Source organism: Microbacterium sp. RU1D, from assembly GCF_900156435.1.
In the GTDB taxonomy this organism is placed as follows: domain Bacteria; phylum Actinomycetota; class Actinomycetes; order Actinomycetales; family Microbacteriaceae; genus Microbacterium.
Genome location: NZ_FTPQ01000002.1, coordinates 172,185 through 228,961, shown reverse-complemented (window position 1 = coordinate 228,961; position 56,777 = coordinate 172,185). Strand labels below are relative to the sequence as shown.

General features: G+C 70.1%; 54 protein-coding genes and 4 tRNA genes (2 of these 58 cut by a window edge). 42 read left to right on the top strand and 16 right to left on the bottom strand.

Going from position 1 to position 56,777, the window contains the following annotated elements; all coding sequences use genetic code 11:
- Positions 1–642: the 3' portion of an alkaline phosphatase family protein gene (locus tag B0B15_RS09795; RefSeq protein ID WP_076675598.1), read on the top strand. It extends 486 nt beyond the left edge of the window; the window shows 642 of its 1,128 coding nt (coding positions 487–1,128); its start codon lies off the left edge, out of view; it ends in the stop codon at positions 640–642.
- 116 nt (positions 643–758) lie between these two features.
- On the opposite strand, the gene sepH is transcribed toward B0B15_RS09795, so the two are convergent.
- Positions 759–1,784, bottom strand: a complete 1,026-nt coding sequence (sepH, locus tag B0B15_RS09790) for a septation protein SepH (RefSeq protein WP_076675596.1) — start codon at positions 1,782–1,784, stop codon at positions 759–761.
- A 221-nt stretch (positions 1,785–2,005) separates the two neighbouring features.
- Between sepH and B0B15_RS09785 the strand changes: the two genes are divergently transcribed.
- A complete protein-coding gene (locus B0B15_RS09785) occupies positions 2,006–2,299 on the top strand; it encodes a DUF4193 domain-containing protein (protein WP_055837222.1) in 294 nt (97 codons plus the stop codon).
- Here the strand turns inward: B0B15_RS09785 and B0B15_RS09780 are convergent.
- Positions 2,274–2,765 carry a DUF3093 domain-containing protein gene (locus B0B15_RS09780; protein ID WP_076675594.1) on the bottom strand — a complete coding sequence of 164 codons (492 nt, stop codon included), beginning with the start codon at positions 2,763–2,765 and terminating at the stop codon, positions 2,274–2,276. The genes B0B15_RS09785 and B0B15_RS09780 overlap by 26 nt on opposite strands.
- A gap of 12 nt (positions 2,766–2,777) precedes the next feature.
- On the opposite strand from B0B15_RS09780, the gene dut reads away from it, so the two are divergent.
- The 6 genes from dut to dxs all read left to right on the top strand — a co-directional run bounded on the left by dut (position 2,778) and on the right by dxs (position 10,024).
- Positions 2,778–3,233: a dUTP diphosphatase gene (gene dut / locus B0B15_RS09775; RefSeq protein ID WP_076675593.1), complete on the top strand. Its 456-nt coding sequence runs from the start codon at positions 2,778–2,780 to the stop codon at positions 3,231–3,233.
- Entirely contained in the window at positions 3,230–3,865 is a 636-nt protein-coding gene (locus B0B15_RS09770) for a DUF3710 domain-containing protein (RefSeq protein ID WP_076675591.1), read from the top strand. The genes dut and B0B15_RS09770 overlap by 4 nt, the downstream gene beginning before the upstream one ends.
- The gene (locus tag B0B15_RS09765; RefSeq protein WP_076675590.1) at positions 3,862–4,617 is read left to right on the top strand and encodes a DUF3159 domain-containing protein; all 756 of its coding nucleotides are present in this window, start codon (positions 3,862–3,864) and stop codon (positions 4,615–4,617) included. The genes B0B15_RS09770 and B0B15_RS09765 overlap by 4 nt, the downstream gene beginning before the upstream one ends.
- Positions 4,618–4,750: 133 nt before the next feature.
- Positions 4,751–7,591: an aconitate hydratase AcnA gene (gene acnA / locus B0B15_RS09760; protein WP_076675588.1), complete on the top strand. Its 2,841-nt coding sequence runs from the start codon at positions 4,751–4,753 to the stop codon at positions 7,589–7,591.
- Positions 7,592–7,724: 133 nt separating this feature from the next.
- Positions 7,725–7,904 (top strand): hypothetical protein, encoded by a 180-nt coding sequence (locus B0B15_RS09755; RefSeq protein ID WP_076675587.1) that lies wholly within the window; start codon positions 7,725–7,727, stop codon positions 7,902–7,904.
- 173 nt (positions 7,905–8,077) lie between these two features.
- A complete protein-coding gene (gene dxs / locus B0B15_RS09750) occupies positions 8,078–10,024 on the top strand; it encodes a 1-deoxy-D-xylulose-5-phosphate synthase (protein WP_076675585.1) in 1,947 nt (648 codons plus the stop codon).
- Positions 10,025–10,281: 257 nt separating this feature from the next.
- Here the strand turns inward: dxs and B0B15_RS09745 are convergent, their stop codons facing one another.
- From B0B15_RS09745 to B0B15_RS09730, 4 genes are all read right to left on the bottom strand, one after another.
- A complete protein-coding gene (locus B0B15_RS09745; RefSeq protein ID WP_256334272.1) occupies positions 10,282–12,435 on the bottom strand; it encodes a 3-hydroxyacyl-CoA dehydrogenase NAD-binding domain-containing protein in 2,154 nt (717 codons plus the stop codon).
- On the bottom strand, positions 12,432–13,640 hold the full coding sequence (locus tag B0B15_RS09740; protein WP_076675584.1) for a thiolase family protein: 1,209 nt from the start codon (positions 13,638–13,640) through the stop codon (positions 12,432–12,434). The genes B0B15_RS09745 and B0B15_RS09740 overlap by 4 nt, the downstream gene beginning before the upstream one ends.
- A 71-nt stretch (positions 13,641–13,711) precedes the next feature.
- Entirely contained in the window at positions 13,712–14,908 is a 1,197-nt protein-coding gene (locus B0B15_RS09735) for a ribonuclease D (protein ID WP_076675582.1), read from the bottom strand.
- Positions 14,901–15,491 (bottom strand): DUF3000 domain-containing protein, encoded by a 591-nt coding sequence (locus tag B0B15_RS09730; RefSeq protein WP_076675580.1) that lies wholly within the window; start codon positions 15,489–15,491, stop codon positions 14,901–14,903. The genes B0B15_RS09735 and B0B15_RS09730 overlap by 8 nt, the downstream gene beginning before the upstream one ends.
- 25 nt (positions 15,492–15,516) lie before the next feature.
- Here B0B15_RS09730 and B0B15_RS09725 point away from each other — a divergent pair, with 25 nt between their 5' ends.
- Positions 15,517–16,725, top strand: coding sequence for an alpha/beta hydrolase family protein (locus B0B15_RS09725; protein ID WP_076675578.1), 1,209 nt, complete (start codon positions 15,517–15,519; stop codon positions 16,723–16,725).
- Positions 16,726–16,784: 59 nt separating this feature from the next.
- Here B0B15_RS09725 and B0B15_RS09720 read toward each other — a convergent pair whose 3' ends face one another.
- Both B0B15_RS09720 and B0B15_RS09715 read right to left on the bottom strand, forming a co-directional pair.
- Entirely contained in the window at positions 16,785–17,225 is a 441-nt protein-coding gene (locus B0B15_RS09720) for a SufE family protein (RefSeq protein WP_091366450.1), read from the bottom strand.
- A gap of 34 nt (positions 17,226–17,259) precedes the next feature.
- Positions 17,260–18,162, bottom strand: coding sequence for a sulfurtransferase (locus B0B15_RS09715; protein ID WP_076675574.1), 903 nt, complete (start codon positions 18,160–18,162; stop codon positions 17,260–17,262).
- Positions 18,163–18,304: 142 nt separating this feature from the next.
- Here B0B15_RS09715 and zapE point away from each other — a divergent pair, with 142 nt between their 5' ends.
- The 4 genes from zapE (at position 18,305) to B0B15_RS09695 (ending at position 22,423) form a co-directional block, all read left to right on the top strand.
- On the top strand, positions 18,305–19,342 hold the full coding sequence (zapE, locus tag B0B15_RS09710; protein ID WP_076675573.1) for a cell division protein ZapE: 1,038 nt from the start codon (positions 18,305–18,307) through the stop codon (positions 19,340–19,342).
- Positions 19,343–19,508: 166 nt separating this feature from the next.
- Positions 19,509–20,783: an ammonium transporter gene (locus B0B15_RS09705; protein WP_076675571.1), complete on the top strand. Its 1,275-nt coding sequence runs from the start codon at positions 19,509–19,511 to the stop codon at positions 20,781–20,783.
- A 72-nt stretch (positions 20,784–20,855) separates the two neighbouring features.
- A complete protein-coding gene (locus tag B0B15_RS09700; protein WP_076675570.1) occupies positions 20,856–21,395 on the top strand; it encodes a type II toxin-antitoxin system PemK/MazF family toxin in 540 nt (179 codons plus the stop codon).
- An 80-nt stretch (positions 21,396–21,475) separates the two neighbouring features.
- The gene (locus B0B15_RS09695; protein WP_083708974.1) at positions 21,476–22,423 is read left to right on the top strand and encodes a hypothetical protein; all 948 of its coding nucleotides are present in this window, start codon (positions 21,476–21,478) and stop codon (positions 22,421–22,423) included.
- Between the two features lie 122 nt (positions 22,424–22,545).
- Here B0B15_RS09695 and B0B15_RS09690 read toward each other — a convergent pair.
- Positions 22,546–22,621 (bottom strand) — tRNA-Val (locus B0B15_RS09690).
- 151 nt (positions 22,622–22,772) lie between these two features.
- Here B0B15_RS09690 and B0B15_RS09685 point away from each other — a divergent pair.
- The 3 genes from B0B15_RS09685 to B0B15_RS09675 all read left to right on the top strand — a co-directional run bounded on the left by B0B15_RS09685 (position 22,773) and on the right by B0B15_RS09675 (position 23,083).
- Positions 22,773–22,845, top strand: a tRNA-Gly gene (locus tag B0B15_RS09685).
- Positions 22,846–22,913: 68 nt separating this feature from the next.
- Positions 22,914–22,984 (top strand) — tRNA-Cys (locus tag B0B15_RS09680).
- A gap of 27 nt (positions 22,985–23,011) precedes the next feature.
- Positions 23,012–23,083 (top strand) — tRNA-Val (locus tag B0B15_RS09675).
- Positions 23,084–23,723: 640 nt separating this feature from the next.
- Here B0B15_RS09675 and B0B15_RS16500 read toward each other — a convergent pair.
- Positions 23,724–23,906 carry a hypothetical protein gene (locus tag B0B15_RS16500; RefSeq protein ID WP_176776613.1) on the bottom strand — a complete coding sequence of 61 codons (183 nt, stop codon included), beginning with the start codon at positions 23,904–23,906 and terminating at the stop codon, positions 23,724–23,726.
- Positions 23,907–24,036: 130 nt separating this feature from the next.
- Between B0B15_RS16500 and B0B15_RS09665 the strand changes: the two genes are divergently transcribed.
- From B0B15_RS09665 to B0B15_RS09655, 3 genes are all read left to right on the top strand, one after another.
- Entirely contained in the window at positions 24,037–24,450 is a 414-nt protein-coding gene (locus tag B0B15_RS09665) for a PPOX class F420-dependent oxidoreductase (RefSeq protein ID WP_076675567.1), read from the top strand.
- Positions 24,451–24,643: 193 nt separating this feature from the next.
- Complete coding sequence (locus B0B15_RS09660) at positions 24,644–25,027, top strand: DUF7882 family protein (RefSeq protein WP_076675565.1); 384 nt, start codon at positions 24,644–24,646, stop codon at positions 25,025–25,027.
- 40 nt (positions 25,028–25,067) lie between these two features.
- On the top strand, positions 25,068–25,460 hold the full coding sequence (locus tag B0B15_RS09655) for a TIGR03618 family F420-dependent PPOX class oxidoreductase (protein ID WP_076675564.1): 393 nt from the start codon (positions 25,068–25,070) through the stop codon (positions 25,458–25,460).
- A 3-nt stretch (positions 25,461–25,463) separates the two neighbouring features.
- Here the strand turns inward: B0B15_RS09655 and B0B15_RS09650 are convergent, their stop codons facing one another.
- Positions 25,464–26,615, bottom strand: coding sequence for an SLC13 family permease (locus B0B15_RS09650; protein ID WP_256334271.1), 1,152 nt, complete (start codon positions 26,613–26,615; stop codon positions 25,464–25,466).
- 82 nt (positions 26,616–26,697) lie between these two features.
- Between B0B15_RS09650 and thrS the strand changes: the two genes are divergently transcribed.
- From thrS to B0B15_RS09635, 3 genes are read left to right on the top strand one after another with little or no spacing between them, the layout of a single operon-like run.
- Positions 26,698–28,683 (top strand): threonine--tRNA ligase, encoded by a 1,986-nt coding sequence (gene thrS / locus B0B15_RS09645; protein ID WP_076675561.1) that lies wholly within the window; start codon positions 26,698–26,700, stop codon positions 28,681–28,683.
- Positions 28,680–29,261 (top strand): HIT family protein, encoded by a 582-nt coding sequence (locus tag B0B15_RS09640; RefSeq protein ID WP_371113251.1) that lies wholly within the window; start codon positions 28,680–28,682, stop codon positions 29,259–29,261. Before thrS ends, B0B15_RS09640 begins: the two co-directional genes overlap by 4 nt.
- 57 nt (positions 29,262–29,318) lie before the next feature.
- A complete protein-coding gene (locus tag B0B15_RS09635) occupies positions 29,319–29,924 on the top strand; it encodes a hypothetical protein (RefSeq protein ID WP_076675559.1) in 606 nt (201 codons plus the stop codon).
- A gap of 145 nt (positions 29,925–30,069) precedes the next feature.
- On the opposite strand, the gene pdxY is transcribed toward B0B15_RS09635, so the two are convergent.
- Both pdxY and B0B15_RS09625 read right to left on the bottom strand, forming a co-directional pair.
- A complete protein-coding gene (gene pdxY / locus B0B15_RS09630) occupies positions 30,070–30,921 on the bottom strand; it encodes a pyridoxal kinase PdxY (protein ID WP_076675557.1) in 852 nt (283 codons plus the stop codon).
- The gene (locus tag B0B15_RS09625) at positions 30,918–32,258 is read right to left on the bottom strand and encodes an aminotransferase class I/II-fold pyridoxal phosphate-dependent enzyme (RefSeq protein ID WP_076675556.1); all 1,341 of its coding nucleotides are present in this window, start codon (positions 32,256–32,258) and stop codon (positions 30,918–30,920) included. Before B0B15_RS09625 ends, pdxY begins: the two co-directional genes overlap by 4 nt.
- 96 nt (positions 32,259–32,354) lie before the next feature.
- On the opposite strand from B0B15_RS09625, the gene pdxS reads away from it, so the two are divergent.
- The 10 genes from pdxS (at position 32,355) to B0B15_RS09575 (ending at position 42,594) form a co-directional block, all read left to right on the top strand.
- Entirely contained in the window at positions 32,355–33,239 is an 885-nt protein-coding gene (gene pdxS, locus B0B15_RS09620) for a pyridoxal 5'-phosphate synthase lyase subunit PdxS (protein ID WP_076675554.1), read from the top strand.
- The gene (pdxT, locus tag B0B15_RS09615; protein ID WP_076675552.1) at positions 33,229–33,849 is read left to right on the top strand and encodes a pyridoxal 5'-phosphate synthase glutaminase subunit PdxT; all 621 of its coding nucleotides are present in this window, start codon (positions 33,229–33,231) and stop codon (positions 33,847–33,849) included. Before pdxS ends, pdxT begins: the two co-directional genes overlap by 11 nt.
- A gap of 9 nt (positions 33,850–33,858) precedes the next feature.
- Positions 33,859–34,617 carry a YebC/PmpR family DNA-binding transcriptional regulator gene (locus B0B15_RS09610; RefSeq protein ID WP_076675551.1) on the top strand — a complete coding sequence of 253 codons (759 nt, stop codon included), beginning with the start codon at positions 33,859–33,861 and terminating at the stop codon, positions 34,615–34,617.
- Positions 34,618–34,665: 48 nt separating this feature from the next.
- Positions 34,666–35,274: a crossover junction endodeoxyribonuclease RuvC gene (ruvC, locus tag B0B15_RS09605; RefSeq protein WP_076676439.1), complete on the top strand. Its 609-nt coding sequence runs from the start codon at positions 34,666–34,668 to the stop codon at positions 35,272–35,274.
- A 4-nt stretch (positions 35,275–35,278) separates the two neighbouring features.
- Positions 35,279–35,899 carry a Holliday junction branch migration protein RuvA gene (ruvA, locus tag B0B15_RS09600; RefSeq protein ID WP_076675549.1) on the top strand — a complete coding sequence of 207 codons (621 nt, stop codon included), beginning with the start codon at positions 35,279–35,281 and terminating at the stop codon, positions 35,897–35,899.
- A complete protein-coding gene (gene ruvB, locus B0B15_RS09595; RefSeq protein WP_076675547.1) occupies positions 35,892–36,938 on the top strand; it encodes a Holliday junction branch migration DNA helicase RuvB in 1,047 nt (348 codons plus the stop codon). Before ruvA ends, ruvB begins: the two co-directional genes overlap by 8 nt.
- Before the next feature lie 91 nt (positions 36,939–37,029).
- Positions 37,030–37,488: a preprotein translocase subunit YajC gene (gene yajC, locus B0B15_RS09590; protein ID WP_076675546.1), complete on the top strand. Its 459-nt coding sequence runs from the start codon at positions 37,030–37,032 to the stop codon at positions 37,486–37,488.
- Between the two features lie 44 nt (positions 37,489–37,532).
- The gene (gene secD / locus B0B15_RS09585; RefSeq protein WP_076675544.1) at positions 37,533–39,242 is read left to right on the top strand and encodes a protein translocase subunit SecD; all 1,710 of its coding nucleotides are present in this window, start codon (positions 37,533–37,535) and stop codon (positions 39,240–39,242) included.
- Positions 39,242–40,231 (top strand): protein translocase subunit SecF, encoded by a 990-nt coding sequence (secF, locus tag B0B15_RS09580; protein WP_076675542.1) that lies wholly within the window; start codon positions 39,242–39,244, stop codon positions 40,229–40,231. Before secD ends, secF begins: the two co-directional genes overlap by 1 nt.
- Positions 40,232–40,341: 110 nt before the next feature.
- On the top strand, positions 40,342–42,594 hold the full coding sequence (locus tag B0B15_RS09575) for a RelA/SpoT family protein (protein WP_076675541.1): 2,253 nt from the start codon (positions 40,342–40,344) through the stop codon (positions 42,592–42,594).
- A 32-nt stretch (positions 42,595–42,626) separates the two neighbouring features.
- On the opposite strand, the gene B0B15_RS09570 is transcribed toward B0B15_RS09575, so the two are convergent.
- The 3 genes from B0B15_RS09570 to B0B15_RS09560 all read right to left on the bottom strand — a co-directional run bounded on the left by B0B15_RS09570 (position 42,627) and on the right by B0B15_RS09560 (position 45,352).
- The gene (locus B0B15_RS09570; protein WP_076675539.1) at positions 42,627–43,178 is read right to left on the bottom strand and encodes a type IV toxin-antitoxin system AbiEi family antitoxin; all 552 of its coding nucleotides are present in this window, start codon (positions 43,176–43,178) and stop codon (positions 42,627–42,629) included.
- A gap of 63 nt (positions 43,179–43,241) precedes the next feature.
- On the bottom strand, positions 43,242–44,876 hold the full coding sequence (locus B0B15_RS09565) for a DUF349 domain-containing protein (RefSeq protein ID WP_083708973.1): 1,635 nt from the start codon (positions 44,874–44,876) through the stop codon (positions 43,242–43,244).
- A 191-nt stretch (positions 44,877–45,067) separates the two neighbouring features.
- Positions 45,068–45,352: a dioxygenase gene (locus tag B0B15_RS09560; RefSeq protein WP_076676437.1), complete on the bottom strand. Its 285-nt coding sequence runs from the start codon at positions 45,350–45,352 to the stop codon at positions 45,068–45,070.
- Between the two features lie 115 nt (positions 45,353–45,467).
- On the opposite strand from B0B15_RS09560, the gene B0B15_RS09555 reads away from it, so the two are divergent.
- The 10 genes from B0B15_RS09555 to aroB form a co-directional block, all read left to right on the top strand.
- Positions 45,468–46,865: a replication-associated recombination protein A gene (locus B0B15_RS09555; protein WP_083708972.1), complete on the top strand. Its 1,398-nt coding sequence runs from the start codon at positions 45,468–45,470 to the stop codon at positions 46,863–46,865.
- A gap of 185 nt (positions 46,866–47,050) precedes the next feature.
- Positions 47,051–47,680, top strand: coding sequence for a 30S ribosomal protein S4 (rpsD, locus tag B0B15_RS09550; protein ID WP_076675537.1), 630 nt, complete (start codon positions 47,051–47,053; stop codon positions 47,678–47,680).
- Positions 47,681–47,979: 299 nt separating this feature from the next.
- Positions 47,980–48,276 (top strand): ATPase, encoded by a 297-nt coding sequence (locus tag B0B15_RS09545; RefSeq protein ID WP_256714472.1) that lies wholly within the window; start codon positions 47,980–47,982, stop codon positions 48,274–48,276.
- A 64-nt stretch (positions 48,277–48,340) separates the two neighbouring features.
- Positions 48,341–51,010 carry an alanine--tRNA ligase gene (alaS, locus tag B0B15_RS09540; protein WP_076675534.1) on the top strand — a complete coding sequence of 890 codons (2,670 nt, stop codon included), beginning with the start codon at positions 48,341–48,343 and terminating at the stop codon, positions 51,008–51,010.
- On the top strand, positions 51,007–51,480 hold the full coding sequence (ruvX, locus tag B0B15_RS09535; protein ID WP_076675533.1) for a Holliday junction resolvase RuvX: 474 nt from the start codon (positions 51,007–51,009) through the stop codon (positions 51,478–51,480). Before alaS ends, ruvX begins: the two co-directional genes overlap by 4 nt.
- A 2-nt stretch (positions 51,481–51,482) precedes the next feature.
- Positions 51,483–53,240 carry an endolytic transglycosylase MltG gene (gene mltG, locus B0B15_RS09530; RefSeq protein ID WP_076675531.1) on the top strand — a complete coding sequence of 586 codons (1,758 nt, stop codon included), beginning with the start codon at positions 51,483–51,485 and terminating at the stop codon, positions 53,238–53,240.
- Positions 53,234–54,070, top strand: coding sequence for a shikimate dehydrogenase family protein (locus tag B0B15_RS09525; RefSeq protein WP_076675529.1), 837 nt, complete (start codon positions 53,234–53,236; stop codon positions 54,068–54,070). The genes mltG and B0B15_RS09525 overlap by 7 nt, the downstream gene beginning before the upstream one ends.
- 4 nt (positions 54,071–54,074) lie before the next feature.
- On the top strand, positions 54,075–55,301 hold the full coding sequence (gene aroC / locus B0B15_RS09520) for a chorismate synthase (protein WP_076675528.1): 1,227 nt from the start codon (positions 54,075–54,077) through the stop codon (positions 55,299–55,301).
- The gene (locus B0B15_RS09515) at positions 55,288–55,872 is read left to right on the top strand and encodes a shikimate kinase (RefSeq protein WP_083708971.1); all 585 of its coding nucleotides are present in this window, start codon (positions 55,288–55,290) and stop codon (positions 55,870–55,872) included. The genes aroC and B0B15_RS09515 overlap by 14 nt, the downstream gene beginning before the upstream one ends.
- A protein-coding gene (aroB, locus tag B0B15_RS09510) for a 3-dehydroquinate synthase (RefSeq protein ID WP_076675526.1) crosses the window boundary here: on the top strand, positions 55,869–56,777 show its 5' portion. The gene runs 168 nt beyond the window's last position; the window shows 909 of its 1,077 coding nt (coding positions 1–909); it begins with the start codon at positions 55,869–55,871; its stop codon lies beyond the right edge, outside the window. The genes B0B15_RS09515 and aroB overlap by 4 nt, the downstream gene beginning before the upstream one ends.

The window sequence follows — 56,777 nt, the reverse complement described above, 5'->3', positions numbered from 1 at the left end:
CTCCGAGGCGCGGAGTTCTTCCCCTCCGACGACCTCGACGAACGCGTGCGCCTGGCGGCCGATCTGGCCGCGCGGCATCCGGGGTCCATCACATATCTCTACGCGCCCGAGCTGGACACCGCCGGGCACCGCGACGGGTGGGAGTCCGACCGCTGGACCGACGCCCTCGAACGGGTGGATGCCGCCGCCCGGCGTCTCGCCGAGACCATCGGACCCCGCACGGGTGTGGTCGTCACGGCCGATCACGGCATGGTCGACGTGCCGGCGCACAAGCACGTCCTGCTGCGCGACGGCGATCCCCTCCTCGATGACGTCGCCCTCATCGGCGGTGAACCGCGCATGCTCCACCTCTACGCGCACGAGGGACGGGCGGATGCCATGGCCTCGCGCTGGAAGAACGACGAAGCCGCGCGGGCGTGGGTGCTGACGCGCGACGAGGCCGTCGCAGCTGGGCTCTTCGGACCGGTGGACGACGAAGTCCGGGACCGCATCGGCGATGTGGTGGTCGCCGCACGCGGACGCTTCGCCTACTACGACGACCGCGAGCCCGACAAACGTCCGCAGCGCATGGTGGGCCAGCACGGTTCGCTCACCGATGAGGAGCGCACGGTGCCCCTGCTTCGCCTCGGCGCCTTCTCCTGACTCCAGCCGGCGCACTGGCCGGCAGAACCCCGCCCGATCGCACGGCGCCGCTGTACGCGGGTATGCCGGCGCGCCTCGACGGCCGACCCGTGGCATCCCGTATCCGACCGGGCGCCTCAGCTTTCGTCGGTGCGCGCTCCGAACACGATCTCGTCCCACGAGGGCATCGACGGACGGCCCTTGGCGCGACGGGCGGTGTCGGGCTGAGGACGTTCCGGCTCGACCGCGTCATCGCTTTTGTCGTCGACGTACCCGGGCTCGACGGCGTCGAACAGCGCGACCGGCGTGGTCGCCGGACGCGGCTCGGGCTCGGCCTCGGTCATTCCGGGCAGGGGCTCCCGCTGTCCTCGTCGGCGACGTAGCGCCTCGAGCAGGTCGGCGGTCTCGGACGACGCCACCGGGGCGTCGGGCGCACGCTTGATCGCGGCGGCCTGCACGGCCGGCGCCACCGGGCCGGTCGCTTCGACGCCGGGTTCGTCGTCGATGTCGAGCCGGCGGGGACCGAACGCTCCGCTGTCGAAGCGGGAGTCGTCCTTGGGCACGTTGTCGAGGGCACGCAGGCGGGGGATGAGCCCCTCCGGGAGGGATCCCTGGCGAGAGAGCTGGATCGCGTCGGCGTTCTGCGGCGACAGGCTGCTGCGCCGCGGCTCGAAGCCCCAGCGCGCATCGTGCTCGATGCCGTTCGCGGTGAACTCCAGCTTCACCATCCAGCCCGAGCCTTCCTTCCAGCTCGTCCACCGCTCGGCGGAGGCCCCGGCCTCGGCGAGCTTCGCGCGGACGGCGGCTCCGAAGGTGATGGGGGCGTCGTGCTCCAGCGTGCCGCCGAGCAGCACGGGCACCGCGAGAGCTTGGGCGACCACGTGTTCGCGCTCCGCGAGAACAGGCCCCTCGAAACGCTCCACGTCTTCGACGCGGGCGTTCAACAGGGTCGCGACCTCGCGCGCCGAGAGCCCTGCCCGGATGTGGGCCTGGATCTCCCGGGGGCTGGGGCGCGGCGCGCGGTCGTCGTCTTCACGGTCCCGGCGCGCGCGGCGCGCCTCGGCGCGCAGCACCTCGTCGAGCGCGAGGGCGAAGCGTTCGCCCGATTGCGTCGCGACGACGAGGACGTCATCTTCGGTTCCGATGACTTTGAGCTGTTCCATGCGAAACACCCCTCCGATCTGCGGTCAGCGCCCATGCTGACATGCACCCCGCCCGGTTCCGGGAATATCCGGGGCGCGCCGCGAGTTTCCCGTCTCGCCCGACACGCACGCACGCTCGAGAGCATTTGCTTATCGCAGACGTGTCATGCAAACTATGGCCGCCCGATCGGGCACCCGATGGGGCACAGCACCACGAAAACCGGAAGTAGAGACCTGCACGCATGGCAACGGATTACGACGCACCGCGCAAGACCGAGGACGACAGCGAGTCGATCGAGGCCCTCAAGGAGCGCGTGCCCGACAAGGCGTCGGGGTCGATCGACAACGAGGATGCCGACAACCCCTCGGGCTTCGAACTGCCCGGCGCCGACCTCTCCGACATCGAACTCGATGTCGTCGTCCTGCCTGCTCAGGAGGACGAGTTCACCTGCATGAACTGCTTCCTCGTGAAGCACCGCTCCCAGATCGCGGAGGAGAGCGGCCCCGGCTTCATCTGCCTGGAGTGCGCAGCCTGACCTGAGCGCGCTGGATCGCCGCGACGAGGCGATCCGGCGTGCGGGTGGACACCACCCACGACGGGGTCGGGTCGTCGGGATCCGTCACCGGAACCGTGACGATGCCGTCGATCCCGCCCCGGATCACGTGCCAGGCCCGATGGTCGAGACCACTCCCACGGGCCGTACGGGCCTCCTCGGCGACGACGCCGACAGGAGCACCCAGGTACTCCACGGGGATATGTGCCCGGCCGGCGCGCAGCTCTCCGTCGCGGACCTCGACGACGGGCGAGATCGCGAGCAGCCCCGCCACGATCGCCACCGAGACGACGAGCCCGATGAACAGCGCCAACGTCGTGTCGAGCGGAGAGAAGACGACGGCCGCCATCGGACCGCATACGGCCGCGGCGACGAGCGCCCACAGCGACGGGCTCAGACGCTCTCGATACTCGGCTGCGGTGCGGATGCCGCACCCCCTCTTCTGCATTACCCTCGTGGGGTGACCGAAACGGTGGACGTCCCAATTGTCGCATCCGAGCCCCCGGTCTTCGCCCACCCCGGCGACGCCGGCGCCGACCTGACCGCCGCCGAGGCGGTCCGCCTCGAACCCGGCCGCCGTGCGCTCGTGGGCACCGGCGTGCGCATCGCGCTGCCCGAGGGCTTCGCCGCGTTCGTCGTGCCGCGCAGCGGTCTCGCCGCGAAGCACGGCATCACCATCGTCAACGCGCCCGGCACGATCGACGCGGGCTACCGCGGCGAGATCAAGGTCGCGCTGCTGAACACCGACTTCGACGAGGCGTACGACATCGCGGTCGGAGACCGCATCGCCCAGCTCATCGTGATGCCCGTCCCGCCCGTGCGCTTCGTCCTCGTCGACGAACTCCCCGACAGCGTGCGCGGCGATGGCGGTTTCGGATCGAGCGGATACCAGAGCCTGCAAGGGAGCACCCGATGACCGACGCGCCTGAACCCACCCCCACCCCAGCACCCGAGGATCCCGGCACCGAACTGGCGCCCCCCGCGAAGAGCGCCCCGGTCGACCGCGACAGCGCGGGGCCCTTCGACGAGTCGGAGGCCAACCCCGTCCGGCCCTACATCGACCTCGGCGGCATAAAGATCCTCCCGCGCGAGGGCTTGAACCTGCGCCTCGAGGTCGAGGAGCAGACCAAGCGCATCGTCGCCGTCGGGCTCGACTACGCCGACTCGACCCTGCAGGTGCAGCCCTTCGCGGCTCCGCGCACGAGCGGGCTGTGGGAGGAGACGCGCGAGCAGATCCGTCAGCAGGTGAAGCAGCAGGGCGGTCGCGTGGAGGAACGCGAGGGCCCTCTCGGACCCGAACTCCTCGCCGAGGTTCCGGTCGCCGGCGGTCCCGACGGGACGAACAAGCGCCTCGCGCGCTTCGTCGGCGTCGACGGTCCGCGGTGGTTCCTCCGTGGAGTGGTCGGGGGAGCGGCGACGAGCGACGTCGAAGCCGCGGCCGCCGTCGAAGACCTCTTCCGCTCGATCGTCGTCGTGCGGGGCTCGTCTCCCATGCCGCCCCGCGACCTCATCCCGCTCCGGATGCCGTCGACCCCCGGCACCGCATGAGCGACGAGTCCGCCCGCCCAGCGTCCGACGCCGACCGCGTCCCGCTGGAGCCGCCGTCCGCGGCCGACAGCGTGGGTGCGGCCCTCGGAAACGCCGCGCGTCGGGCCGGCCTCGACCCGGCGGCGCACGGCAGCACGGGAGCCGCGGTGTGGTCCGCGATGGGCGGGTGGCGCGGCATCCTGGAATCGGTGCTGCCCTCGCTGGCGTTCGTCGTGCTCTTCACGGTCACGATCGACCCCGAGACGCGCCAGGGCAACCTGTGGCTGAGCCTCGGCGTGTCGGTCGGACTCGCCGTGGTGTTCACCCTCGCCCGTCTCGTCGCGAAGTCGCCGCCGAGCGCCGCGATCGGCGGTCTGCTGGCCACGGTCGGAGCCGCCGTCCTGGCCCTCGTCACCGGGCGCGGCCAGGACAACTTCGTGCTGGGCTTCTTCACCAACGGGGCGTACGGCACCGCGTTCCTCGTGTCCGCGCTCGTCGGGTGGCCGCTCATCGGCCTCGCTGCGGGGTACATCCTGGGCGAGGGCACGCGTTGGCGGGCCGACCGCCGCAAGAAGCGCGCCTACACATGGCTCTCGGTCGCGTGGGCGGCCCTCTTCGCCGCACGTCTCGTGGTGCAGCTCCCGCTGTACTTCGCGGGCGACGTCACAGCGCTGGGCACGCTGAAGATCGTCATGGGCCTGCCGCTGTTCGCCCCGATGCTCGCCGTCACCTGGCTCGTGGTGCGATCTCTCTCCCCACGCCGAGAGTCCTGATATTATCTTGACATCAAGATAAATCCGTCCCCCCGATCGGTTAGGTCGACCTTCCTGGAATCGGCCGTGCAGCGCGGGGAAGATGGAGAAATGCGGGCCGACGCCTGCGCATTCGCCGACGAAGGAGACGATCGTGTCCACGGTTGACAGCTTCGGTGCAAAGAGCACCCTGACGGTCGGCAGCACCGACTACGAGATCTTCCGGATCGACACGGTCGCCGGTCACGAGAAGCTCCCCTTCAGCCTGAAGGTGCTGCTGGAGAACCTGCTCCGCACGGAGGACGGTGCCAATGTCACCAAGGAGCAGATCGAGGCGCTCGGCTCGTGGGTGCCCACGGCCGACCCCGACACCGAGATCCAGTTCACCCCGGCTCGCGTGGTGATGCAGGACTTCACCGGCGTGCCGTGCATCGTCGACCTCGCCACCATGCGCGAGGCCGTCACCGCGCTCGGCGGCGACCCGAACAAGATCAACCCGCTCTCGCCCGCCGAGATGGTCATCGACCACTCGGTCATCGCCGATCTGTTCGGCAGTGAGAACGCCCTCGAGCGCAACGTCGAGATCGAGTACGAACGCAACGGCGAGCGGTACCAGTTCCTGCGCTGGGGCCAGACGGCGTTCGACGACTTCAAGGTCGTCCCCCCGGGAACGGGCATCGTCCACCAGGTCAACATCGAGCACCTGGCCAAGGTCATCTACGACCGATCGGTCGACGGCGTGCTCCGCGCCTACCCCGACACCTGCGTCGGCACCGACTCGCACACCACGATGGTCAACGGCCTCGGCGTGCTGGGTTGGGGCGTCGGCGGCATCGAGGCCGAGGCGGCCATGCTCGGCCAGCCCGTGTCGATGCTCATCCCGCGCGTCGTCGGCTTCAAGCTGAGCGGCGAGATCCCCGCGGGCGTCACCGCGACCGACGTCGTCCTCACGATCACCGACATGCTGCGCCAGCACGGCGTCGTCGGCAAGTTCGTCGAGTTCTACGGCGAGGGCGTCGCCTCGGTGCCGCTGGCCAACCGCGCCACCATCGGCAACATGAGCCCGGAGTTCGGCTCGACCGCGGCGATGTTCCCCATCGACGACGTCACTCTCGACTACCTGCGCCTCACCGGTCGCGACGAGCAGACCGTCGCCCTCGTCGAGGCGTACGCCAAGGAGCAGAAGCTCTGGCACGACGCCGACCGCGAGCTCGTGTTCAGCGAGTACATGGAGCTCGACCTCGGAACCGTCGTCCCCTCGATCGCCGGCCCGAAGCGCCCCCAGGACCGCATCCTGCTGTCCGAGGCCAAGAACCAGTTCGAGAAGGACATCCTCAACTACGCCGGCACGTCGGTCTCGGACTCGATCGTCGACCTCGAGGTCGACGGCACGTTCCCGGCATCCGACCCGGGCTCGGTTCCCGGGGAGGAGCACGAGGAGGTCACCGAGAGCGAGGTGCTCATCTCGTCGGGCCACCCCGCGAACGCGTCGAACCCCGTCAAGGTCACCACGCCCGACGGCCAGTCGTACCTGCTCGACAACGGCGCGGTCACCCTCGCCGCCATCACCTCGTGCACGAACACGTCGAACCCCTCGGTCATGATCGCGGCGGGCCTGCTCGCCAAGAACGCCGTCGACAAGGGCCTGAAGCGCAAGCCGTGGGTCAAGACGACGCTCGGACCCGGCTCGAAGGTCGTCACCGACTACTACGAGAAGTCCGGTCTCGACAAGGCTCTCGAGGGCCTCGACTTCTACACCGTCGGCTACGGCTGCACGATCTGCATCGGCAACTCGGGCCCCCTCATCGAGGAGGTCTCCGAGGCGATCAACGAGAACGACCTCGCCGTCACGGCCGTCCTCTCGGGCAACCGCAACTTCGAGGGCCGCATCAGCCCCGACGTGAAGATGAACTACCTGGCGTCCCCGCCGCTGGTGGTGGCCTACGCCCTCGCCGGGTCGATGAACTTCGACTTCGAGACCGACGCCCTCGGCAAGGACCAGAACGGCGACGACGTCTTCCTGAAGGACATCTGGCCCGCTCCCGACCAGGTGCAGACCATCATCGACGCGTCGATCTCGCGCGAGCAGTTCATCCAGCAGTACGCCACCGTCTTCGAGGGTGACGAGCGCTGGAAGAACCTGCCCACGCCCACCGGTCCCGTCTTCGAGTGGGATGCTGACTCCACCTACGTGCGCAAGGCCCCCTACTTCGACGGCATGTCGATGGAGCCCTCGCCGGTCACCGACATCACCGGTGCGCGCGTCATGGCGACCCTCGGCGACTCGGTCACGACCGACCACATCAGCCCGGCCGGCAACATCAAGGCGGGCACGCCCGCCGCGCAGTACCTGACCGAGCACGGCGTCGCGCAGAAGGACTTCAACTCCTACGGCTCGCGCCGCGGCAACCACGAGGTCATGATCCGCGGGACGTTCGCCAACATCCGCCTGAAGAACGAGCTCACGGCGGCCGTCAACGACGGCCAGGTCGTCGAGGGTGGCTTCACCCGCGACTTCACGCAGCCCGGCGGGCCGCAGTCGTTCATCTACGACGCGAGCCAGAACTACCAGTCTCAGGGCACACCGCTGGTGATCTTCGGCGGCAAGGAATACGGCTCCGGCTCGTCTCGTGACTGGGCGGCCAAGGGCACGAACCTGCTCGGTGTGAAGGCCGTCATCACGGAGAGCTTCGAGCGCATCCACCGCTCGAACCTCATCGGCATGGGCGTCGTCCCGCTGCAGTTCCCCGCCGGCGAGAGCTGGAAGTCGCTGGGCCTCGACGGCACCGAGATCGTCTCGATCGAGGGCATCGAGCAGCTCAACGAGGGCGTCACCCCGAAGACCGTGAAGGTCACCGCCGAGCCGAGCGAGTTCTCGCCCGAGGGCAAGCAGACCATCACGTTCGACGCCGTGGTCCGCATCGACACCCCCGGTGAGGCCGACTACTACCGCAACGGCGGCATCCTGCAGTACGTGCTGCGCTCGCTCGTCTGAGCGATGGACGTCCGGTGCCCCGGGAGCCTCGTGCTCCCGGGGCACCTTCGTTCCCCCTCCGGTACAGTTGGCTCATGACGATCTGCCAACGCCAGCCCCATCCGGGGCCGGCGACCGACGAGGGGACACCTCTGTGCGCAGATCATTCGCCAACGCCGTCTTCCGCCTGACGGGTCACCGTCTCTGCTGCGGCCGGATCCCGGAGTGGACCGCCCACGTGGGCCAGCCGTGGCGGCCCATCGACGAGGCTCCGCTCAATCTGTACAACGTCATCTGGCGTGTCCAGAACGTGCTGGCGGGATGGATGGACTGAGCCCGAGGGCGGCACCGCGATCCCTGTGGTGCCGCCTTCCGACGCCCACCGACTGCGTGAGTCCGGACACTACCGGAGCACGATGGGCAAGCCGTTGCCGGGCCCGCGAGGCCCCCGGAGACTAGAATCGACAGACGCGCAGACCCCTGCGCGCCCCGCACGAGAGGAGTCACATGGCTCTCCTACCCGGCATCCACGGCCCCCGTGACCTCGACCGTCTGCGCCCTGACGAGCTGCGTCAGCTGGCCTCCGAGGTGAGGGCCTTCCTCGTCGAGAACGTCGCCCGCACCGGTGGGCACCTCGGTCCGAACCTGGGCGTCGTCGAGTTGACGATCGCGCTGCATAAGGTCTTCGACTCGCCGGCCGACCCCATCATCTTCGACACCGGTCATCAGTCGTACGTGCACAAGATGCTGACCGGCCGCCAGGACTTCGAGAAGCTCCGCTCGCGCGGGGGACTCGCCGGCTACCCCCAGCGGTCCGAGAGCGAGCACGATGTCGTGGAGTCCTCGCACGCGTCGAGTTCCCTGAGCTGGGCCGACGGCGTCTCGCGAGCCTTCAGCCGCACAGGACGCCGCGATCGTCACGTCGTCGCCGTCGTCGGCGACGGCGCCCTCACCGGCGGGATGACGTGGGAGGCGCTCAACAACATCAGCGACGACAACGACCGCAACCTCGTCATCGTCGTCAATGACAACGGCCGTTCCTACGCGCCCACCATCGGCGGGATGGCGCGCTACCTCAATCGCGTGCGCACGAACGAGGCCTATCGCACGCTGCATCGCGGCTCCGACACGCTCTTCCGCCGACTCGGCCCCGCCGCTCGCGCGGTCTACCGCGGTGTCCGCGGCGGCACCCACGGGTTCCTCTCTCGCTTCACCAACAACGAGGCGCTGTACAGCAACCTCGACATCAAGTACCTCGGGCCGATCGACGGCCACGACTTCGAGTCGCTCATCGAGACGCTCGAGCTCGCCAAGTCCTACGGTGCCCCCGTCATCGTCCACGCGATCACCGACAAGGGCAGCGGCTACGCGCCGGCCATGAGCGATGAGGCCGATCAGTTCCACGCCGTGGGCAAGATCGACCCGATCACCGGTGAGGCACTCGGATCGGGCGGGGGTCTGCAGTGGACCGACGTGTTCGCCGAGGAGCTCGTGAAGGTCGGCGCCGAGCGCGACGACGTCATCGCCATGACGGCGGCCATGCTGCGCCCGACAGGCCTGCAGCAGTTCGCCGAGCGCTTCCCCGAGCGCGTCTACGACGTCGGCATCGCCGAGCAGCACGCAGTGGCATCCGCCGCCGGTCTCGCCTTCGGCGGCCTGCACCCCGTCGTCGCGATCTACGCCACCTTCATGAACCGCGCGTTCGACCAGGTCATGATGGACGTCGCGCTGCACAAGGCCGGTGTGACCTTCGTGCTCGATCGCGCCGGCGTCACCGGACCCGACGGGCCGAGCCACCACGGCATCTGGGACCTGGCGATGCTGCAGCTCGTGCCCGGCATCCGGATCGCCGCTCCGCGCGATGCGGCTCGTCTGCGCGAGGTCTTCCGCGAAGCCACGGCCGTCGAAGACGCGCCCACGGTCGTCCGCTACCCCAAGGGCAAGGTCAACGACGACGTCGAGGCGATCGAACGCCTGCGCGACGGTGTCGACGTGCTCAGCCGCGGCTCCAGCGACGATGTGCTCCTCGTGGGGATCGGCCCCATGGTGCACCTCGCGATGGAGGTCGCGGACCGGCTGAAGGCGCAGGGCATCGGTGCGACCGTCATCGACCCGCGCTGGGCCATCCCCGTGCAGCCGTCGATCGTCGACCTCGCGCGCGAGCACCGTCTCGTCATCACCATCGAAGACGGCATCCGCGTCGGCGGCGTGGGCACCCGCGTGCGTCAGGTCCTGCGCGAGGCCGGAGTCGACACGGCGGTCGACGAGCTCGGCATCCCCGACGAGTTCATCGATCACGCGACCCGCGAGCAGATCCTCGAGGATGCCGGCCTCACGGCGTCCAAGATCGCCCACGACGTGGTGGCCCAGGTGCTCGGCACCCGTGTGCCCATGGCCCGCCAGACGCCCACCGGCTCGATCCCCACGATCGAGGAGTGGGAGAAGTCGCGATAGCGACGCGCTGACGAAGGGGCCGGGATGCCGTCATCCCGGCCCCTTCGTCGCGCCGGGGCGCCTACCGCAACGCACGCCGGGAGGGGACCACGCCACCCCGCACGCCCCTGTCACCGAGCGATCTCCTGTCCTGGAGCGCCGCCCCGCACCGCCGTCATGCTTCGGGGGGAAGCGGCGGCGCTCGACCCGGCCCGGCCCCCGCGGGAGCGACGACGGCGTCGCCCCCGCAGGGACGACGCCGTCGTGAGTGAGGGCCCTCAGGCTCCGATGCCGCGGATGGGCGGGTGGTGGAACGTGTCGCCGAAGGCGCGCTCCGACGCCCCCTCGCGATCGAGGTAGGGCGAGGCCCCGCCGTCGATGAAGGGCCAGCCGGCACCGAGGATGAGGCACAGGTCGATGTCCTGCACCTCGGGCACCACGCCCTCGTCGAGCATGATCTTGATCTCCTGCGCGAGGCCGTCCTGCACGCGAGCGAGGATCGTCTCCGGCGCGACCGGGGTCTTGCCGGTGACGAGCACCTTCTGCGCGGCCTTGGTCCAGCCGGTCACGCGACCGCCCTTGTCCTTCTCGACGACCGCGGGCAGGGCCGCGAGCTCGTGGAAGTTCTCCGACGAGAAGAAACGGTCGGGGAAGGCGTGCGCCATCGTGTCCTGCACGTGCGCGGCGACCTTCCAGCCGACCAGGTCGATCAGCTGAAACGGACCCATCGGAAGGCCGAGGGGCGCGAACGCCTTCTCCACCGTTGCGATGGGTGTGCCTTCGTACACAGCCCGCGCGGCCTCGCCCATGACCTTCGCCAGAAGGCGGTTCACGACGAAACCGGGTGCGTCGGCGGTGAGCACCGCGTTCTTGCCCAGGCCCTTCGCGACCACGAAGGCGGTGGACAGCGCCGCGTCGCTCGTGGCATCCGTCTTCACGACCTCGATGAGCGGCATGACCGCGACCGGGTTGAAGAAGTGGAAGCCCACGAGACGCTCGGGGTTCTGCAGCACCGAACCGATCTCGGCGACCGAGAGCGACGAGGTGTTGGTGGCGAGGATCGCATCCTCGGAGACGATCTTCTCGATCGCGGAGAACACCTCCTGCTTCACGCCGACCTCCTCGAACACGGCCTCGATGACGAAGTCGCAGTCCGCGAACTCCGAGCGGTCGGTCGTGCCGTGCACGAGGGCGCGCAGCTGGTTCGCGGTGTCACCGTCCAGCCGCCCCTTGGCCTCGAGCTTCCCGATCTCCTCGCGAATGGATGCCACGCCCTTGTGGACACGTCCCTGGTCGAGGTCGGTGATGATCACGGGGACGCGCAGCTTGCGCACGAACAACAGCGCGAACTGGGAGGCCATGAGCCCGGCGCCGATGACGCCGACCTTGGTCACCTTCTTCGCCAGCGCCTTGTCCGGGGCGCCCACCGGACGCTTCGCGCGCTTCTGAACGAGGTCGAAGGCGTACATGGATGCCGCGAACTGGTCGCCCGTGATGAGGTCGGCCAGCGCCTCGTCCTCGCGCGCGAACCCCTCGGCCTTCGTGCCGCTGCGGGCCTTGTCGAGCAGATCGAGCGCGACGTAGGGGGAGCGGGGCACAGTGCCGATCTTGGACTCGAGCATGCCGCGGGCCATCTTGATCGCGATGGGCCACTTGGTCAGGCGTTCGAGCTTGCCCGGCTCGTTCTTGCGCTCGACCTTGATGCGGCCGGTGAGCACGCCGTCGGCCCAGCGCAGCGAGTCCTCGAGGTACGAGGCCGCCGGGAAGATGGCGTCCATGATGCCGAGGTCGAAGGCCTGCTTCGGCTTCAGCATGCGGTTCTGCTTCAGCGGGTTCGAGACGACGACCTCGAGCGCGTTCTCGATGCCGATGAGGTTCGGGAGCAGGTAGGCGCCGCCCCAGCCGGGGATGATGCCGAGGAACACCTCGGGCAGCGCGACGGCCGCAGCCGACGCATCGACCGTGCGGTACGTCGAGTTCAGGGCGATCTCGAGACCGCCGCCGAGCGCGAGGCCGTTGACGAACGCGAACGAGGGCACGCCGAGCTCCGACAGCGAGCCGATGACCTGGTGCCCGCGTTGCGCGATGAGGCGGGCGACCTCCTTCGACGGCAGCTTGGCGACGTCGGAGAGGTCGGCCCCGGCGGCGAGGATGTACTGCTTTCCGGTGATGGCGACCGCGTGGATCTCGCCCTTCGCGGCCCGCTCCTTCAGCGCTTCGAGCGTGCGCCCGAGTTCGGCGAGCGTCGCCGGCCCGAGGGTGTTCGGGCGCGTGTGATCGCGCCCGTTGTCGAGCGTGACGAGCGCGAGCACGTTGCCCGAGGGCAGGCGCACGTCGCGGACGGGGGAGTGGGTGACCACCTCGTCGCCGGTGAGGGCGTCGAGGGGCGAGAAGTCGATACCGGCGTAGGCGCGGAGGATGTCGTCGGTCACTTGCGCTTCTTCTTTCCGTCGAAGAACGGGTTCTCCCAGATGACCGAGCCGCCCTGTCCGAGGCCCACGCACATGGCGGTGAGGCCGTAACGCACGTCGGGGCGCTCGGCGAACTGCGCCGCGAGCTGAATCATGAGACGCACTCCGGATGCCGCGAGCGGGTGGCCGACGGCGATGGCGCCGCCCCAGGGGTTCACGCGAGGGTCATCGTCGGCGATGCCGAAGTGATCCAGCAGCGAGATCACCTGGATGGCGAACGCCTCGTTCAGCTCGAACAGGCCGATGTCGTCGATCGTGAGACCGGCCTTCTTCAGGGCCTTCTCGGTCGAGGGGATCGGGCCGATGCCCATGATCTCGGGCTCGACACCCGCGAACGCGAACGACACCATGCGCATCTTGGGCGCGAGGCCGAACTCCTTCACGGCATCGGCTCCGGCGAGCAGGCTGATGGTCGCGCCGTCCGTGAGGGGCGACGAGGTTCCGGCCGTGACGCGCCCGTGGGGGCGGAACGGCGTCTTGAGCGTCGCGAGACCCTCCACGGTCGTCTCGGGACGGCGCCCCTCGTCCTCGGTGGCCAGGCCCCAGGCGCCATCGGCATCCTTCACCGCCACCGGCACGAGGTCGGGCTGGATCTTGCCGGCCTCGTACGCGGCCTGCACCTTGTGCTGGCTGGCCGCACCGAACCGGTCCGCGCGCTCCTTGGTCAGGTGGGGGAACCGATCGTGGATGCGCTCCGCCGTGACGCCCATGTTCAGCGCCCCCGGGTCGACGAGCTTCTCGGCCACGAAGCGGGGGTTGGGATCGACGTTGCCGCCGATGGGGTGACGCCCCATGTGCTCGACGCCGCCGGCGAGGGCGAGGTCGTACATGCCGACGCCGATCGAGGCGCCCATGGTGGTCACGCTCGTCATGGCGCCCGCGCACATCCGCTCGATCGCGAGGCCCGGCACGGTCATCGGCAGACCCGCGAGGATCGCCGCCGTGCGGCCCAGGGTGAGTCCCTGATCACCGGTCTGCGACGTCGCGGCGATCGCCACGTCGTCGATCCGGTCCTTCGGCACGTCGCCGTTGCGCTCCATCAACCCGATGATCGCCTTGACGACCAGGTCGTCGGCGCGGGTGTTCCAGTACATGCCCTTCTCGCCGGCGCGCCCGAAGGGGGTGCGCATTCCGTCGACGAAGAAGACGTCCGTCATCTCGGCCACTCTGCCTCCATAGTTTGGGATGACCCCAGCCTAGGAAGTCGGTCCGACCGCGGAGAATCGGTTGTCCGAACCTACGAATCCACGCCGGGGGCGTCGTCGACGGGGTTGAGGGAAGCTACAAAGCTATCGACGATCACCTGTGCAGTCTGGTCAATCTGCCACGGGCGGGCGCCGAGTTCCGTCAGGGCCGCACTCACGTTCTCGACCGTGAGGTCCGCGGGCGGTGCCCACGACAGACGTCGCAGCGTCTCGGGCGTCAATAGGTTCTCGGTCGGCATCCGCAACTCCTCCGCCCGGGCCTCGACCGCGGGACGCGCGGCCTTCAGGCGACGGTCGGCCTCGGGGTTGCGATCCGCCCAGGCGCGCGGCGGCGGCAGGGTGTCGCTCGGCACCCGGTCGGGCGGCAGGTCGGTGCTCGCGCGCCCCTCGACGATGGCGTTCCACCACCGGTCGAGCTGGGTGCGGCTGGCGCGGCCGTTGAACTCTTTGATCGCCGCGAGCGCCTGCTTGCTCGAGGGGTCGGCGAGCACGGCCGCGACCAGCGCGCGGTCGGGCACGAGCCGCCCGGGGGCGATGTCCTGCTCGCGGGCGTAGTCCTCGCGCGCCTGCCAGAGAGCGCGGGCGACCGCCAGCGAGCGACGGCCCCGCACCGTGTGCAGACCGCTCAGGCGGCGCCACGGGTCTTCCCGCGCGGGCTTGGGCTGCCGGTCGAGAACCGCCTGGAACTCCTGCCGCGCGAACTCCGTCTTCCCCTGCTCCTCGAGTTCCGCCACGAGCACGTCGCGCACGTCGATGAGGTGCTCGACGTCGAGCGCGGCGTATTCGAGCCAGGATGCCGGCAGCGGACGCGTCGACCAGTCGGCCGCCGAGTGGGCCTTGGCGAGGGTGATGCCGAGGGTCTGCTCCACCACGGCCCCCAGGCCCACCCGCTCGTGCCCGAGCAGGCGCGAGCCGAGTTCGGTGTCGAAGATCACCGGCGGCTCGAGGCCGCGCTCGCGCAGCGACGGAAGGTCTTGGCTTGCCGCGTGGAACACCCACTCCGCGTCGCCGATGGCCGTCTGCAGCGGCGAAAAGTCGCCGATGGTCGTGGGGTCGAAGAGGAACACCCCCGCCTCCCGCCGGAAGACCTGGATGAGGTAGGCACGCTGCGAGTAGCGGAACCCCGACGCGCGCTCGACGTCGACCGCGACCGGCCCCGTCCCGGCGGCCAGCGCCACGCACGCGGAGTGGAACCCCGCGGCATCCTCGATGACGATGTACTCAACCACGCGTGGGCCTCCGGGCTCCGAACACGGCAACGCCCTCCGACCCCGGGGGGAGGCCGGCGAGCATGCACACGAGCTCCGCCCACGCCTCGAGGTGCGGGCGGAAGGGACCGCGCGGCGACCATGACGCGCGAAGTTCGATCTGCGACCCCTCGCCCTGGGCGGCGAGAGCGCCGAACCCGGTCGAGAGGGTCTTGGTGGCGGTGCCCGACTCCGAATGGCGGTCCGCCCCGCGCGAGTCGAGCGCATCGATGAGCCACGACCAGGCGACCTCGGCCAGCAGCGGGTCGACGCCGATCTCGGGCTCGAGGGGGGCCTGGGCGAAGCAGACGATGCGCCACGCCCCACCCCAGGGCTCGGGCTCCTCGGGGTCGTGCAACAGGATGAAGCGGCCCGTGCCGAAGGGCGAGTCAGTGGCGTGCTCTTCGGGGCGCACATCGCCGGCCAGGGCGAGCGAGAAAGGTGCCAGTCCCGCGGGGGAGGGGATCTCCCGCACCACGAGGTCGTCGCGGAACGTCGTCGCGCGCACCTCCTCGGCGGCACGCGCGAACGGTCCGGCGGCCTCCGCCGGGCGATGGTCACTCACGGCAGCAGACTAGAGTGAGGCCTCGATGAACGCTCCCAGGCGCGCCGCGGGTCCCCGCGCATCGCGGCGCCGCATCACCGGTTTCCGCGTCGCCCTCTCCTCCCTGGGCGTCGCTCTGGCCGCCTCCGCGGGTGCCCTGGGCGCCGTGTCCCTGCGGGTCGCCCGCACCGTGGTGCGCCCGGCCGGCCGCCTGCCGGACACGGGCATCCTGCGCCTGGACGCCGCGGCGCAGACCATCACCCTCGCGCGCACGCCCGACACCGCCCTCCCCGGCCGATACGGACTCTTCACGGTCGGGTCAGTCCCGTACCTGCGCCTGGGCGCCATCGTCGGCAGCGACGAGACCAGCGTCACCCGGAAGCTGCTGACCCATGTCGCCGCCGACGGCGATCTCGCTGCGGAAGCCGCGTTCAGCGGCTGGTACTTCGACCAGCCGGAGCAGCTGCACCTGCCCTTCCGCGACGTCGACATCGAGACCGGGGTGGGCACGTGTCCCGCCTGGGAGTTCGCCGCCGCCGACCCCACCGACGTCTGGGTCGTGCAGGTGCACGGCCGCGGCACCACCCGCGCCGAGACCCTGCGCGCCGTGCCCGTCTTCCACGCCCTCGGCATCACGAGCCTCGTCGTGTCGTACCGCAACGACGGCGACGCCCCCAACAGCCCCTCGGGCACCTACGCGCTCGGCGCGACGGAGTGGCGCGACCTGGATGCCGCGATCGGCTACGCGCGACGCCACGGCGCCCGCCGCGTCATCCTCATGGGCTGGTCCATGGGCGGGGCGCTCGCCCTGCAGGCGGCGCTCGAATCGCCGCACGCCGACGTGATCGCCGGTCTCGTCCTCGACTCGCCCGTCGTGGACTGGCGGACGGTGCTCTCCTTCCAGGGCCGCGCGATGCGACTGCCCGAGCCCGTGATCGCGCTCGCGCAGCGCACGATCGGATCGGGCTGGGGAGCCGCGGTCCTCGGGACGGGAGAGCCCATCCCGCTCGACCGCCTCGACGTCGTCGCCCGCGCTCGGAGCTTGCGGCATCCCGTGCTCATCCTCCACAGCGACGACGACGGCTTCGTCCCCTCCGACGCCTCTCACGCCCTCGCCGCGGCTCGACCCGACCTCGTCACGATGGAGACCTTCACCACCGCCCGCCACACCAAGCTGTGGAACTACGACGAGACACGGTGGTCCGACGCCATCGGGTCGTGGCTACGCGAGCGGGGCCTCACCCGCGAGAGGTGATCCCGGATGCCGAGCACCCGGCGACACCGGCGAGATCCGCTGCGGCCGACCTCGCGGGATCAGGCGGTGCGCTTGGCGCGCACCTGACGCTTCGCCCGCATGAGCATGCCGGTCATACCGGCGATGCGAAGGGGGCTCACCGCGCGGGTGAGCCCGATGCTCTGCGGGAAGTCGTCGGGGACGGCGAGCATCTCCTCGGCGCTGAGTCCGGTCAAGCCCTGGGAGAGGATGCTGGCGAAGCCGCGGGTGGTCGGAGCCTCGGCCGGCGCGGTCGCGTGCATCGCGACACGGTCGTCGTCATCGACCGTCACGATGATGAACACCGGCGACTGGCACTCCGCCACGCGCTCCGCCAGCTCGGGGTGACCGGCGTACTCCGCCGGCACGTCGGGGAGCTCCTGCGAGAACTCGAGCAGCAGCTGCAGGCGATCGGGCTCGTCGAGCTCGAGGAACTCGTCGCGGATCTCGGCGAGGCGGGCGGGGAGGGCGTTGTCGGACATCTCCGTCATCCTCCCACGCCCACCGCGCCCGGGCTCAGCGCCCCGGGACCTCGCCCGGCTCGGACCCCGAGACGATCGGCACGCGCACGGCGCTGCCCCACTCGGTCCACGAGCCGTCGTAGTTGCGCACGTCGTCGAAACCCAGCAGGTGCTTCAGCACGAACCAGGTGTGGCTCGAGCGCTCGCCGATGCGGCAGTACGCGACGATCTTGTCGCCGTCGGCCAGTCCCGCACCCTCGCGGTAGATGGCATCCAGCTCGGCACGCGACTTGAAGCCGCCGTCCTCGGCGACGGCCTTGCCCCACGGCACGCTCTGCGCGCTCGGGATGTGCCCGGCGCGCAGCGCGCCCTCCTCGGGGTAGGCGGGCGCCGTCGTGCGCTCGCCGGAGTACTCCTCGGGGGAGCGCACGTCGATCAGGGGGTTGCCGAGGTGGGCGAGCACGTCCTCCTTATAGGCACGCAGGACCGAATCGTCGCGCTCGACCACCGGGTAGTCGGTGGGCTCGACGACCGTCTTGTCGGTGGTCAGGGGGCGCCCCTCGGCGATCCACTTGTCGCGGCCCCCGTCGAGCAGGCGCACGTCCTCGTGACCGAAGAGGGAGAACACCCACAGTGCGTAGGCCGCCCACCAGTTGTTCTTGTCGCCGTAGATCACGACGGTGTCCTCGCGCGAGATGCCCTTGGCGCTCAGGAGCTTCGCGAAGCCTTCGCCGTCGACGTAGTCGCGCACCACCGGATCGTTGAGCTCCGTGTGCCAGTCGACCTTCACGGCGCCGGGGATGTGGCCGGTCTCGTACAGCAGCACGTCTTCGTCGGACTCCACGACGACCAGTCCGGGCGTCCCGAGACGTTCCTGCAGCCACTCGCCCGTGACGAGCCGTCCGGGCTCGGAGTACTCGGCGAACTTGGGGGAGGTGGTGTCGATCTCGACGGTCACGGAGAACTCCTCTGTCAGAACGGCGGTCAGGCGGCGGTCACCGCGGCGTGAACGGCGGCATAGGGTGGACACCGCACTATCGACCCTAGATCCGCGGCGGGGGGCACACACCCCTCCCGTAAGACTGCGACACAGGACGGCCATGACCTCTACGCCCGCGACGACCGGCCTCATCCACCTCACCGATCGCGAGCCCGCGGTCTCGGGCGCCGAAATGGTGAGCGCGCTGGTGCCGCCCCCGCAGTTCGACGGCGCCACGTTCGAGTCGTACCGCGCGGATGCCGCCTACCCCTCGCAGCAGGAGGCCAAGGAGCTCTTGCAGTCGTTCGCGGGGAAGCAGTCGGCGCCCGCGAAGAAGGGCGGCTTCTTCCGTCGGGCGGAGAAGACGCCCCCGGTCAAGCCGGGCGTCTACCTCGACGGCGGGTTCGGCGTGGGCAAGACCCACCTGCTCGCCGCGATCTATCACGCGATGCCCGCCCGCCGGAAGTACTTCGGCTCCTTCATCGAGTACACCGCGCTCGTCGGCGTCCTCGGGTATGCCAAGGCCGTCGAACTGTTCCGGGGCTCCGACCTCCTCTGCATCGACGAGTTCGAGCTCGACGATCCGGGCGACACGATGGTCATGACACGACTCCTCGGCGAGCTCGTGGCATCCGGGACCCGACTGGCGGCGACCTCGAACACCCCGCCGAACGCTCTCGGCGAGGGACGCTTCGCCGCGCAGGACTTCCTGCGCGAGATCCAGTCGATGGCCGACAGCTTCCGCACCATCCGCATCGACGGCACCGACTTCCGTCAGCGCGCGATCGACGGGGAGGCGAAGGTGCTCTCAGACGGCGACTACCGCGCCGCCGTCGAGAACGCCTCCGCCGGCGGCGTGGCATCCGACGATGCGTTCAGCGACCTCGTCGGACACCTGGCGCGCGTGCACCCGTCACGCTTCATCCGCCTCATCGACGGTGTCGGCGTGATCGGCCTGCGCGACGTGCAGGTGCTGCACGACCAGTCGGCGGCACTGCGCCTGGTCGCGTTCGTCGACCGCGCCTATGACGCGCAGATCCCGATCCGCGCCACCGGGGTGCCGCTGAACACGGTGTTCAGCGACGAAATGCTGGCCGGCGGCTACCGCAAGAAGTACCTGCGCGCGGTCTCCCGCCTGGTGGCGCTCACTCACTCCTGAGGTCCTCTCATCAGCGCCTCCCATCGGCACGAAACGCGATGTTTACCGGGGAGCGGCGGCTGTAACCTTCGCGAAACACGAGACGAAGGGCGACGGTAACCGGCACTGGGAACACTGAAGGGACCCGACGCTACACCTGCGTCCCTGCAGAGAGGTTTCCTCCGAGATGGATCAAGGCAACACCGCATTCATCCTGATAGCAGCGGCACTCGTGCTGCTCATGACGCCAGGACTCGCGTTCTTCTACGGTGGTCTCGTCAAGGCCAAGAGCGTCATCAGCATGATGATGATGAGCTTCGGCGCCATGGGCCTCATGGGGGTCCTGTGGGTGCTCTACGGCTACTCGATCGCGTTCCCGACCACCGAAGAGGGAACCACCCAGTTCCCGTGGGCGATCGACCCCAGCAACTTCAGCCTCGCCGGCGTCCTCGAGACGCCCGAGGGCGCGGCATACCCGCCGCTCGCGTTCGTCGCGTTCCAGGCCACGTTCGCCATCATCACCGTCGCCCTCGTCTCGGGCGCCATCGCCGACCGCGCCAAGTTCGGCGCGTGGATGATCTTCGCCGGCATCTGGGCCACGGTGGTGTACTTCCCGGTCGCCAGCTGGGTCTTCAACTTCGGCCTCGCCGATGACGCGTCCTTCTCGTACGGCGGCTGGATCACCCACGGCCTGCAGGACGTCTTCGGCGTGGGAGCGATCGACTTCGCCGGTGGAACCGCGGTGCACATCAACGCCGGTGCCGCCGCCCTCGCCCTGGCGCTCGTGCTCGGCAAGCGCGTCGGCTTCCAGAAGGGCGCGCACGTCCCCCACAACCCGCCGTTCGTGCTCCTTGGCGCGGGCCTGCTGTGGTTCGGCTGGTTCGGCTTCAACGCCGGTTCGGAGCTGGCTGCCGACGGTACCGCCGCGCTGGCGTTCGTCAACACGATCGCCGCTCCCGCCGCAGCCCTCCTGGCCTGGCTGATCGTCGAGAAGATCAAGGACGGCAAGCCCACCTCGGTCGGCGCCGCCTCCGGAGCCGTCGCGGGTCTGGTCGCCATCACGCCCGCCTGCGCCGCCCTGACGCCGTTCTGGGCCATCGTGCTCGGCCTGCTCGCGGGCGCGGTCTGCGCCCTGGCGATCGAGCTGAAGTTCAAGCTCGGCTTCGACGACTCGCTCGACGTGGTCGGCATCCACCTCGTCGGTGGTCTGATCGGAACCCTGTACCTGGGCATCTTCGCCACGGGCACGGGCCTCATCAACAGCGGCTCGTTCAACCAGCTGATCGTCCAGGCGATCGCCGCGCTGGCCGTGCTGGTGTACTCCTTCGTGCTCGCCTTCGTCATCGGTTTCGCGATCGAGAAGACGATCGGCTTCCGCGTGAAGAACGAGGACGAGATCGCCGGTATCGACACCGTCGTGCACGGCGAGGAGGGCTACGTGCTCTCCGACGTGCGCGGCTGAACCCGCTCACCTCGAACGGGGCGTCACCGATTCGTCGGCGGCGCCCCGTTCCGCGTGTCTAGGGTGGGCCGTATGGGAACGACCTCTCGCGTCCTCTCGGCGCTTCTCGGCCTCTTCCGGTCCGGAACGAGCACGACAGCTCCACCGCGCCCCTCGAAATCGGCTGTCGGCGCCCCACGCCCCGCTTCGCGCCCGAGCGCCGCAGCGGGCACCGAGACGGTGGAGGTCGACCCGCCGCGCCGCCTGTCGCTCTCGTACGCCCCCGCACGCGACGGCGCGCCCGACGGCGGCGAGATCGTCTGGACCTGGGTGCCGTACGAGGAGCGCGACGGCCGCGGCAAGGACCGCCCCGTACTGATCATCGGCCGGGCGGATGCCTCCCGCTCCTACGCCGTGCGCCTGACGAGCAAACCGCATGACGGCGACCGCCAGTACCTCTCGCTGGGCACGGGGGAGTGGGATCCGCAACGGCGTCCGTCGTGGGTGGACGTCGAGCAGGTGTACCTCGTGCACGACGCGGGTATGCGGCGGGAGGCCGCAGCCCTGGATCGCAAGCGGTTCGACGTCGTCGCGAAGGCGTTGGAGGCGCGCTACGGGTGGTCGCGCGGGTGAGCGACGCCCTGCTCGAAGGGCCGCGGGGAAGGCGACTATGCCTCGAGTACGGGTGCCGGGATACACGGATCGTTGAGATCGTGAACAACTACGGCTTCCACCACTTCGAAGACGGCGCTCGGGTCATCGCGTTCTCGAGTGGCGAGCCCGCGCCGATCCCCGACCCGAGTGTGGGCGACATCGCGGAGGCGCTCGCCGCGGCATCCGGAACCCCCCTCGACCATGACGCCGTCGCCGGGGCGCTGCGGGCGTCGGTCGACGTTGCGCGGTACTGGCAAGAACCCGACACGGTCGATCGGCTCTGCGCTGATCCGCGGATCGTCGAGGCGCTGCGACCGCTCGCGCACGACCTGCTCGCGCTGTACGAGCGATCGTGGAACCGCGAGCGCACACCGGAGCAGTGGGCCGTGAAGTGGCGGCTCCGTGAAGCCGCCGGCGCTCTCGCTCCGGCCGCGGCCACCGCGCTCGAGAAGTGGAATGCCGGCCTGCGCGCTGCGGAGGAGCGCGCCCGACGGGACTGGCCGACGGAGCCGACGGCCCGCGTGTCGGGGGAGTGGTGGTCGGTGCCGGTGTGGATGCTGTCGACGCGGGGCAGCGTCGAAGCCGCTCTCGACCTCGTCGAGGATGCCTTCGGCGACGAGGCCGCCACGGTCATCCCCGTCACCGGGCACGGGCGCACCCTCGAGATCAACGGCGCCGCCGACTGGGCTGAGCTGTGCCGGAGGTACCCGCTCGAGGTGACGGCTTCGCACCGCCACGACTGGTACCGCACGACCGGACGCGACGGCCGCTGGCTGATACCGGATTGGGTGCGCATCGCTCGCGAGTGGCACGCCGTGCACCTCACCACGCTCGGCTACCTGACCGGTGCGACCCGCACGATCGAGATCGACGGCGAGTACGCGAGCGTGATCGCCGGATGGGCGCCCGACTCGACGATCTGGCTGACCGACGCCGTCGTCGAGAGCGGGCCGCGCGAGGAGTGGCAGCGGGAGCGTTCGGATGAGCCGTGGAGACGCGTCGGCTGAGGTTTCGACCGCCTGTTGGGGGGCCTTCTTCGGCAGCCACTCGGCTCGCACCCCGGGACCGTCAGGGACCGTCAGGGCCTCGTGGAATGACGAAGGCCCCCGGCGAACCGAGGGCCTTGCGATGGTGGGCGATACCAGACTCGAACTGATGACCTCTTCCGTGTGAAGGAAGCGCGCTACCAACTGCGCCAATCGCCCGCATCCCGAACGGGACTCATCGATCGTACCGGATGCCGAGAGGTGCTTCCGACCAAACCGAAAGACACGCGCGGGGCGCACCTCGTTTTGCGCCCGCGCTCAGATCGGGTAATGTCTTACGAGTGCTCGGGGCAAGCCCCGGGAACGAAGTGCGGATGTAGCGCAGTTGGTAGCGCACAACCTTGCCAAGGTTGGGGTCGCGAGTTCGAGTCTCGTCATCCGCTCGAGTGGAGGGATCTGTCGCCAGTACGTATGGCGGGCAGATCACGACACGTGGGTCGAACCACATCACGGTGGCGTGGCCGAGCGGCTAGGCACCGGCCTGCAAAGCCGTTTACACGGGTTCGAATCCCGTCGCCACCTCAACTCACAAGAGAACAGCCTGTATAGGCGCGATTGGCGCAGCGGTAGCGCGCTTCCCTGACACGGAAGAGGTCACTGGTTCGATCCCAGTATCGCGCACCGAATGAAACCCCCGGCTCGCCGGGGGTTTTTTCGTGCACGGACGAGGCGCTCACCCCCGTCCGCGCTCAAGCGACCAGCTGTGCGCATCGAGATCGCCTGATCCTGGGTGAGCTCGCGCGCTGCATGGCAAGCGGATGCGTGCCGGCGCCCGGGGCCGAGAACCACCGGCTGCCCGCGGCCGCTCCATGAGCATCGACGATGAGGATCGATGAGCATCGACGATGAGGATCGCGGTTCAGCCGTCCCGCACGGGGGTGACCGTCAGCGACACGACGATGTCCCGCAGAGTCATCCGCTCGCACGGACATATCAGCGACCCGAGTGACGCGCTCTCCAGCCGCGCGCACCGCGCGCGACAGCGGCTCGTTCGCCGCCGGGAATTCCCGCGCCGCTCACGGACGACGATGACGATCGATGCGGGGGAGTGGTTGTTCCCGCCGCCAGTAAGGGGGGCTGCGGAGTGCCTGGCGGCGGGAACAAGGCGACGTTATCCCATGTCCACCGAATGGGGGACAGGTCGCGCCCGGTCTTATGGCTCCGTTGCGCATTCCTTGCGCCCGCGTTGAGGTTCGGCACAGCAGTCCCATGAAGGGCGTATTCGACGGACGTGCAACACCCGGCGCCGTCGTGCTCCCGCTCAGATCACGGCGATGCTTTGCAGGTACTGCGCGACTCTCTCGTGATCCACGACATCCAGCGGCTGGCCGTTCACCCGGTGCGCGGACGCCAGCGTCGTCAGCGACTCGTTGGTCAACCCGAATCGATACGTCTGCAGTGAAACGATCACAGGCCCCACCTGCGGTACGTCGTAGCTCCCCATGGCCGCGAGCATAGGGCGCGAGCACGCCACCATGGAAGCGCTCCCAACAAGCTCTTCGCGAATCGACCTCGGCATCCGGAGCCCGATGCAAGCCCTGGGTGGATGCACGAGGCCCCACTAGCGTGGAGACATGACGGTCCCCGACACCCACTGGCGTGAGATCGCCTCGTCGTCCTTTGTCTCCCTCGGCACCTATCGCAAGAACGGCGCCGTGGTCGCTGTTCCGGTGTGGATCGCACGGGACGGGGACGAACTCGTCGTCACCAGCGAACGGTCGACGGGTAAGGTCAAGCGCCTGCGCAACGACCCTCGAGTCACGCTGCGCCCGTGCAGTCGCATGGGCGCGGTGGACCCGGATGCCCACACGGTTGAGGCCCATGCTCGTATATCGGGTCCGGCCACCGAGGACGTGCGCGCCCACACCGCCCTTCGCCGCAAGTACGGCCTGCAGTATCGGTTGATCCTCGGTTTCGAGGTGCTCGTGCGGCGGCTTCAACGCAAGCCCGGGGATCGCGTGATCATCCGCATCTCCCGTTCCACCTGACGTCGCGGCATCCCGCGGGGCGCGCGCCGCTGGTTGAGCCCTACCTGCGAAACGACTCCGGAGGCAAGGGGTGGGCGCGGGGCTCTTTTTGCGGGACAGTGCTTGGAGAAACGACGATGGATCCCTCGGCCACCGCGTTCGAATTTCTCGCCTGGAGATGCGCGCGGCTGGGGAGGAGCATCAAGGGGTCATCATGGGCAAGTTCATCTACGACGGGAACGTCAAGGTCGACTTCGAGGATCGCCTGCTCGCGCACCTGCAGGCCGTGATCATGGCCAAGGTCCGCCGGGGAGAGTCGTTCCCCTTCACGTGGAAGGACGACATCAGCACCGGCGGCGGGCGCACGACGGTGTACATCCATCCGAACGTCTCGCTGGTGTTCAAATATCACGGCAGCCGGACGCCCCAACTGAGCCCCGCCTGGCTGCACGCGCTCTCGTACAACGCCAATTCCGGGCGCGGTCTCTACGTGATCCCCGAGCCGGACGAATCCGCGCCGCGCGAGAGTGCGCAGCGCGAGGAGATGGTCTTCCGCGAGGTACCGAACGAGCAGGTCGGGGCGAGCGCGCACTCCTGAACCCGGAATGCCGAGAGCCGCGACGGGCGTTCTCTCCCACATGACGGACTGGAACGACGCGAAGCCCTTTTTCGAAACGGATGCCGTGGCGCACCTCGCGACACTCATGAAGGACGGCTCCCCGCACTCCATCCCGCTGTGGGTGGGGGTCGACGGCGACCGACTCATGATCTTCACCGAGATCGACACGCTGAAAGACCGCAACCTCCGCCGCGACCCGCGCGTCGCGATCTCGGTGACCGGAGCCGACAACCCGTACTCGATGGCCTTCGTGCGGGGAGAGGCGGTGCGACGCATCGACGGCGACGCCGCCCTGCCCTACATCGACCGGATCTCGGCGCTCTACACCGGCGGGCCCTACGGCATGCGAACGGGTCTGGCCGTCTGGTTCATCGAGCCGCGCAAGGCCTGGTCGCGCACGTACGAGGACTGATCCTCACAGGGCGAGCGGGACGACGGCGAGCAGCAGGATCAGCGGGGCGATCACGGCACCCAGCACGACGAACCTGCTCCACCGCACCTCGACGCCCGCCGCGACCAGCCGGTCGTGCCACAGGAGCGTCGCGAGCGACGCCCACGGCGTCACGATCGGGCCGGCGTTGACGCCGATGAGCAACGCCGCGAGGCGCACGGGCGACCCCGCGACCGACTCCAGCGCGAGATAGGCGGGCAGGTTGTTGATCCCGTTCGCCACGAGAGCGCCCACCCCGGCCAGCTGCCACAGCGATCCGAGGTCGTCGCCGGTCCCCGCGAGCACGGTGGTCACCTTTCCGATTCCGAGCGCCTCGAGCGCCCCGACCGCGAGGAACAGCCCTCCGGCGAACACGAGCAGCGACCACGGGACGAGCCGGATGCCGAGGCTTTTCGGCGCGCGCAGGGCGAACGTCACGACGAGCACGACGGCGGCGGCGACGGCCGGCATCCACGGTTCGAGACCGATCACGAGCAGCGGCAGCAGCGCCAGCGTGACGATGCCCGACACGCGCAGGAGGACGGGGTCCGAGACGGTGGGGGCAGCGGCATCCGGATAGGTGCGGGGCAGACGCCGCAGGAACACGACCGTCAGCACCAGGACCGACACCGCGATTGCGATGAGCGCCGACGGGCCGAGCAGCGCGAGAAAGGCGATCGGATCGTGTCCTCCGCCGAGGGCCTCGGATGCCAGCAGGTTCGTGAGGTTCGACACGGGCAGCACGAGCGAGGCGGTGTTGGCGAGCACCACCGTCACGAAGGCGAACGGCAGGGGATCCATCTTGCGGGCCACCGCCATCGCCACCACCACCGGCGTCAACAGCACCGCGGTGGTGTCGAGCGACAGGAACGCCGTGGCCACCGTCGCCAGCAGGACGACGAGCGCCCACAGCAGGGCCGTGCGCCCGCGCGCGATCTTCGCCAGGCGCGCGGCGACCACGTCGAACAGCCCCGCCTTGGACGCCAGTTCGGCCACGATCGTGACGGCGACGACGAACAGCAGGATGGGCCAGACACGGTCGGCGACAGCGAGGGCGTCGCCTGCGGGGAAGGCGCCGGTGAGCAGCGCGACGATCCCGAGGATCCAGAGCACGCCGCCGATGATGGCCAGAGTCACCGCTCCACTATGGGGCACGTCCAGTGCGGTCGAGACCATGCCCGCCCGGTAGCCTGGAACGGACCCCTTCAGGAGATGTTCTGTGACTGATTTCCCCACCGATGGCTTCGCCCTCTTCCCCGACCGTTCGGTTCTCGCTCTGCGCGTCAACGGGGAGCTGAAAGACCTGGCCACGACCGTGACGGCCGACGACCAGGTCGAGCCGGTCACCATCGACAGCGCAGACGGTCTCTCGATCCTGCGCCACTCGACGGCGCACGTGCTCGCGCAGGCCGTCCAGCGTGTCAAGCCCCAGGCGAACCTCGGCATCGGCCCGCCCGTCACCGACGGCTTCTACTACGACTTCCAGGTCGACGAGCCCTTCACTCCCGACGACCTCAAGGTCATCAAGAAGGAGATGGAGCGCATCGTCCGCGAGAACCAGCGGTTCGTGCGTCGCATCGTCACCGACGACGAGGCCCGCGCTGAGCTCGCCGACGAGCCGTTCAAGCTCGAGCTGATCGGTCTCAAGGGCGGATCCGCTGAGGCCGCCGAGGGCGCGTCGGTCGAGGTCGGCGCCGGGGAGCTGACGATCTACGACAACGTCACCCGCGACGGCGAGACCGCGTGGAAGGACCTGTGCCGCGGACCGCACGTTCCCGGTACCCGTCTGATCGGCAACGGCTGGGACCTCACCCGCATCGCCGGCGCCTACTGGCGCGGCAGCGAGAAGAACCCGCAGCTGCAGCGCATCTACGGCACGGCGTGGCCCACCAAGGACGAGCTGCGGGCCTACCAGCACCGCCTCGAAGAGGCCGCGAAGCGCGACCACCGCAAGCTGGGCAAGGAGCTCGACCTCTTCTCGTTCCCCGACGAGATCGGTCCGGGGCTCTCGGTGTTCCACCCCAAGGGCGGCATCATCCGCTACGAGATCGAGCGCTACATGCGCGAGCGCCTGCTCGCCAGCGGCTACGAGGTCGTGAACACCCCGCACATCACCAAGGGCGACCTGTTCATGACCAGCGGCCACCTGCAGTGGTACGCCGACGGGATGTACCCCCCGATGGTCCTCGACGAGGTCGTGGATGCCGACGGGCACGTGTCGCGCGAGGGCCAGGAGTATTACCTCAAGCCCATGAACTGCCCCTTCCACAACCTGATCTTCCGCTCGCGCGGCCGCAGCTACCGCGAGCTGCCCCTGCGTCTGAGCGAGTTCGGGTCGGTGTACCGCTACGAGAAGAGCGGAACCCTCGCGGGGCTGACGCGCGTGCGTGGCATGACTCAGGACGACACACACATCTACGTCACCGCCGACCAGGTGAAGGGCGAGCTGACCCACAGCCTCGACTTCGTGCTGCAGACGCTGCGCGACTACGGCCTCAACGACTTCTACCTGGAGCTGTCGACGAAGGAGGAGGGCAATCCGAAGTTCATCGGCGACGACGCCCTCTGGACCGAGGCGACGGACACCCTCCGCGAGGTGGCCGAGGCCTCGGGCCTCCAGCTCGTACCCGATCCGGGCGGAGCAGCGTTCTACGGCCCCAAGATCTCGGTGCAGGCGCGCGACGCGATCGGCCGCACGTGGCAGATGTCGACCATCCAGCTCGACTTCAACCAGCCCGAGCGCTTCGAGCTCGAGTACACGGGTCCCGACGGAGAGAAGCACCGCCCGGTGATGATTCACCGCGCCCTCTTCGGCTCGGTCGAGCGCTTCTTCGCCATCCTGCTCGAGCACTACGCGGGTGCGTTCCCGGTGTGGCTGGCGCCCGTGCAGGTCGTGGCCGTGCCGGTGGCCGCCGAGTACGGCGACTACCTCCAGGGCATCGTGGCCGATCTGAAGACCAAGGGCGTGCGCGCCGAGGCCGACCACAGCGATGACCGCATGCAGAAGAAGATTCGCACGCACACGACGCAGAAGGTGCCGCTCATGCTGATCGCCGGCGAGCAGGACAGCGCGGCCGGTACGGTGTCGTTCCGCTTCCGCGACGGAACGCAGCTCAACGGCATCCCCGTCGACGAGGCCGTCTCGCGCATCACCGGCGCGATCTCGGCGCGGACGCTCGTCAACACCGCCGAGGACCTGGCGTGACGACCGGCCCGGATGCCGCCGGGGCGGAGTCGTCCGCGACGACCGACGCCGAGCTGGTCGACGCCGCGACCCTTCCGGGCGTTCCCGACGAGTTCCAGCGCCTGTGGACTCCGCACCGCATGGCGTACATCTCGGCCGGGCGCGAGCCGATGGAGAAGAACTGTCCGTTCTGCGCGGCGCCCGACAAGAGCGACGAGGACGGTCTGATCGTCGCGCGGGGGAAGACGGCGTACGTCCTGCTGAATCTCTTCCCCTACAACTCGGGCCACCTCCTGGTGTGCCCGTACCGTCACATCGCCACCTACGATCAGGCGACCGAGGAGGAGGTCGCCGAGATCGGCGCCCTCACCCAGCGGGGGATGCGGGTGCTGCGCGCGGTGTCGAACTGCGACGGTTTCAATCTGGGCATGAACCAGGGGGCGATCGCGGGGGCAGGGGTCGACGGTCACCTCCACCAGCACATCGTCCCGCGCTGGGCGTCGGACGCGAACTTCTTCCCGATCATCGCCAAGACCAAGGCGCTGCCGCAGCTGCTCGGCGACGTCCGCCGCGCGGTGTCGGAGGCGTGGGACGCCTGAACCGGCGTTGTCCACAACCCCCGCTCGCCGCGGGGTCGTGCTGGCTACGGTGGTCCCATGAACGCTCGGACTCGCCCCCTCGTGCTCTCGTTGACGCTCGCCGCCGTGCTGACGGCGACGACCGCGTGCATTCCGCTTCCGAGCCCGCTCGAGGGCGGCGACGCTGCGGAGGCCCCTGCGGCGACCCCGACCGCGGCGCAGCCGTCGGCTCCGGGGGAGGAGGCGACCGCCGACCCGGACGACTTCTCCGACGTGTTCACCGAACGCGACGAATTCTTCCGCGAGCAGCAGCTCCCCATGGACGGCACCCCGCTCGTCGCAGTGACCCCGGCTCAGCAGGACTTCATCGCGCAGCAACGGGCCTATGTCGAAGAGCAGGGTGCTACGTGGACCGCTTCCGACGAGAACCTCTCCCTCGCCCTCGCCGGCGATGCGTGCGAGACGGCGATCCTCAGCCGACACGAGGTCGACTCCTCGACCCTCGTCGCGCATGTCTCGACGTCGCCCCTGTTCGCTCAGCTGATCCCGACCGGGCTCGATGACGATGCACGGAAGAAGGCCGAGGCCAACGTCGCGAGCGTGATGGTGTTCGGCACGACGTTCCTCTGCCCCGATGACGGCGACGCGTGGGTGGCGGCGTACCAGCAGGTGTACGGGGGCTGACGAACAGCCGCGCCGGACGTCGCATCGGTGCGCCCGATCCCTTCGACAGGCTCAGGGACCTCGCTGTGCAGCGAGGAGATGCCCATTCAGCCGGTCGCGGGACGGGTGCTGAGCCCGTCGGTGCGATCGGGCGATCGTCGTCGTCTCAGCGGACCTGGCGCACGTCGAACTGGAGGCGCGGGTGGGCGTAGGCCTCCTGCGACTCCACGAGGCGCAGTTCGCGCGATCCGGACTCGTACGTGTTCGACAGCAGGTCGAACACGCTCGAGGCTGTGCGCGCCAGGGCGTCGGCCGCGTCGCCCGTGCGGCGGTAGTGCGCCGTGAAGAGCGCGGCGGTGACGTCGCCCGAGCCGTTCGCCTTCATCGGGATGAGCGGCGTCTGCACGATCCATGCGCCGGCGTCGTCGATCACCATCATCTCGATCGTGTCGGCCTCGCGGTCGGGCCGCTCGACGCTCGTGACCAGGACGGTACGCGGACCTCGCGCGCGCACAAGGTCGGCCGACGCGAGGGTCGAGTCGATGCTTCCGGGCTCGGTGCCGGTGAGGAAGCCGAGCTCGAACTGGTTGGGCGTGATGATGTCGGCCGTGGGCACGACGCGCTCGCGCAGCAGCTCGGGGATGGCCGGTGCGACGAAGCAGCCGGACCTGGCGTTGCCCATGACCGGGTCGCAGGCGTAGACGGCATCCGGATTGGCCTTCTTCACGCGCGAGACGGCGTCGATGATGACGTCGCCGATGCCCTCGCCGCCCTGGTAGCCCGACAGCACCACGTCGATCTCGGGGAAGATGCCACGTTCCTCGATGCCCGCGATCACGGCTGCGACATCGTCGGGGGAGATGAGCGGTCCGCGCCAGGCGCCGTAGCCGGTGTGGTTCGAGAAGTTCACCGTGTACACGGGCAGCACCTCGACGCCGATGCGCTGGAGGGGGAAGACGGCGGCGGAGTTGCCGACGTGCCCGTACGCGACGGCGGACTGGATCGAGAGAACCTTCATGCCTCGATCCTTCCACTTCCCGCGTCCGCCCGGAGCACCCGGCACGCCCGCGCGAGGTCGTCGGCCAGGGCGTGGGCCGAGGCCTCGTCGAGGTCGTGGACGGTGAGGCGCAGGAAAGCGCCGTGGTCGCTCTCACCGAGGAAGAACGGATCGCCCTCGCGCACCAACCATCCGCGGTGCATGAGCTCCTCGCGCACGCGCGGGGCCGCTACCGGCAGCGGCACCCACAGGTTGAGGCCGTCGCCGGGAGAGACCGGAACCCCCCGGTCGGTGAGGGCCCGAGCGAAAGCGGCGTTGCGATCGGCGTAGTGGACGGCGGCGCGCTCGATGCCCGTGCGCACCTCGTCGTCGGTGACGAGAGCGAGCGTCAGACGCTGCAGGATGTGGCTCACCCACGTCGTCCCGGGGGTGAGGCGCACGGCGAGGCCGTCGGCGGTGTCGGCATCGGATGCCGTGACGGCGAGGCAGGTGTCGGGTCCGAGGAACTTCGACATCGAGCGGATGCGCGCCCACCGTCGTTGGGAGGCGCCGATCACCGACTGCAGCCGCGCCCGCGACAGCAGGGAGAAGTGGTCGTCCTCGACCACGAGCACATAGGGGTGCGCGACGAGGACCTCGCGGAGCGCCGCCGCGCGCTCGGCACTGAGGCTCGCGCCGGTGGGATTGTGCGCCCTCGGCGTGACGATGACGGCCCTCACCCCGGCGTCCAACGCGGCGCGCAACCCGTCGACGGTCATGCCCTCGGCATCCACCGGGACGGGCACCGCGCGATACCCGCCGGTGCGCACGGTGTGCAGCGCCGACAGGAAGCACGGGTCCTCCAGCGCGACCGCGTCGTCGCGCTGCAGCGCCTGCGCGAGCAGCCGCTCGATGGCATCGCTCGCACCGCTCGTGACGGTGATGCGCATGTCGTCGTGGGGGAGCTGTTCGGCCATCCACGCCCGCGCCCACGCTTCCAGACCGGGGTCGATGACCGGCTCGCCGTACAGCACCGGGCGCGCGGAGCGGGCGAGGGCGGCCGTCGGGTCGGGGATGAGCGCGGGGTCGGGGTTGCCCGTGCCGACGTCGCGCAGCACGGTGTCGGGCGCGTAGCCCTCCTGCGCGACGGCGGCGCGGTCGGCGACCCGCGTCCCGCCGCGTCCGCGGGCTTCGACGAGCCCCGCCTGCGCGAGCTGGCGATACGCCGCCACGACGGTGTTCCGGTTCACCCCCCGCTCGGCCGCGAGCGTGCGGACGGGCGGCAGGAGCGTGCCCGGGGGAAGCTCTCCGCGTTCGATGCGCGTGCGCAGGCCGGCGGCGATCTCGGATGCCGAGCGGCCGGTGATGTCGATGGTCATACGCCCCCAAAGCTTTCGCCCAGCTTATGTCCTGCGCCATGCTACGGTTTGGCCTAAGCCAATAGATCGCGCCCCGAAGCGCGGAACGGAGCAGTCATGACCGACACCGGAACCTCGCGCGTCAAGCGCGGACTCGCCGAGATGCTCAAGGGCGGCGTCATCATGGACGTCGTCACCGCCGAGCAGGCGCGCATCGCCGAAGACGCCGGCGCCGTCGCGGTGATGGCGCTCGAGCGCGTCCCGGCCGACATCCGCGCCCAGGGCGGCGTCGCGCGCATGAGCGACCCGGATCTGATCGACGACATCGTGGCATCCGTCTCGATCCCCGTCATGGCCAAGGCCCGCATCGGCCACTTCGTCGAGGCGCAGATCCTGCAGGAGCTCGGCGTCGACTACATCGACGAGTCCGAGGTGCTCTCGCCGGCCGACTACGTGAATCACATCGACAAGTGGAACTTCACCGTGCCGTTCGTGTGCGGCGCGACCAACCTCGGCGAGGCGCTGCGCCGCATCACCGAGGGTGCGGCGATGATCCGCTCCAAGGGCGAGGCCGGCACGGGCGACGTGTCGGAGGCGACAAAGCACATCCGCACGATCCGCTCCGAGATCAACGCGCTGCGCGCGAAGACGAAGGACGAGCTCTACGTCGCGGCCAAGGAACTGCAGGCCCCGTACGACCTCGTCGCCGAGATCGCCGAGACCGGGAAGCTTCCCGTCGTGCTCTTCACCGCCGGGGGAGTGGCGACCCCCGCCGACGCCGCCATGATGATGCAGCTGGGCGCCGACGGGGTGTTCGTGGGCTCGGGCATCTTCAAGTCGGGCAACCCGGCGCAACGCGCGGCCGCGATCGTCAAGGCGACCACGTTCCACGACGACCCGAAGATCGTCGCGGAGGCGTCACGCGGGCTCGGCGAGGCGATGGTCGGCATCAACGTCGCCGACCTCCCCGCCCCGCACCGCCTGGCCGAGCGTGGCTGGTAACAGCCCCCGCGTCGGCGTCCTCGCCCTGCAGGGCGATGTGCGCGAGCACCTCGCCGTGCTGACCGCCCTCGGAGCCGACGCGCAGCCCGTGCGCCGGCCCGAGGAGCTGGCCGCCGTGGAGGGCCTTGTGCTCCCCGGCGGCGAGTCGAGCGTCATCGACAAGCTCGCGCGGGCGTTCGGCCTGTTCGACCCGATCCGGGCCGCCATCGCGGACGGGATGCCGATGTACGGCACGTGCGCGGGGCTCATCCTCCTCGCCGACCGGATCGACGGCGCGATCACCGGCCAGCGCACCTTCGGCGGGATCGACGCCCGCGTCGCGCGCAACATCTTCGGCTCTCAGACGCAGTCGTTCGAGACCGACCTCGACGTGCCCGCACTGGGCGCCCCGCCCGTGCACGCCGTGTTCATCCGGGCGCCTGCGGTGGTGGAGTGGGGCCCGGATGCCGTTCCCCTGGCATCCCTTCCCGATGGGCGCGTCGTGGCGATCGAGCAGGGATCGCTGCTCGGCACGGCGTTTCATCCGGAGTCGACGGGGGAGACGCGCTTCCACGAGCGGTTCCTCCACCGGGTGCGCAATCGACGCGGTGCGGGCGCCGCCGCATCGTAAACTGGGGGAATGTCCGGACACTCCAAATGGGCCACGACCAAGCACAAGAAGGCGGTCGTCGACGCCCGCCGCGCCAAGTCGTGGGCCAAGCTCATCAAGAACATCGAGGTCGCGGCCAAGCTCGGCGGCGCCGACCTGCAGGGCAACCCGACCCTCTTCGACGCCGTTCTGAAGGCCAAGAAGACCTCGGTCCCCAAAGACAACATCGACCGCGCGATCAAGCGCGGAGCAGGCATCGGCGGCGAGGCCGTCGAGTACGCCTCGATCATGTACGAGGGCTACGGTCCCAACGGGGTGGCGTTCCTCATCGAGTGTCTGACCGACAACAAGAACCGCGCGGCGGCCGAGGTGCGCACCGCCCTCAGCCGTAACGGCGGCACCCTGGCGGACCCGGGCAGCGTGGCGTACAACTTCAGCCGCAAGGGCGTCATTGTCGTCCCCGCCGAGGGCACCAGCGAAGACGACGTCATGCTCGCGGTCCTCGAGGCCGGCGCCGAGGAGGTCGAACCCCACGGCGAGGGCTTCGGCGTGATCACCGAGGCGAGCGACCTGGTCTCGGTCCGCTCCGCCCTGCAGGATGCCGGGATCGAGTACGACTCCGCCGACGTCGAGTTCGTCCCCTCCCTCAAGGTCGAGGTCGACGCCGACACCGCCCGCAAGGTGTTCCGACTCATCGACGCGCTCGAAGACAGCGACGACGTGCAGAACGTCTACACCAACTTCGACCTGACCCCCGAGGTGCAGGCCGAGCTCGAGAACGACGAGTAAGGGCGCGCCCTTCGTCGCGACACGGCCCCTGCGTTTAGCGTGGGGGCCGTGTCCCGTTCTCTGCGCGTCCTCGGCATCGACCCCGGCCTCACGCGCTGCGGCATCGGCGTCGTCGACGTCTCGCCTGACCGGACCGCCTCGCTCGTGCACGTCGGCGTCGCCCGCTCCGCGCCCGGCGACCCGATCGAGAAGCGTCTCGCGGCCATCGCCGCCGGCATCCGGGAGGTGCTGGTCTCGCACGAGCCGCACGTCGTCGCCGTCGAGCGCGTCTTCGCGCAGAACAACCGACACTCGGTGATGGGCACGGCCCAGGCCAGCGGCATCGCCCTGCTCCTCGCCGCCGAGCACGGACTGACCGCGGCCACCCACACGCCGAGCGAGGTCAAGGCCGCCATCACCGGCTACGGTTCCGCCGACAAGCTGCAGGTGCAGACCATGGTCGCGCGCGTGCTCCGTCTCGACGCGCTGCCTCAACCGGCGGACGCCGCCGACGCCCTCGCGATCGCCCTGTGTCACGCCTGGCGCGGCGGCCCGGCGATCCCGTCAGCGGATGCGACGCTGACACCGGCCCAAAGGGCGTGGAGGGATGCCGAGAAGCGGCGTTCTCCACAGCCCCGTGTCGCTCGAACGCATGTACGAACGCCACGCGTAGGCTGATCCCATGATCTCTTCGCTGCACGGGGCGGCGGCGCACGTCGCCGACGATTCGCTCGTGGTCGTCGTGGGTGGGGTGGGCTTCTCCGTCGCCGTCACCGCCCAGTTCGCGCGCACGGTGAACCTCGGCGACGACGTTCACCTCCACACCAACCTGATCGTGCGGGAGGACGCCCTTTCGCTCTACGGGTTCGAGACGCGCGAGGAGCTCACGGTCTTCACGCAACTGATCAGCGTGACCGGCGTCGGACCGAAATCGGCGCTCGGCGTGCTCTCCTCCTTGACCGTCCCACAGATCGCCCAGGCGGTCGCCGACGACGACGACGCCCCGTTCCGACGCGTATCGGGGATCGGTCCGAAGACCGCCAAGCTCATCGTCGTGCAGCTCGCCGGGAAGCTCGCCGTCGTCCCGGCCACCGCTCCCGCAGCCGTCGCCTCCCACGGGCAGGTTCCTGTCCAGGTCACCCAGGCCCTCATCGGGCTCGGGTGGACCGAGCGCACGGCAGCCGAGGCCGTGGCATCCGTCGCCGAGAACGCCTCGGAGGCGGACCGCGCCTCGGTGCAGGCTCTGCTGCGCCTGACGCTCGCGCTGCTCGGGCCGGCGCGGAAGGAGAGCGTGGGTGGCTGACGTCCGCGACGCCGGCACCCCCGACGACGAGACCGAACTCGCGATCGAAGGCGCGCTGCGGCCCACCTCGCTCGAGGAGTTCGTCGGCCAGCAGAAGGTGCGCGGGCAGCTGCAGCTGCTGCTCGACGCCGCGCGCATCCAGCAGCGCTCACCCGATCACATCCTCCTCTCGGGGCCTCCGGGGCTCGGCAAGACCACGCTCGCCATGATCGTGGCGCACGAGAGCGGGCGCCCCCTGCGCCTGTCGAGCGGCCCGGCGATCCAGCACGCGGGCGACCTGGCCGCCCTGCTGTCGTCGCTCACCCCGGGAGAAGTGCTCTTCATCGACGAGATCCACCGCATGGCCCGCTCCGCCGAGGAGATGCTGTACCTGGCGATGGAGGACTTCCGCATCGACATCATGGTCGGCAAGGGGGCCGGGGCCACCAGCATCCCGCTCGACCTCTCGCCCTTCACCCTCGTCGGGGCGACGACGCGCGCGGGGCTGCTGCCCAACCCGCTGCGCGATCGCTTCGGATTCACGGCCCATCTCGAGTACTACGAACCCGAAGAACTCGAACGGGTCGTGTCGCGATCGGCGGCCATGCTCGACGTCGGTCTGCCCGGCACGGCGCGCTCCGAGATCGCCCGTCGCTCGCGCGGAACGCCGCGCATCGCCAACCGGCTGCTTCGGCGCGTGCGCGACTACCTCGTCGTCCACGGCCCCTCAGCGGGAACTGACGACGGCGACGCCGACGTGCGCACGGTCGGCGCCGCCCTCGACCTCTACGACGTCGACGCCATCGGTCTCGACCGTCTCGACCGGGCCGTGCTCGACGCGCTCGTTCGGCGATTCCGCGGGGGACCGGTGGGTTTGAGCACGCTCGCCGTCGCCGTCGGCGAAGAGCCCGAGACCATCGAATCGGTCGTGGAGCCCTACCTCGTGCGCATCGGCTTCATGGGGCGCACCCCGCGCGGGCGGGTCGCCACCCCCGAGGCCTACGACCATCTCGGCGCCCCTCACCCCGACGGCCTGCTCCGGTTCAGCCAGGGGTCATGACCTATACTCGGCGAGGGATTCCCCGACCCCCGCTTGACTCACGCTAGGCAGTGCCGCACGGCGCGCCTGACTCGAAAGGTGCACCGCCTCGATGGATATCGCCCGGTTCTTCGCCGATTACGGCATCGTCATCCTGCTCATCGGCCTGCTGATCTTCATGTTCTACAGCTCGCGGCGCCGCATGCAGAAGCAGAAGGCGGAGCTCGAGAAGAAGTCGCGCGAGACGGTCCCCGGCGCCGAGGTACTGCTGCAGGGCGGCCTCTACGGCACCATCGTGGAGTACGACGGCGTCGACCTCGACAAGCCGGCACTCGTGGAGATCGCCCCCGGCGTGGTCATCAAGGTGCACAGCCAGGCCGTGCTGCGCATCGTGGACCCGACCCAGGGCGCGGTCACCGAGGACGAGTTCATCGAGGCAGAGGAGACCGAGGCGGAGTACATCGCCGGCGTGGCCGACGGCGACATCACCTCGATCAGCGACGACCAGCGCGCCGCCCGTCAGCACGCGGTCGACCCCGATCAGACCGACAAGGACCGCCCGCAGGCCTGACGCCCGCTCCGCCGTTCCCGCCCGCCGCACAGAAAGCCGACTCCGTGGCGCCCTCGACCCCTGTCCGTCATGCCTGGCGCGTGCTGACCGGATTGCTCGCCATCGTCGGCGTGCTCTTCGGCATCAACGCGCTCGGTGTGTACGTCTTCAACGCCAGTTCCTGGACCCCCGAGCTCGCGCTCGACCTCCAGGGCGGGACGCAGATCATCCTGCAGGCCCAGACCACCGACGGGGCGGCCCCCGACAGCGAACAGCTGGCGCAGGCCGTCACGATCATCCGCCAGCGCGTCGACGCCTCGGGTGTGGGTGAGGCGGACGTCGCCACCGAGGGCGGGCGCAACATCGTCGTGCAGATCCCGGGACAGGCCGACGACGCCACGCGTCAGCGCATCCAGAGCTCCGCGCAGCTCCAGCTGCGGCCGGTGCTGTTCACGGGCTCGCCCGCGACGTCGTTCGTCGGCGAGGACGGCAACAACACGCCGTACCCGACTCCCGACCCGAGCCTGCCGGCGACCCCCACCGCATCGCCGACCAACGCGAGCGACCCGGCGTACATCACGCCGGCGCTGCAGGCGGAGTTCCTCGCCTACGACTGCGCCAACCCGCCCTCCAACCCGGCGCAGGCCCCGGCCGACCAGCCGATGATCACCTGCGACGTCGACGGGCAGGCGAAGTACATCCTCGGCCCCGTCGAGCTCGACGGCAACGACATCTCCGACGCCACGAACGGCCAGGAGCAGAACACCGGCCAGTGGGCCGTCAACCTCGTCTTCAACGACCAGGGCACGCAGAAGTTCGCCGACGTGAGCCAGCGTCTGTACGGGGCACAGGCCCCGTTCAACCAGTTCGCCTTCGTCCTCGACGGCAGCGTGCTGTCGGCTCCGTCGATGAACGGCATCATCGTCGACGGCCGCCCCAGCATCACCGGCAGCTTCACCCAGGAGTCGTCCAAGGCCCTCGCCGATCAACTCAAATACGGCGCCCTGCCGCTGAGCTTCACCGTCGTCAGCTCCGACACCGTCTCGGCCACCCTCGGATCGCAGCAGCTGCAGGTCGGCTTCATCGCCGGGCTCATCGGACTCGGTCTCGTTGGGATCTACTCGCTCATCGTCTATCGCGCTCTGGGCACCGTGATCATCGCCTCGCTCGGCGTCATGGCGGTGCTGACGTACCTGGCCCTGTGCATCCTGGCGTGGCGCGCGGGTTTCCGTCTGTCGCTCGCCGGCGTCGCAGGCCTCATCGTGACGATCGGCTTCACCGCCGACTCCTTCATCGTCTACTTCGAGCGCATCCGCGACGAGCTGCGCGACGGGAAGTCGATCACCGCGGCCGTCGAAGACGGATGGTCGCGGGCGAAGCGCACCATCTACATCTCGAAGTCGATCAACGTCCTGGCCGCCGTCGTGCTCTACATCCTCGCGGACTCGACCGTGAAGGGCTTCGCGTTCACGCTGGGTCTGACCACCGCGATCGACGTGCTGATCTTCATCCTGTTCACCCACCCGGTCATGCAGTTGCTCGCACGGACGCGCTTCTTCGGCTCCGGCCACCCGCTGTCCGGGATGGACCCCCACGCCCTCGGCGCGGTCTACCGCGGTCGCGCGCAGTTCCGCGCGCCCGTCGCCGATGCGGGTCGCGTCAAGCGCTCCCGCGGCGAGGCCCAACGCCGACAGACGATCGCCGAGCGCAAGCAGGCGGAGCTCGCGGCCACTGCCCGCGGCGATAGCCGCTCCACGAAGGAGGGAGACGACTGATGCCCCGCTCCATGTCTCAGCTCGGCAACGACCTCTACTCGGGGAAGACGTCCTTCCCGTTCGTCCAGCGTCGTCGCCTGTGGTTCATCATCGCGGCAGTCCTCGTCATCGGCGCCGCCCTGGTGCCGCTGTTCCGTCCCGTCCAGTTCTCGATCGAGTTCACCGGCGGGTCGCAGTTCACCGTGTCGAGCCCGGCATCCTTCGACCAGGCTCTCGCCACCGACGCCGTCACGTCGGTCGTTCCGGGTGCGACGACCCGCGTCACGACGATCAGCGACCAGGCCGTCCGCGTGCAGACCGACCAGCTCGGGCCCGACGAGACGCAGGCCGTCTCGGCCGCCCTCGCCTCGGCATACGACGTCCCCTCGTCGGAGATCACCGACTCCTTCATCGGCCCCACCTGGGGCGCAGACGTCACCCGGCAGTCGTTGTGGGGCCTGTCCATCTTCCTCGCGCTGACGTTCCTGATCCTCGCGCTGTACTTCCGCACGTGGAAGATGTCGGTTGCGGCGATCATCGGCCTCGTCGATGTGCTGGTCATCACGATCGGCGTCTACGCGGTCTTCGGATTCGAGATCTCGCCCGCCGCCGTCATCGGCTTCCTGACGATCCTCTCCTACGCGCTCTACGACACCACCGTCGTCTTCGACAAGGTGAGAGAGAACACGAGGGAAGATGGCGAGATCTCCGGCCGCACGTTCGCCGAGTCGGTGAACCTGGCCGCGAACCAGACGCTGATCCGCTCGATCAACACGACCGTGGTCGCGATCCTGCCGGTCGGAGCGATCCTCTTCATCGGTGTGCCGCTCGGCGCGCGGACGCTCAGCGACATCTCGTTGTCGATCTTCGTCGGCACCATCGTCGCCGCTTACTCGACGCTGTTCGTCGCCGTGCCGATGTACGCGCTCCTGCGCGAACGGGAGCAGCCGATCGCCCAGCGCGACGCGCGCGTGCGCGCTGCCCGCGAGAAGGCCGGCTCCCCGGCCTGACCACCGGGCTCGCGCGCTCCGGGTGCGCGGACGCGAGACCCCCGGCGTGCCCTCTCCGGCACGCCGGGGGAGCGTAGACTTGATCGACTGGCCGTGAGGAAGGTGTGACGATGACCGAGACCGCCTCCTCAGCGCCGCCGCCGCCGTCATCACTGCGACGGCTGGTGCCGCGCATCTTCTCGCGCGCCGCCCGCCGTGACGATGTCGACAAGCTGCTGCGCACCGTCCGCACGCACCACCCCAAGGGCGACCTCGCCATCATCGAGCGTGCCTACGCCGTGGCCGACAAGGCCCACGACGGCCAGAAGCGTCAGAGCGGCGAGCCGTACATCACGCACCCCCTCGCGGTCGCGCAGATCCTCGCGGAGCTCGGACTCGGCCCCAAGGCGATCGCCGCCGCCCTGCTGCACGACACCGTCGAAGACACCGGATACCCGCTCGACGAGCTCGCGGCAGACTTCGGCGACGAGGTCGCCATGCTCGTCGACGGCGTGACCAAGCTCGACAAGGTCAAGTACGGCGACAGCGCGCAGGCCGAAACCGTGCGGAAGATGATCGTGGCGATGTCGAAAGACATACGCGTGCTGCTCATCAAGCTCGCAGACCGCCTGCACAACGCTCGGACGTGGGGCTTCGTCCCCCCGCACAAGGCGGCGAAGAAGGCCACCGAGACCCTCGAGATCTACGCGCCGCTCGCGCACCGTCTCGGCATCCAGGCGATCAAGAGCGAACTGGAAGACCTCTCGTTCGCGGTCATGCACCCGAAGCTCTACGCCGAGATCGACAGTCTCGTCAAGCAGCGCACGCCGCAGCGCGAACAGTACGTGCAGAACGTCATTGAAGCGGTCGACGCCGACCTGCGAGAACTCCGCGTGCGCGGCCGCGTCATGGGCCGCCCGAAGCAGCTGTACTCCGTCTACCAGAAGATGGTCGTGCGCGGCCGTGAGTTCGACGACATCTACGACCTCATCGGCATCCGCATCCTGGTGGGCACCGTGCGCGACTGCTACGCCGTGCTCGGCGCCATCCACGCGCGGTGGACGCCCCTGCCCGGCCGCTTCAAGGACTACATCGCCACACCGAAGTTCAACCTCTACCAGTCGCTGCACACGACGGTAATCGGTCCCGGCGGGCGCACCGTCGAGATCCAGATCCGCACGAACGAGATGCACCAGCAGGCCGAGTTCGGAGTCGCCGCGCACTGGAAATACAAGGAGCGCATGGCGGGCGGGAAGGCGGATGCCAAGGCCGTCGACGCCGACATGGCCTGGATCGCGCACATCTCCGACTGGCAGGCCGAGACCGCCGACCCGGGGGAGTTCCTCGACTCGCTGCGCTTCGAGATCGGCGCGAAAGAGGTCTACGTCTTCACGCCGAAGGGTCGCGTGATCGGTCTCCCGACCGGTGCCACCCCCGTCGACTTCGCGTACGCCGTGCACACCGAGATCGGCCACCGCACGATGGGCGCCAAAGTCAACGGCCGCCTCGTGCCGCTCGAGTCGACCCTGCAGAGCGGCGACGTCGTCGAGGTGTTCACCTCGAAGAATCCCGACGCGGGTCCCAGCCAGGACTGGCTCGGCTTCGTCAAGAGCACCCGCGCGCGCAACAAGATCCGCGGGTGGTTCACCAAGGAGCGCCGCGAAGAGGCGATCGAGCAGGGGAAGGACTCCATCGCGCGCGCGATGCGGCGACAGAACCTGCCGCTGCAGCGCCTGATGAACCAGGATTCCTTCACCGAGGTGGCCCGCGGTTTCCACTACGAGGACGTCTCGGCGCTGTACGCGGCCGTGGGCGAGGGGCACGTCTCGACGCAGTCGGTGATCGAGAAGGTCACCGCGCTGGTCAGCGTCGAGGAGACCAACACCGGCCCGATCGACATCCCGGTCGGTCGTAGCCGCGCGCCACGCGGCGGCGACTCGGGCGTCCTCGTGCGCGGCGCGCCCGACATCCTCGTCAAGCTGGCGAAGTGCTGCACGCCCGTTCCGGGCGACGAGATCGTCGGCTTCGTCACGCGCGGCAGCGGCGTCTCGGTGCACCGGGGCGACTGCACCAACGTGCGGTCGCTGAAGGAGGAGCCCGACCGTCTGATCGACGTGGAGTGGGCGCCGACGACGAAGAGCGTGTTCCTCGTGCAGATCCAGGTCGAGGCGCTCGACCGCTCGGGTCTGCTGAGCGACGTCACGCGCGTGCTCAGCGAGCATCACGTCAACATCCTCTCCGCGACGGTGTCGACGACCAATGACCGCCTGGCGCTCAGCAAGTTCGTCTTCGAGATGGGAGACACCGTGCATCTCGACCGCGTGCTCAACGCCGTCCGCCGCATCGACGCCGTCTACGACGTCTACCGCGTCACCTCGTCGTAGCCCGCACGCGCCGGCCGGGCCGGGCGAGGGAGTCATGACGGCGCACCGGCGCTCCCGGTCGAGTGCAGCACGCGGGCGGCCCGTCGGGCGTACGGGTACCGCGGATGCCGCTCGAGCCACGCCTCGGCATCCGCCCTCACGGACGGCTCACGGTGCGCCCACGCCCGCGCCGCGGAGAGGTCTCCGTCATCGGCGGAGCGCGCCAGGTCGACCAGCGTGCGAGCCGGAGTGCTGACGGGGACCCCGGCGATCATCGACACGTCGTCGGGCGGAAGGCGCACGTCATGGTAGACCGCCCGAGGGTCGCGACCGGCACGCACGCGGACGTCTCGGACGCGCTGGAGGTGGTGACGCACCGGCTCACCGGCGACACCGCCGTGCACCCACGCCGCGGTCGCCCGCACCGCCGCCCACCGGTCACTCAGCAGGGGCGACAGGCTCCGGGCGCGCATCCACGTCGTCTCGGCCGCGTCGGCGGGCATGAAACCCTCGCCCAGTGGGACGAGCGCACCGTCGAGGCACGCCGCGCTGAGCTCCGCGAGCGAGAGCCGTTCGTCGGCGAAGAACAGGAAGGGCGACACCATCCCGCCAGTGTGGCGGGGCAGTGTCGCCCGTGACGGCGAACCGTCGGATCTGTGGAGAGCTCGTCAGCCGCCGAGGGCGCGCAGCCAGGTGCGACGCGCCTCGAGGGCCTCGGACGCCTGTGCCGCGGCCCGCTTGTCGCCGCGAGCCTCAGCGTCGGCGAGCTCGGCCTCGAGCTTGTCGATCGCGTCGGTCAGCTGCCGCGTCATGTCGTTGGCGCGGGCCTTCTGCTCGGGGTCGTTGCGCTTCCAGTCGGCATCCTCGCGCGTGCGCACGGACTGCTCGATCTTGCGGAGCTCGTCGTCGAGGGCGCGCTCCTTGTCGCGGGGGAAGATGCGACCGATCTCGTCCCACTGACGCTGGATGGCGGTGAGCTTCTGCCGGGCCGTCGCGAGGTTCTTCTCGTCGACGATCGGCGCCGCCTGCTCCAGCAGCACGCGCTTCTGCTCGATCTTCTCCTTGGACGCCTCGGCGTCGGCGGACTCGCGCTCGATGCGCGCACCGTACAGCGCATCGCCGGCGGCCTTGAAGCGAGCCCAGAGGGCGTCGTCGACCTTGCGTCCGGCGCGGCCCGAGGCCTTCCACGCGTCGAGGAGGTCGCGGTAGGCGCCGATGCCGTCCTCCCCGCGGGGAGCCAGCGCCTCGGCGCGCTCGACGAGGCGCGTCTTGGCCTCGCGCGCGGCCTTGTGCGTCTCATCGAGCGACGAGAAGAACTCGCGGCGGTGACGATCGACGGTCGCGCGCGCGTCGCGGAAACGACGCCACAGCTGCTGTGCCGTCGACTTCGACAGGCGCGGGCCGTTCTGCTGGTGGGCCTGCCACCGGTCGAACAGCGCCGCCATGTCGGCGGTCATCTGCTTCCACTGCACCGTCTGCGGGTCGCGGGCGGCCAGGGCCTCGGCCTCTTCGACGATCGCCGTGCGCTCGCGCACCGCCTCCTCGGAGGCCTGCTTGTTGGCGACCGCTTCTGTCTCGCTCGCCTCGGCGAGCTCCGCCGTGAGGGCATCGACGCGGCCGATGAGCGCGGCGAGATCGCCCACCGCAGCGGCTCCGTCGAGCTTGGTGCGCAGCGTCTTGGCAGTCGAACGCAGATCGGATGCCGTGGCACCGCCGCGACGATGACGGGTCTCGAGCAGCGTGACCTCACCGGCGAGGTCGGCGAACTTGCGCTGGAAGTAGGCGAGGGCCTCGGCGGGGGTGCCGTCGGGATACTGGCCCACGATGCGCCATCCGTCGGCCTCGCGGACCGAGACGGTCCCCTCGTCGTCGACGCGACCCCACGGCTCGGTGACCGTCTTGGATGCCGTGGCGCCGGGCGGGGGACCGGGGATGCGGGCGCCGGGAACGGGCCGGGCCGCGGGCTGCGGAGCCGCGGGGGTCTCCGGGGCCTCGGACTCGGCGGAGGCCGCGTCGGGAGTGCTCTCGGCGGCGGGCTCGCCCGCGTCTTCGCCCGTGGCGGGCTGGGCCTCGTCGTCGGAGTTCACGGCGGCGTCGGTCGCCCCGGCGCTCTCGGCGACGTCGGCCGAGCCGTCGGCCGGGGTCGCGGCATCCGTCGATTCGTCGACTGCGTCGGAGGATGAGGGCGTGGTCGCCTCGGCATCCGTGGTGTCGGCCGCGGTGTCGGTCGTGGCGGGGTCGACCTCGGGGGTGCTCGCGTCGTCGCGCGGGTCGGAGGTCTCGGGGGAGGGAACGGAAGTCACGGGTAGCACCTCATCGCGGCAGAACCGCCTGGGGGAGAAGGACCCTCCGAGCCTAGTACGAGCGGCCGCGCCGCCACAGGTGCGGGACTGCCCGGGCTGCGCGAGGGGGACTCGATCGACGCGGCCGACGGCGAACGCGGCGCGGAAGCGAGGGCGCCGGCGCGACGACGGATGCCGGCGCCGGCACGGGATCACGGTGTCGTCGACGGAGCGGGGGATGACGGGGAGGGTGTCCCGGTCGCCGGTGCGGGCGCGCTGGGACTCGGCGCCGGGGCGGGGGCGCCCGGGCCGGCGACGAAGTACGCCGTCTGCGCGCCGATCGCTCCCGCGATGACGATGAGGCCGATCACGATACCGAGGACGTTGTCGCGAGTGCGACGGCGCCCCTGGCGTTCGTGCAGCGCGACGCGGGCCTGATACGCGCGGGCCCGTTCCCGCTGCTCCCGCGTCTGCCGGTCTTTCCCGCGCGTCGCCACATCGACCTCCTCCACCCGCCACCGGGCCCCTCGATCCTACAAAGCGCGGGTACCCGCATCCGGGGTCGTCCGACGCGCACGGACCGCTGTCGGAGGCCGCGGTTAGCCTGGAGGGGTGACATCCTCCTCCGCGCTCTTCCAGGGCCAGACGCCGCTCGCGGTCCGGATGCGCCCGGTCAGCCTCGACGAGGTCGCGGGACAAGGGCATCTGCTGCGTCCCGGGTCGCCGCTCGTCACCCTCGCCACCACCGACTCCTCGGCATCCGGGTCGGCCGTCTCCGTCATCCTGTGGGGACCTCCCGGCACCGGCAAGACGACGCTGGCGCAGGCCATCGCACGGTCGTCTGGGCGACGGTTCGTCGAGCTGTCGGCGATCACGGCCGGAGTGAAGGACGTGCGGGAGGTCATGCAGGAGGCGCTGACGCAGCGCGATCTCTACGGGCAGTCCACGATCCTCTTCCTCGACGAGATCCATCGCTTCACCAAGGCGCAGCAGGACGCCCTGCTCCCCGGCGTCGAGAACGGGTGGGTCGTGCTGATCGCCGCCACCACCGAGAACCCCTCGTTCTCGGTGATCTCGCCGCTGCTGTCACGATCGCTGCTGCTGACCCTCCGCCCCCTCGGCGACGACGATCTGGGCGCGCTCGTCGACCGCGCCGTCACCGATCCGCGCGGTCTCGCCGGACGGGTCGTGCTCGACGACGAGGCACGGGCGGCGCTCGTCCGCCTGGCCTCGGGCGACGCGCGGCGGGCGCTCACCGCCCTCGAAGCGGCGGCGTCGGTCGCGGGCGACGACGGCGGCACCTCTCCCGCGACCGATGACGACGACGACGATGACGACGACGGGGCGCCGTTCCACCTGACGGAGACCGAACCGCCGGTCATCACCGCCGATCACATCGCGCAAGCCGTCGATCGCGCGCTGCTGCGCTACGACCGCCAGGGCGACGAGCACTACGACGTGATCAGCGCCTTCATCAAGTCGGTGCGCGGATCGGATCCGGATGCCGCGATCCACTACCTCGCACGCATGATCGAGGCCGGCGAGGACCCCCGCTTCATCGCGCGGCGCCTGGTGATCTCGGCCGCGGAGGACATCGGCATGGCCGACCCCCAGGCGCTGCAGATCGCCGTGGCCGCCGCCGACGCCGTCGCCTTCATCGGGATGCCGGAAGGGCGCATCCCGCTCGCCGAGGCGACCATATATCTCGCCACCACGGCGAAGTCGAACGCCGCGTACAACGCCATCAACGCCGCGATCGCCGACGTGCGGGCCGGGGGTTTCGGGCGGGTGCCGATGCACCTGCGCGACGCCCACTACCCGGGAGCGAAGCGACTCGGTCACGGCAAGGGCTACAAGTACGCCCACGACAGCGAGATCGGCATCGTCGCGCAGCAGTACCTCCCCGACGAGCTGCGCGGACGCCGCTATTACGAGCCCACCACCCACGGCACCGAGCGCGACGTGTCGGCGCGCCTGGAGAAGATCCGCCGCATCCTCGAGGGGAAGTGAGACGCGCAGGGGCTCCCCGGCGCGCTCTGGTACCATGAACCGGCTCGAAACAGGGTTTTCGGGCATCCCCTCCTTCCTGTGATCACCTTTCGGTGCGCCCCGGCGTGCGCAGCGGATCGGGCGGAAGGGGGCGATACGCCCGTGAGCCGTGAAAGGCGCGGCCACGTCATCGGAAGGAGAACTTCGTGACCACGAAGTCTCAGGACCGCCGCAAGGTGCGTCTGTCGCGCGCCCTCGGCGTCGCACTCACCCCCAAGGCCGCCCGCTACCTCGAGAAGCGTCCCTACGCTCCCGGCGAGCACGGCCGCACCAAGCGCAAGGCCGACAGCGACTACGCCGTCCGTCTGCGTGAGAAGCAGCGTCTGCGTGAGCAGTACGGCATCCGTGAGAAGCAGCTGCGCATCGCGTTCAACGAGGCCCGCCGTACCGACGGCCTGACCGGTGAGAACCTGGTCGAGCTGCTCGAGATGCGTCTGGACGCCCTCGTCGTGCGTTCGGGCTTCGCCCGCACCACCGCGCAGGCTCGCCAGCTCGTCGTGCACCGCCACATCATGGTCGACGGCCAGCTCGTGGACCGCCCGTCGTTCCGCGTGAAGCCGGGCCAGCAGATCCACGTCAAGCCCAAGAGCGAGGGTCTCGAGCCCTTCCAGGTCGCCGCCGCCGGCGGGCACGCCGAAGTGCTGCCCCCCGTCCCGGGCTACCTCGAGGTCGACCTCTCGACGCTGCAGGCGAAGCTCGTGCGTCGCCCCAAGCGCGCCGAGGTGCCCGTCACGTGTGACGTGCAGCTCGTCGTCGAGTACTACGCCGCCCGCTGATCCCAGCGAGCAGAGAAGGGCGTCGGGTTCTCCCGGCGCCCTTCGTCGTTCCCGATCGCTCTCTCGCGCGGGCCGTCCCCACCCGGGTCGCGCTCTCGCGCGGCCCGTCGCCGTTCCGAGTCGCGCCGGCATCGGGTCGACCGGCGGTCGGCGCACGGCCCGTCGCCCTTCCGGTTCGCCGTCCGGAGCGGCTCACCCCGGGGGCCGGCATCCGGTCGACCGACGGTCGCGCGCGGCACGAGGGGTGTCGCCTACGATGAAGGATGCCGCGACCGCGGCGTCGTATCGAGGAAGAAGTGGTGATCGTGAGAAGCCTCGTCTGGTTCGCGTTGGGTATCGCCGGCGGTTTCGTCGCCGCCCACCTCGTCAACAAGGACCCCCGCGGGCAGGAGATGTTCGCGCAGCTCGACGCGCGCATCGGGGAATTCACCGACCGCATGACCGACGCCTACCACGCCCAGGAGACGCGGCTGTCGGACATCATCGACGACGCCAAAGCCGTCACCTCGTCGGCGGCCGGCCGCGTCGCCGACACGGTCGCGGACGCCGCCAGCGACGCCGCCGCCGCGGCCAAGACCCTCTCGCCCTCCGACTGACCTCTCTGCATCCCGTCCTCCCGCCCTCGCGGGACGACGCCGCACGCGCACGGAAAGACCCGCCATGAAAACCGCCGAGATCGCCCAGCGCTTCCTCGACTTCTTCGAGAAGAAGAACCACACGATCGTCCCCTCGGCCTCGCTCGTCACCGACGATCCGGCCCTGCTGTTCACCGTGGCGGGCATGGTGCCCTTCATCCCGTACCTCAGCGGCGTCGTGCCGCCCCCATACCCGCGCGCCGCGGACGTGCAGAAGTGCATCCGCACCAACGACATCGAAGAGGTCGGCAAGACCCCGCGCCACGGCACCTTCTTCCAGATGCTCGGCAACTGGTCGTTCGGCGACTACTTCAAGGAAGACGCCATCCGCTTCGCGTGGGAACTGCTCACCGCACCCGAGGCCGAGGGCGGCCTCGGCTTCGACCCGAAGGATCTCTGGGTCACCGTCTACGAGGAGGACGACGAGGCGCGCGACCTCTGGCTGCAGCTCAGCACGCTGCCCGACGAGCGCATCCAGCGCCTCGGCAAGGACACCAACTACTGGTCGACCGGTCTGCCCGGCCCCGCCGGACCCTGCTCGGAGATCTTCTTCGACCGCGGACCCGCCTACGGTGTCGACGGCGGTCCCGCGACCGACGACGACCGGTACGTGGAGATCTGGAACCTCGTGTTCATGCAGTACGAGATCACCAACGTGCGCTCGAAGTACGACTTCGACATCGTCGGCGAGCTGCCGGCCAAGAACATCGACACCGGCATGGGCCTGGAGCGCATCGCGTTCATCAAGCAGGGCATCGACAACATGTACGAGACCGACCAGGTGCGTCCCGTGCTCGACCTGGCGGCCAAGCTCGCGGGCAAGGCGTACGGCGCCGAATCCCACGAGGATGACGTGCGCCTGCGCATCGTCGCCGACCACGTGCGGTCGTCGCTCATGCTGCTCGCCGACGGCGTCACCCCCTCGAACGAGGGACGCGGGTACATCCTCCGCCGCATCATGCGCCGCGCCATCCGATCCATGCGCCTGCTCGGCGTGGAAGGGGCCACCTTCCCCGAGCTCTTCGCCGCCTCGCGCGACGCCATGAAGGAGTCGTACCCCGAGGTGGAGAGCGACTACGCGCGGCTCTCGGCGTACGCGATCGCCGAGGAGCAGACGTTCCTCCGCACCCTCGCCGCGGGTTCGGCGATCCTCGACCAATCGGTCGCCGAGGCCAAGACCGGCGGCGGTTCGACGCTCTCCGGCTCCGAGGCCTTCCTGCTCCACGACACGTACGGTTTCCCCATCGACCTCACCCTCGAGATCGCGGAAGAGGCCGGCCTCAGCGTCGACCGCGCCGCATTCGACACGCTCATGCAGGAGCAGCGCACGCGCGCCAAGGCCGACGCCCGCGCGCGCAAGGGAGCGATCGCCGACCAGAGCGCCTACCGCGAGTTCCGCGCGCTCGGCGAAACGGTGTTCACCGGCTACACCGAGCTGCAGACGGAATCGAAGGTGCTCGGCATCCTCGTCCAGGGGCAGGGGACCGACCGCGCCTCGGAGGGGCAGATCGCCGAGGTCATCCTCGCCGAGACCGCGCTGTACGCGGAGTCCGGCGGCCAGGTGGCCGACAAGGGCGTCATCGTGGGACCGGGTTACGAGCTCGAGGTGCTCGACGTGCAACGTCCCGTGCCCGGGCTGGTCAGCCACACCGTCGAGGTGACCACGGGCGAGGTCGCGGTGGGCGCCCCGGCCACGACGGTCGTCGACGGCCTCAACCGCCACGCGGCGCAGCAGGCTCACACCGCCACGCACCTCGTGCACGCGGCGATCCGCGACACGCTCGGCAAGACCGCGACGCAGACCGGTTCGCTCAACCGCGCGGGATACATGCGCTTCGACTTCAGTTGGGGCGCGGCGCTCTCGCCCGAGACCCGCACCGAGATCGAAGACATCGCCAACAACGCCGTGCGCGACAACCTCGAGGTCACCACGCGCGTGATGTCGCTCGACGAGGCGAAGGCCGCGGGCGCGATGGCGCTGTTCGGGGAGAAGTACGGCGACACCGTGCGCATGGTCGACATCGGCGGTCCGTGGTCGCGCGAGCTCTGCGGCGGCACGCACGTCGCGCGCAGCGCGGAGATCGGCCTGGTCAACCTCGTCGGCGAGCAGTCCGTCGGCGCGTCGAACCGGCGCGTGGAGGCCCTCGTCGGCCTCGACGCCTTCCGCGACCTCGCCGCCGAACGCGCGATCGTCTCGCAGCTGTCGACGTCGCTGAAGACCCCGCGCGAACAGCTCACCACCCGCATCAGCGAGCTCGCCGCGAGCCTCAAAGCCGCGGAGAAGAAGATCGCCGCCTTCGAGGCGCAGGCCCTCACCGGTCGCCTGCCGCAGCTGGTGGAGTCGGCCGTGGCCGTCGGCACGGCCCGCGTCGTGGCGCAGAGCCTCGGCGAGGGCGCGTCGGCCGACGACGTGCGGTCGCTGGCTCTGCAGGTGCGCGACCGGCTCGGCAGCGCCCCCGCGGTCGTCGCCCTCGCATCCGTCGCCGGTGGCCGGGCGACGGTCGTCGTCGTCACCAACGACGCGGCGCGAGAGCGCGGGCTCGCGGCCGGCGCGCTGGCGAAATCCGCCGCGGCCGTGCTCGGTGGTGGGGGCGGCGGTCGTCCCGACGTCGCGCAGGGTGGCGGAACGGATGCCGCGGCTCTCCCGCAGGCGCTGGACGGCATCGTCGCCGACGTGCGGGCGACCACCGCGTGACGGATTTCCGACGCGGCATCCGTCTGGGGATCGACGTCGGGCGTGCCCGCGTGGGCGTCGCCCGATCCGACCCGGACGGAGTGCTCGCCGTCCCCGTCGAGACGGTTCCACGCAAGGGGGAGCCGGTGCGACGCATCGTCGCCCTCGCGGCCGAGTACGAGGCGTTCGAAGTGCTCGTGGGCCTGCCGCTCAACCTGCGCGGGGAGGACACCGCGTCGACGACGGACGCGCGTCGGTTCGCCGAGCAGCTGGCATCCGCTCTCCCCATGCCGGTGCGCCTGGTCGACGAGCGCCTGAGCACGGTGTCGGCGCACGGGGTGCTGCGGGAGGCAGGACGTTCCCAGCGCGACTCTCGTAGCATTGTGGATCAAGTCGCCGCTGTGGTGCTGCTGCAGCAGGCGCTCGACGTGGAGCGACAGTCCGGCGAGCCGGCCGAACCCGCCGTATCACCGGGACAGGAGCCCGCCTGAACATGCCCGAGAACCAGCCCCCCGAGAGCGATCCGTTCGCCGACCTGTACGGTCGCCTGCCCGACCCGCGCACCGGTGCGCGTTCGGTCGACGGATCCGCGGACGATGCTCCCCCCTCGCGCCGCGCCGCGCGTGAGGCACGACGCGCGCAGACCGGCCCTACAGGCACGGCGCCCGCCGCCGCGGATGCCGCCGCCGCGCAGGAGCGCGCCGAGACCCCGACGCGTGGCTTCGACGCCGCGCGCCGCGCACCGGGCGAGACGCCGGCGTCCCGAACACCCGACCCCGCCTCGGCACCCCGCGCGGCCGAGCCGTCCCCGGCGCCTCGGGCCACCGAGCCGTCCTCGGCGCCGCGTGCGGCCGCTCTCGGCGACGGTGCGGCGACCGCCGCGGCATCCCCCTCCGCTCCGCGCGACGCGAACGCTTCCGCGCCCGGCCCCCGGCGGGCGGGAACGCCGGCGACACCCGGCGCGGGCGCCGATACCGTTCGCCCGTCGTCGCCCGCCGCCGACCCCGGTCACAAGACGGAACCGGCGCCGGTGGGCGCCGGAGCCGCCGCGTCCGGACGTGCGGACGCAGCCCAGGCCGGCATCGCCTCCGGGTCGCTCGAAGACCTCTTCACGGGGCAGACCACGACGCACGACATCGGCCACGCCGCCCCTCGCGCGCCGAAGAAGCGGCGCCGGATCGGCGGGTGGATCGCCCTGGCCGTCGTGCTGGTGCTCCTCGGCGGCATCGCCGGGGGCGGTCTCGTCGTGTGGAACACCTACGGTGATCGCATCCAGGCCTTCCTCGGCAACGGCGAGCCCCTCGACTACGAGGCGGGACAGGCCACCGGCGAGGCTCGCATCACCATCGTGGCGGGTGACACGGGAGCGTCCGTCTCGCCGAAGCTGTTCGAAGCCGGGATCACGAAGGCCTCGAACTCGCTCTACAAGTACATGGTCGACAACTCCGTCGCGTTCACCTTCCAGCCCGGCGTGTACAAACTGCAGCAGCAGATGACCTCGGAGGCCGTGCTCGCCGCCCTCCGCGACCCGGCGAGCCGCCTGAACTACTCCGTGCAGTTGCGCGAGGGCCTGACGCTGAAGCAGTCGCTCGACGTCATCGCGGAGCAGCTCGGTATGCCGCGCGCCGACCTCGACGCCGCGGTCGCCGATCCGTCGGTGTACGGCGTGCCGGCGTCGACGCTCGAGGGATGGATCTTCCCGGCGACGTACGACTTCGACGAGGGCGTCACGGCGCAGCAGGTCATCGAGCGCATGGTGCAGCGCACCGTGCAGTCGCTCGACGCGGCGGGCGTGCCCGAATCCGACCGGGAGCGCATCCTCATCATCGCGTCGATCATCGAACGCGAAGCGCGCAGCAGCGAGGACTTCTACAAGGTCTCGCGCGTGATCGAGAACCGCCTGCAACCCGACAACACCGAGACCCACGGTCTGCTGCAGATGGACTCCACCGCCCAGTACGGCGCCGGAGAGCTGGATGCCGGGTCGTCGTCGTCGTCGGAGAACGCGCTCACCAGCGACAACCCGTGGAACACGTACATCCGGCCGGGTCTGCCCATCGGCCCCATCGCGAATCCCGGCGATCTCGCGATCGACGCGGCGATGAAGCCGGTGGACGGCACCTGGTACTACTTCACCACGGTGAACCTCGCCACCGGTGAGACGGTGTTCTCGACCACCTACGCCGATCAGCTCAAGGCCGTGGACCAGTTCCGCGCGTGGTGCCGCGACAACCCCGACGGCGGATGCTGACCGGCAGCACACGGCTGGCCGTCTGGGGCGACCCGATCACGCATTCGCGGTCGCCCCGGCTGCACGCCGCGGCTTACGGCGTGCTCGGTCTCGACTGGCAGTACGGGCGTCGCCGCGTCGGGGAGGCGGACTTCGCCGCGGAGATCGCGTCGCTGGATGCCACCTGGCGCGGGCTCTCGCTCACGATGCCGCTCAAGCACGTGGCGGCGTCGAGAGCGGTCACGCTCGACGACGACGCGCGCCTGACCGGCGCCGTCAACACCTACCTGCTGGCCGATCGCGGCCCGCGAGGCTTCAACACAGACGTGGGCGGTCTCACCCGCGCCCTCGACGAGGTCGGCGTGCGCCGCCCGCAGCGCGTGCGCGTGCTGGGCGCGGGCGCGACGGCGACCTCGGCCGTCGTGTCGGCGGTCCGGGCCGGGGCGACCGAGGTGGAGGTGCGTGCCCGCCGCCCCGAGGCTGCGGCCCCTCTCCGCGCGCTCGGTGAGATCCTCGGCGTCCCGGTGCGGATCGAGGCGCTGGATGCCCCCGCCCCTCGGCCCGTCGACACGACCATCGCCGCCCTGCCCGGCGGCACCGACCTCGGCGACCTCGCCGAACGACTGGCATCCACCTCGGGGCCCCTCGTCGACGTCGTCTACGGCGGGTGGCCGACGCCGCTCGCGCAGGCCTGGGAGCGCGCGGGGGTCGCTGCGCACGACGGACTCACGATGCTGCTGCACCAGGCGCTGCTGCAGGTGCGCGTCTTCGTGACAGGTGACCCTGCGCAGCCCCTCGTCCACGACGACGAGGTGCTGGCCGCAATGCGCATCGCGCTCATGGGAGACTAGACGAATGCTTCGCGTCTTCACCGCCGGCGAGTCCCACGGTCCCGAACTGATCGCCCTCATGGAGGGGATGCCGGCCGGCGTTCCCGTCTCCTCGGCGCAGATCCGCGCCGAACTGGCGCGCCGTCGACTCGGCTACGGTCGCGGGTCGCGCATGAAGTTCGAGGAAGACGAACTGACGCTGTCGACCGGCATCGTGCACGGCTTCACGATCGGCAGCCCGATCGCCCTGCGCATCGGCAACACCGAGTGGCCGAAGTGGACCGAGGTGATGAGCCCCGAGCCCGTTGAACTCTCCGACCGCTCACGCGGTCGCGGGGCCGCTCTCACGCGCCCCCGTCCGGGCCACGCCGACCTCGTCGGCATGCAGAAGTACGGCTTCGACGAAGCGCGTCCCATCCTCGAGCGCGCCTCCGCCCGCGAGACCGCCGCGCGTGTGGCGCTGGGCACGATAGCCCGCTCCTTCCTCAGCGAGCTCGGCATCCGTCTGGTCAGCCACACGCTCTCCATCGGCCCCGTGCGCGTTCCCGACGACGCCGAGCTGCCCACGCCCGACGACGTCGATCGTCTCGACGCCGATCCGCTGCGGTGCTTCCACCCCGACACCAGCGCCGCGATGGTCGCCGAGGTCGACGACGCGAAGAAGGCCGGCGACACGCTCGGCGGCATCGTCGAGGTGCTCGCCTATGGTCTGCCCCCGGGGCTCGGATCCCACGTGCAGTGGGACCGCCGACTGGATGCCAGGCTCGCCCAGGCCCTCATGAGCATTCAGGCGATCAAGGGCGTCGAGGTCGGCGACGGCTTCCTCACCACGACGCGCCGCGGTTCGCAGGCTCACGACGAGCTGTTCGCCACCGAGGACGGCATCACCCGCTCGTCCGACCGTGCCGGCGGCACCGAGGGCGGCATGTCGACGGGCACGGTGCTGCGCGTCCGCGCCGGGATGAAGCCGATCGCGACGATCCCGAAGGCCCTGCGCACGGTCGACGTCGCCACCGGTGACACCGCCGCCGCGCACCACCAGCGCTCCGACGTGTGCGCCGTGCCCGCATCGGGCGTCGTCGCCGAGGCCATGGTCGCGGTGACCCTCGCGGATGCCGTGCTCGAGAAGTTCGGGGGCGACAACGTCGCCGAGACCCGTCGCAACCTCGAGTCGTACCTCGCGAACCTGCCCGAGACCCTGCGCACGACCGACGCGTCGGACGCCGCGCTTCTCGCGCATGACCTCGCCTGAGCCCGCGCGCGTCGGCGCCGTGGGGTCCGACGACTCCGCGGCGGTGACCGGGGCCGGATCGGCCGTGGTGCTCATCGGTCCGATGGGTGCGGGGAAGACCAGCGTCGGGCGGCGCGTCGCGCGTGCCCTCGGCGCGGCGTTCACCGACACCGACAAGCTCGTCGTGCGCGAGCACGGGCCCATCCGCGACCTGTTCCTCGCCCACGGCGAGGCGTACTTCCGCGCGCTCGAGCGCGACGCGGTCGTCGAGGCGCTCGGCCGTGGGGGCGTCGTCGCCCTCGGTGGCGGAGCCGTGCTCGACCCCTCGACGAGGGAGCGTCTCACCGCGCACCGGGTCGTCCTGCTCACCGTGGCGCCGCACGTGGTGGCATCCCGCATCCACGGCGACGAGCGCCCCCTTCTCGGCGGGGAGGACCCGGCCGAGCGCTGGTTGCGCATCTACGAAGAACGGCGGCCCGTGTACGAGGCCACCGCCGACATCGCCTTCGACACGTCGTCGGGACCGCTGTCCCGCGTCGTCGACGACATCGTGGCCTGGGCGCAGAGCGTCCCGGCCCAGGAGAGATCATGAGCGACACCACCACCATCAGCGTCGCCGGAGACCCCGGCTACGACATCACCGTCGGCCGGGGCCTGCTCGAAACCCTCGGCGAGAAGCTGCCCGCCGGGGCGCAGAAGGTGCTGGTGGTGCACCCGCCCACCCTCGCCGCGCAGGCCGAGGCGCTGCGCGCGCAGCTGATGGGCGACCGGCAGGTGCTGCTGGCCGAGATCCCCGACGCCGAGCAGGGCAAGCGCGTGGAAGTGGCCGCGTTCTGCTGGCAGGTCATGGGCCAGGCCGACTTCACGCGGACGGACGTCGTCGTCGGTTTCGGCGGGGGAGCGGTCACCGACCTCGCGGGCTTCGTCGCCGCGACCTGGCTGCGCGGGGTCGCCCTCGTGCAGGTCCCGACAACCGTGCTCGGCATGGTCGACGCCGCCGTGGGCGGCAAGACCGGCATCAACACGGCCGAGGGCAAGAACCTCGTCGGCGCGTTCTGGCCGCCGGTGGCCGTGGTGTGCGACCTCGACCTCCTCGACACCCTGTCGAAGAACGAGGCGACCGCCGGCTTCGCCGAGGTGGTGAAGGCCGGATTCATCTGGCATCCGGAGATCCTCGACCTCATCGAAGCCGACCCCACGGGGATCGTCGACCCGAAGGGCGAGGCGTTCCGCCGCTGCGTGGAACTCGCGATCGACATGAAGGCACGCGTCGTGGGGGAGGACCTTCGCGAGGCCGGTCTGCGCGAGGTGCTGAACTACGGGCACACGCTTGGCCACGCCATCGAGCACGCCGAACGCTACCGGTGGCGTCACGGCGCGGCGATCTCGGTGGGCATGGTCTTCGCCGCCGAGCTGTCGCGCCTGGCCGGACGCCTGTCCGACGATGTCGCCCAGCGCCACCGCACGGTGCTCGAGTCGCTGGGTCTGCCGACGACC

Bases quoted from the DNA above. Each gene is read 5' to 3' on its own strand.
- sepH (WP_076675596.1), bottom strand. From the start codon at position 1,784: ATGGAACAGCTCAAAGTCATCGGAACCGAAGATGACGTCCTCGTCGTC.
- B0B15_RS09785 (WP_055837222.1), top strand. From the start codon at position 2,006: ATGGCAACGGATTACGACGCACCGCGCAAGACCGAGGACGACAGCGAG.
- B0B15_RS09780 (WP_076675594.1), bottom strand. From the start codon at position 2,765: ATGCAGAAGAGGGGGTGCGGCATCCGCACCGCAGCCGAGTATCGAGAG.
- B0B15_RS09770 (WP_076675591.1), top strand. From the start codon at position 3,230: ATGACCGACGCGCCTGAACCCACCCCCACCCCAGCACCCGAGGATCCC.
- B0B15_RS09765 (WP_076675590.1), top strand. From the start codon at position 3,862: ATGAGCGACGAGTCCGCCCGCCCAGCGTCCGACGCCGACCGCGTCCCG.
- dxs (WP_076675585.1), top strand. From the start codon at position 8,078: ATGGCTCTCCTACCCGGCATCCACGGCCCCCGTGACCTCGACCGTCTG.
- B0B15_RS09725 (WP_076675578.1), top strand. From the start codon at position 15,517: ATGAACGCTCCCAGGCGCGCCGCGGGTCCCCGCGCATCGCGGCGCCGC.
- B0B15_RS09720 (WP_091366450.1), bottom strand. From the start codon at position 17,225: ATGTCCGACAACGCCCTCCCCGCCCGCCTCGCCGAGATCCGCGACGAG.
- zapE (WP_076675573.1), top strand. From the start codon at position 18,305: ATGACCTCTACGCCCGCGACGACCGGCCTCATCCACCTCACCGATCGC.
- B0B15_RS09705 (WP_076675571.1), top strand. From the start codon at position 19,509: ATGGATCAAGGCAACACCGCATTCATCCTGATAGCAGCGGCACTCGTG.
- B0B15_RS09700 (WP_076675570.1), top strand. From the start codon at position 20,856: ATGGGAACGACCTCTCGCGTCCTCTCGGCGCTTCTCGGCCTCTTCCGG.
- B0B15_RS16500 (WP_176776613.1), bottom strand. From the start codon at position 23,906: ATGGGGAGCTACGACGTACCGCAGGTGGGGCCTGTGATCGTTTCACTG.
- B0B15_RS09665 (WP_076675567.1), top strand. From the start codon at position 24,037: ATGACGGTCCCCGACACCCACTGGCGTGAGATCGCCTCGTCGTCCTTT.
- B0B15_RS09660 (WP_076675565.1), top strand. From the start codon at position 24,644: ATGGGCAAGTTCATCTACGACGGGAACGTCAAGGTCGACTTCGAGGAT.
- B0B15_RS09655 (WP_076675564.1), top strand. From the start codon at position 25,068: ATGACGGACTGGAACGACGCGAAGCCCTTTTTCGAAACGGATGCCGTG.
- B0B15_RS09635 (WP_076675559.1), top strand. From the start codon at position 29,319: ATGAACGCTCGGACTCGCCCCCTCGTGCTCTCGTTGACGCTCGCCGCC.
- pdxY (WP_076675557.1), bottom strand. From the start codon at position 30,921: ATGAAGGTTCTCTCGATCCAGTCCGCCGTCGCGTACGGGCACGTCGGC.
- B0B15_RS09625 (WP_076675556.1), bottom strand. From the start codon at position 32,258: ATGACCATCGACATCACCGGCCGCTCGGCATCCGAGATCGCCGCCGGC.
- pdxS (WP_076675554.1), top strand. From the start codon at position 32,355: ATGACCGACACCGGAACCTCGCGCGTCAAGCGCGGACTCGCCGAGATG.
- B0B15_RS09610 (WP_076675551.1), top strand. From the start codon at position 33,859: ATGTCCGGACACTCCAAATGGGCCACGACCAAGCACAAGAAGGCGGTC.
- ruvA (WP_076675549.1), top strand. From the start codon at position 35,279: ATGATCTCTTCGCTGCACGGGGCGGCGGCGCACGTCGCCGACGATTCG.
- yajC (WP_076675546.1), top strand. From the start codon at position 37,030: ATGGATATCGCCCGGTTCTTCGCCGATTACGGCATCGTCATCCTGCTC.
- secF (WP_076675542.1), top strand. From the start codon at position 39,242: ATGCCCCGCTCCATGTCTCAGCTCGGCAACGACCTCTACTCGGGGAAG.
- B0B15_RS09575 (WP_076675541.1), top strand. From the start codon at position 40,342: ATGACCGAGACCGCCTCCTCAGCGCCGCCGCCGCCGTCATCACTGCGA.
- B0B15_RS09570 (WP_076675539.1), bottom strand. From the start codon at position 43,178: ATGGTGTCGCCCTTCCTGTTCTTCGCCGACGAACGGCTCTCGCTCGCG.
- alaS (WP_076675534.1), top strand. From the start codon at position 48,341: ATGAAAACCGCCGAGATCGCCCAGCGCTTCCTCGACTTCTTCGAGAAG.
- mltG (WP_076675531.1), top strand. From the start codon at position 51,483: ATGCCCGAGAACCAGCCCCCCGAGAGCGATCCGTTCGCCGACCTGTAC.
- B0B15_RS09525 (WP_076675529.1), top strand. From the start codon at position 53,234: ATGCTGACCGGCAGCACACGGCTGGCCGTCTGGGGCGACCCGATCACG.
- aroC (WP_076675528.1), top strand. From the start codon at position 54,075: ATGCTTCGCGTCTTCACCGCCGGCGAGTCCCACGGTCCCGAACTGATC.
- B0B15_RS09515 (WP_083708971.1), top strand. From the start codon at position 55,288: ATGACCTCGCCTGAGCCCGCGCGCGTCGGCGCCGTGGGGTCCGACGAC.